Source organism: Larkinella soli, assembly GCF_003703975.1.
GTDB classification, from domain to species: domain Bacteria; phylum Bacteroidota; class Bacteroidia; order Cytophagales; family Spirosomataceae; genus Larkinella; species Larkinella soli.
On the sequence record NZ_QTJY01000013.1, the window covers coordinates 115,344 to 173,014 of the forward strand.

The 57,671-nt window shown below is 56.3% G+C and carries 49 protein-coding genes (2 of these 49 cut by a window edge); 30 read left to right on the forward strand and 19 right to left on the reverse strand.

The features are described 5' to 3' along the window. Positions 1–282 carry the beginning of a terminase small subunit gene (locus DX909_RS21180; protein ID WP_128547220.1) on the reverse strand. Its footprint begins 378 nt before the window's first position, so only the first 282 of its 660 coding nucleotides appear in the window; its start codon is at positions 280–282; its stop codon lies beyond the left edge, outside the window. A 123-nt stretch (positions 283–405) separates the two neighbouring features. On the opposite strand from DX909_RS21180, the gene DX909_RS21185 reads away from it, so the two are divergent. The 4 genes from DX909_RS21185 (at position 406) to DX909_RS21200 (ending at position 2,742) form a co-directional block, all read left to right on the forward strand. Continuing rightward, complete coding sequence (locus DX909_RS21185; RefSeq protein ID WP_128547221.1) at positions 406–723, forward strand: hypothetical protein; 318 nt, start codon at positions 406–408, stop codon at positions 721–723. A gap of 72 nt (positions 724–795) precedes the next feature. Next, positions 796–1,416, forward strand: coding sequence for a hypothetical protein (locus tag DX909_RS21190; protein WP_128547222.1), 621 nt, complete (start codon positions 796–798; stop codon positions 1,414–1,416). Between the two features lie 94 nt (positions 1,417–1,510). Next, positions 1,511–2,086 (forward strand): hypothetical protein, encoded by a 576-nt coding sequence (locus DX909_RS21195; protein WP_128547223.1) that lies wholly within the window; start codon positions 1,511–1,513, stop codon positions 2,084–2,086. A 2-nt stretch (positions 2,087–2,088) separates the two neighbouring features. Continuing rightward, entirely contained in the window at positions 2,089–2,742 is a 654-nt protein-coding gene (locus DX909_RS21200) for a PD-(D/E)XK nuclease-like domain-containing protein (protein ID WP_128547224.1), read from the forward strand. A 191-nt stretch (positions 2,743–2,933) separates the two neighbouring features. Here DX909_RS21200 and DX909_RS21205 read toward each other — a convergent pair whose 3' ends face one another. Beyond that, positions 2,934–4,199 (reverse strand): phage integrase SAM-like domain-containing protein, encoded by a 1,266-nt coding sequence (locus DX909_RS21205; protein WP_128547225.1) that lies wholly within the window; start codon positions 4,197–4,199, stop codon positions 2,934–2,936. A gap of 254 nt (positions 4,200–4,453) precedes the next feature. Here DX909_RS21205 and fcl point away from each other — a divergent pair, with 254 nt between their 5' ends. After that, a complete protein-coding gene (gene fcl, locus DX909_RS21210; RefSeq protein ID WP_128547226.1) occupies positions 4,454–5,395 on the forward strand; it encodes a GDP-L-fucose synthase in 942 nt (313 codons plus the stop codon). A 40-nt stretch (positions 5,396–5,435) separates the two neighbouring features. Here the strand turns inward: fcl and DX909_RS21215 are convergent, their stop codons facing one another. After that, on the reverse strand, positions 5,436–6,071 hold the full coding sequence (locus DX909_RS21215) for an acetyltransferase (RefSeq protein ID WP_128547227.1): 636 nt from the start codon (positions 6,069–6,071) through the stop codon (positions 5,436–5,438). Positions 6,072–6,185: 114 nt separating this feature from the next. On the opposite strand from DX909_RS21215, the gene DX909_RS21220 reads away from it, so the two are divergent. From DX909_RS21220 to DX909_RS21235, 4 genes are all read left to right on the forward strand, one after another. Continuing rightward, positions 6,186–7,070, forward strand: a complete 885-nt coding sequence (locus tag DX909_RS21220; protein WP_128547228.1) for a UDP-2,3-diacylglucosamine diphosphatase — start codon at positions 6,186–6,188, stop codon at positions 7,068–7,070. A 2-nt stretch (positions 7,071–7,072) separates the two neighbouring features. After that, positions 7,073–8,233, forward strand: a complete 1,161-nt coding sequence (locus DX909_RS21225) for a glycosyltransferase family protein (RefSeq protein ID WP_128547229.1) — start codon at positions 7,073–7,075, stop codon at positions 8,231–8,233. 96 nt (positions 8,234–8,329) lie between these two features. Beyond that, entirely contained in the window at positions 8,330–9,589 is a 1,260-nt protein-coding gene (locus tag DX909_RS21230) for an exonuclease SbcCD subunit D C-terminal domain-containing protein (protein ID WP_128547230.1), read from the forward strand. Next, the gene (locus DX909_RS21235) at positions 9,561–12,641 is read left to right on the forward strand and encodes an AAA family ATPase (protein WP_128547231.1); all 3,081 of its coding nucleotides are present in this window, start codon (positions 9,561–9,563) and stop codon (positions 12,639–12,641) included. Before DX909_RS21230 ends, DX909_RS21235 begins: the two co-directional genes overlap by 29 nt. A gap of 59 nt (positions 12,642–12,700) precedes the next feature. Here the strand turns inward: DX909_RS21235 and DX909_RS21240 are convergent, their stop codons facing one another. Beyond that, the gene (locus tag DX909_RS21240; protein ID WP_128547232.1) at positions 12,701–13,543 is read right to left on the reverse strand and encodes an enoyl-ACP reductase FabI; all 843 of its coding nucleotides are present in this window, start codon (positions 13,541–13,543) and stop codon (positions 12,701–12,703) included. Positions 13,544–13,649: 106 nt separating this feature from the next. After that, positions 13,650–15,026, reverse strand: coding sequence for a methyltransferase RsmF C-terminal domain-like protein (locus DX909_RS21245; RefSeq protein WP_374755872.1), 1,377 nt, complete (start codon positions 15,024–15,026; stop codon positions 13,650–13,652). 275 nt (positions 15,027–15,301) lie between these two features. Between DX909_RS21245 and DX909_RS21250 the strand changes: the two genes are divergently transcribed. Continuing rightward, positions 15,302–18,505, forward strand: coding sequence for a SusC/RagA family TonB-linked outer membrane protein (locus tag DX909_RS21250; protein WP_128547233.1), 3,204 nt, complete (start codon positions 15,302–15,304; stop codon positions 18,503–18,505). A gap of 40 nt (positions 18,506–18,545) precedes the next feature. After that, positions 18,546–19,997 carry a SusD/RagB family nutrient-binding outer membrane lipoprotein gene (locus tag DX909_RS21255; RefSeq protein WP_128547234.1) on the forward strand — a complete coding sequence of 484 codons (1,452 nt, stop codon included), beginning with the start codon at positions 18,546–18,548 and terminating at the stop codon, positions 19,995–19,997. 60 nt (positions 19,998–20,057) lie between these two features. On the opposite strand, the gene lon is transcribed toward DX909_RS21255, so the two are convergent. The 5 genes from lon to DX909_RS21280 form a co-directional block, all read right to left on the reverse strand. Then, positions 20,058–22,571 (reverse strand): endopeptidase La, encoded by a 2,514-nt coding sequence (lon, locus tag DX909_RS21260; protein ID WP_128547235.1) that lies wholly within the window; start codon positions 22,569–22,571, stop codon positions 20,058–20,060. 202 nt (positions 22,572–22,773) lie between these two features. Beyond that, positions 22,774–23,304 (reverse strand): DUF6702 family protein, encoded by a 531-nt coding sequence (locus tag DX909_RS21265; protein ID WP_229311134.1) that lies wholly within the window; start codon positions 23,302–23,304, stop codon positions 22,774–22,776. After that, positions 23,279–24,595, reverse strand: a complete 1,317-nt coding sequence (rseP, locus tag DX909_RS21270; RefSeq protein ID WP_128547236.1) for an RIP metalloprotease RseP — start codon at positions 24,593–24,595, stop codon at positions 23,279–23,281. Before rseP ends, DX909_RS21265 begins: the two co-directional genes overlap by 26 nt. Positions 24,596–24,699: 104 nt before the next feature. Beyond that, positions 24,700–25,869 carry a 1-deoxy-D-xylulose-5-phosphate reductoisomerase gene (locus tag DX909_RS21275; protein ID WP_128547237.1) on the reverse strand — a complete coding sequence of 390 codons (1,170 nt, stop codon included), beginning with the start codon at positions 25,867–25,869 and terminating at the stop codon, positions 24,700–24,702. 44 nt (positions 25,870–25,913) lie between these two features. Continuing rightward, the gene (locus DX909_RS21280) at positions 25,914–27,416 is read right to left on the reverse strand and encodes a GH3 auxin-responsive promoter family protein (RefSeq protein ID WP_128547238.1); all 1,503 of its coding nucleotides are present in this window, start codon (positions 27,414–27,416) and stop codon (positions 25,914–25,916) included. 240 nt (positions 27,417–27,656) lie between these two features. Here DX909_RS21280 and DX909_RS21285 point away from each other — a divergent pair, with 240 nt between their 5' ends. From DX909_RS21285 to DX909_RS21355, 15 genes are all read left to right on the forward strand, one after another. Next, positions 27,657–28,682 (forward strand): rod shape-determining protein, encoded by a 1,026-nt coding sequence (locus DX909_RS21285; RefSeq protein ID WP_128547239.1) that lies wholly within the window; start codon positions 27,657–27,659, stop codon positions 28,680–28,682. A 162-nt stretch (positions 28,683–28,844) separates the two neighbouring features. Beyond that, positions 28,845–29,684, forward strand: coding sequence for a rod shape-determining protein MreC (mreC, locus tag DX909_RS21290; protein WP_128547240.1), 840 nt, complete (start codon positions 28,845–28,847; stop codon positions 29,682–29,684). A gap of 43 nt (positions 29,685–29,727) precedes the next feature. After that, the gene (locus DX909_RS21295; protein WP_128547241.1) at positions 29,728–30,234 is read left to right on the forward strand and encodes a hypothetical protein; all 507 of its coding nucleotides are present in this window, start codon (positions 29,728–29,730) and stop codon (positions 30,232–30,234) included. Positions 30,235–30,364: 130 nt separating this feature from the next. Beyond that, positions 30,365–31,873 carry a glycerol kinase GlpK gene (gene glpK, locus DX909_RS21300; RefSeq protein ID WP_128547242.1) on the forward strand — a complete coding sequence of 503 codons (1,509 nt, stop codon included), beginning with the start codon at positions 30,365–30,367 and terminating at the stop codon, positions 31,871–31,873. A gap of 124 nt (positions 31,874–31,997) precedes the next feature. Then, complete coding sequence (locus DX909_RS21305; RefSeq protein WP_128547243.1) at positions 31,998–32,807, forward strand: 3'-5' exonuclease; 810 nt, start codon at positions 31,998–32,000, stop codon at positions 32,805–32,807. A gap of 174 nt (positions 32,808–32,981) precedes the next feature. Further along, positions 32,982–33,329 (forward strand): NADH-quinone oxidoreductase subunit NuoK, encoded by a 348-nt coding sequence (nuoK, locus tag DX909_RS21310; protein WP_128547244.1) that lies wholly within the window; start codon positions 32,982–32,984, stop codon positions 33,327–33,329. Positions 33,330–33,420: 91 nt separating this feature from the next. Continuing rightward, the gene (gene nuoL, locus DX909_RS21315; RefSeq protein ID WP_128547245.1) at positions 33,421–35,337 is read left to right on the forward strand and encodes an NADH-quinone oxidoreductase subunit L; all 1,917 of its coding nucleotides are present in this window, start codon (positions 33,421–33,423) and stop codon (positions 35,335–35,337) included. Positions 35,338–35,350: 13 nt separating this feature from the next. After that, positions 35,351–36,805 carry a complex I subunit 4 family protein gene (locus tag DX909_RS21320; RefSeq protein ID WP_128547246.1) on the forward strand — a complete coding sequence of 485 codons (1,455 nt, stop codon included), beginning with the start codon at positions 35,351–35,353 and terminating at the stop codon, positions 36,803–36,805. Positions 36,806–36,833: 28 nt separating this feature from the next. After that, positions 36,834–38,225, forward strand: coding sequence for an NADH-quinone oxidoreductase subunit N (locus DX909_RS21325; protein ID WP_128547247.1), 1,392 nt, complete (start codon positions 36,834–36,836; stop codon positions 38,223–38,225). 96 nt (positions 38,226–38,321) lie between these two features. Next, positions 38,322–38,810 carry a GtrA family protein gene (locus DX909_RS21330; RefSeq protein WP_229311135.1) on the forward strand — a complete coding sequence of 163 codons (489 nt, stop codon included), beginning with the start codon at positions 38,322–38,324 and terminating at the stop codon, positions 38,808–38,810. Between the two features lie 122 nt (positions 38,811–38,932). After that, positions 38,933–39,127: a hypothetical protein gene (locus DX909_RS21335; protein ID WP_128547248.1), complete on the forward strand. Its 195-nt coding sequence runs from the start codon at positions 38,933–38,935 to the stop codon at positions 39,125–39,127. 74 nt (positions 39,128–39,201) lie between these two features. Further along, entirely contained in the window at positions 39,202–39,801 is a 600-nt protein-coding gene (locus tag DX909_RS21340; protein ID WP_128547249.1) for a SprT family zinc-dependent metalloprotease, read from the forward strand. A 19-nt stretch (positions 39,802–39,820) separates the two neighbouring features. Continuing rightward, complete coding sequence (gene porU / locus DX909_RS21345) at positions 39,821–43,204, forward strand: type IX secretion system sortase PorU (RefSeq protein WP_128547250.1); 3,384 nt, start codon at positions 39,821–39,823, stop codon at positions 43,202–43,204. Between the two features lie 115 nt (positions 43,205–43,319). Further along, positions 43,320–44,576 (forward strand): type IX secretion system outer membrane channel protein PorV, encoded by a 1,257-nt coding sequence (porV, locus tag DX909_RS21350; protein ID WP_128547251.1) that lies wholly within the window; start codon positions 43,320–43,322, stop codon positions 44,574–44,576. 80 nt (positions 44,577–44,656) lie between these two features. After that, a complete protein-coding gene (locus tag DX909_RS21355; protein ID WP_128547252.1) occupies positions 44,657–45,940 on the forward strand; it encodes a M16 family metallopeptidase in 1,284 nt (427 codons plus the stop codon). A gap of 22 nt (positions 45,941–45,962) precedes the next feature. On the opposite strand, the gene DX909_RS21360 is transcribed toward DX909_RS21355, so the two are convergent. Together DX909_RS21360 and DX909_RS21365 are read right to left on the reverse strand one after the other, a co-directional pair. Then, positions 45,963–46,880, reverse strand: a complete 918-nt coding sequence (locus tag DX909_RS21360) for a PfkB family carbohydrate kinase (protein ID WP_128547253.1) — start codon at positions 46,878–46,880, stop codon at positions 45,963–45,965. Positions 46,881–46,948: 68 nt separating this feature from the next. Further along, on the reverse strand, positions 46,949–48,133 hold the full coding sequence (locus DX909_RS21365) for a hypothetical protein (RefSeq protein ID WP_128547254.1): 1,185 nt from the start codon (positions 48,131–48,133) through the stop codon (positions 46,949–46,951). Positions 48,134–48,294: 161 nt separating this feature from the next. On the opposite strand from DX909_RS21365, the gene cysS reads away from it, so the two are divergent. The 3 genes from cysS to DX909_RS21380 are packed head-to-tail and all read left to right on the forward strand — an operon-like array spanning position 48,295 to position 51,260. Then, positions 48,295–49,785, forward strand: coding sequence for a cysteine--tRNA ligase (gene cysS, locus DX909_RS21370; protein ID WP_128547255.1), 1,491 nt, complete (start codon positions 48,295–48,297; stop codon positions 49,783–49,785). A 36-nt stretch (positions 49,786–49,821) separates the two neighbouring features. Then, positions 49,822–50,820 carry a M28 family peptidase gene (locus DX909_RS21375; protein ID WP_128547256.1) on the forward strand — a complete coding sequence of 333 codons (999 nt, stop codon included), beginning with the start codon at positions 49,822–49,824 and terminating at the stop codon, positions 50,818–50,820. Positions 50,821–50,849: 29 nt separating this feature from the next. Beyond that, the gene (locus DX909_RS21380; RefSeq protein WP_229311136.1) at positions 50,850–51,260 is read left to right on the forward strand and encodes a hypothetical protein; all 411 of its coding nucleotides are present in this window, start codon (positions 50,850–50,852) and stop codon (positions 51,258–51,260) included. Between the two features lie 24 nt (positions 51,261–51,284). On the opposite strand, the gene nadD is transcribed toward DX909_RS21380, so the two are convergent. From nadD to DX909_RS21405, 5 genes are all read right to left on the reverse strand, one after another. Next, positions 51,285–51,857: a nicotinate (nicotinamide) nucleotide adenylyltransferase gene (gene nadD, locus DX909_RS21385; RefSeq protein ID WP_128547257.1), complete on the reverse strand. Its 573-nt coding sequence runs from the start codon at positions 51,855–51,857 to the stop codon at positions 51,285–51,287. Positions 51,858–51,937: 80 nt separating this feature from the next. Further along, positions 51,938–52,537: a guanylate kinase gene (gene gmk / locus DX909_RS21390; RefSeq protein ID WP_128547258.1), complete on the reverse strand. Its 600-nt coding sequence runs from the start codon at positions 52,535–52,537 to the stop codon at positions 51,938–51,940. A gap of 6 nt (positions 52,538–52,543) precedes the next feature. Next, positions 52,544–52,780 (reverse strand): hypothetical protein, encoded by a 237-nt coding sequence (locus DX909_RS21395; protein WP_128547259.1) that lies wholly within the window; start codon positions 52,778–52,780, stop codon positions 52,544–52,546. A 148-nt stretch (positions 52,781–52,928) separates the two neighbouring features. After that, a complete protein-coding gene (locus DX909_RS21400; RefSeq protein ID WP_128547260.1) occupies positions 52,929–53,543 on the reverse strand; it encodes a sigma-70 family RNA polymerase sigma factor in 615 nt (204 codons plus the stop codon). 278 nt (positions 53,544–53,821) lie between these two features. Next, positions 53,822–54,547 (reverse strand): MIP/aquaporin family protein, encoded by a 726-nt coding sequence (locus DX909_RS21405; protein WP_128547261.1) that lies wholly within the window; start codon positions 54,545–54,547, stop codon positions 53,822–53,824. Between the two features lie 131 nt (positions 54,548–54,678). Between DX909_RS21405 and purB the strand changes: the two genes are divergently transcribed. Next, entirely contained in the window at positions 54,679–56,019 is a 1,341-nt protein-coding gene (gene purB, locus DX909_RS21410; protein WP_128547262.1) for an adenylosuccinate lyase, read from the forward strand. Between the two features lie 60 nt (positions 56,020–56,079). Here the strand turns inward: purB and proC are convergent, their stop codons facing one another. Beyond that, positions 56,080–56,883, reverse strand: a complete 804-nt coding sequence (gene proC, locus DX909_RS21415; RefSeq protein WP_128547263.1) for a pyrroline-5-carboxylate reductase — start codon at positions 56,881–56,883, stop codon at positions 56,080–56,082. Between the two features lie 144 nt (positions 56,884–57,027). Next, on the reverse strand, positions 57,028–57,671 hold the 3' portion of the coding sequence (locus tag DX909_RS21420; protein WP_229311137.1) for a TlpA disulfide reductase family protein. The gene runs 484 nt beyond the window's last position; the window shows 644 of its 1,128 coding nt (coding positions 485–1,128); its start codon lies off the right edge, out of view — the gene reads right to left on this strand; the stop codon is at positions 57,028–57,030.

The following is a 57,671-nucleotide window of genomic DNA, read 5'->3' on the forward strand; positions in this document are numbered from 1 at the left end:
CTTATCGATGGCCTCCTCGACCGACATTGACCGCTCCTCGAAGTAGCGTTTGATGGCCCTCAAAAGGTTAACATTGGTTAACAGGCGGCTGGCCTGCTCTTTGGCGGTATGCTCGCTGTAACCCGCTTTTCGGGCCGCCTCTGCCCCTTTTCCATGCTTACAATACTCTTCGACAAACTGCTGCTGTTGCAGCGTCAAACCCTCGTACCAGGGCGCATATTCATCAGGCTCCGATGCAGAGTCAGGGGCGTTTTGGTCCGGTGAAAACTCCTCTTGATCCATAAAATGACGGTGGGTAAAACCAGTAAATAATTCAATAAAAGTATACTTAAAAAATTATGTAAGCAATTTTGGCAGTTTATATAAATTTATTAAATTTGCTTATACTTAAAGCAAAGCATAATTATGAAACGCAACGTACTTCAACTGGCATGGCGACTGATCAAACAGTTCGGCCTTGACCGCAAAACGGCCCTCCTTCAGGCATGGAAGACCTGCAAGGTCAAAGTAAAACTGCAAAACACGGATGAGCGCGGGATGTGGGTGCATTTCCGGAAAGTGAACGGCGAGGAAACCTATCGGCTGGTGACGCGGACGCTGTCGCACATTCCAGCCGATCAGCTGCCGAAAAACTCGAAGGTGGACGGTGTGACCGTTCCCTGCTACGATCTGTTCAAAGGGGCTTGGATTTCCTTCAGGGCTGATCTGCTGATTGCTGCGTAAATCGAAATAATCATACGCCCGGCGGCTCAATGCCGGGCTTTCTTCTCTTCATTTCTAACTTTTATCCTAACAATGGCGAATCAATCCAAGCAAGAAGGCCAGCCTGTGGCCGAAACCACCACCGACGTCAAATACCTGCCGGGCAACCCGAAACAGTACCGGTTCAATGGACAGGTCGGCCAGTTCTTCTTAGGGGCCGATAAGGCGATCGGAACCACCTTCACCTTTCAGCCGATCGCGTGGCGAATTTTCGAGGAAAACCTGTTTGCGCGGGGTCGGAAAGACGAATGGGCAGAGTTGTTTTTCGTCGACGAAAAGAACTGCGTGGCCTCGATCATGTTCAACAATACCTCGGTGGGTATTTTGATGAAGCTGATTACTGAGTTGTTTTATGATGATCTGACATTGATGGATGTCGTTCTGACGGTGAAACCCGAAAAGAAGGAAAACGACAAAGGGAAGTACTTTGCGGCCTCCTTCGAGTGGAAACCGGCCGATCCGGCCCGCACGGAAGCGCTTCAACAGTTAGTCGACAGCGTCCCCATCTTCCGGGAGGACACGCTGACAACGACGGCCGTCTACCGGCTGTTTTCGCCCAGCTTCTACTTCCCCGATCGGTACAATCCTGCTCTGGGGACGGGGCCGGGCGTCGCTCAATTGCCCGAATACACTTCTCAGGAAACGGCTGAATAAATCCTACACCCTGCCCGGCTACCGATCTGGTGGCCGGGCTTCTGCTTTCCCATGTAAAAAGGTTTTCCCTCTCACATTTTAACTCATATTGATCATGACTACCAGTACAGCGAAGTTTGCCGAAAAAGAATTAAGTATTCTTATTGCATCATCAGACGATCCTGGTAACAGGCCGCTTATTGAAGAATTTATTCCTGAAATTCTTGCTTTATGTGAGAAGTTTGGTCTTTCTGGACAAAGTGGAGGTTCAGCCCCTTATGCCGCTGGAGCCATAGCTGACGCCATCCGTAAATTATGCCTTTTTCAGCCACTTTGTCCAATTACTGGCATGGACGAGGAATGGTTCAACGTAACAGATTTAGGTAGCGAAGGTCAGCTTTTTCAAAACTGTCGCTTAAGCTCGGTTTTTAAAAAACTGAATGGGAAAGCGTACTATTTAGATGCCATTGTTTGGAAGACACAAACCGGTTCAACTTGGTCAGGCTCAGCTTTCCTGCCTGGTGGGACTAAAATAATGAGTCGTCAGTTTATAAAGCAATTTCCCTTCACACCAAAGACTTTTTATATTGATGTGATTGAAGAGGAAATTGCTAAAGATGATTGGAAATTCACAATTATAGACGAAAAACAGCTGGAAGAGGTGTTTAGTTACTACCAGAAACCGGCGTAATAATGGACGATCTAACCTACCGACGCCTTCCCGCCTACGCCAACTCCGATCTGACTGAATTGCTATGCCTGAAAACGGGGCGATCGCTTCAAAAAGCTGATCCCAAAACGCTCCAGTTCGGCACGATCTTTCACCAGCTGGTACTGGAGCCTGAAAAGCCGGTCGACTGGTCCGGAATCCATGTCAAAGAGCAGTACGCCTTGATTCAAATGCAGGAGAGTTTTTTGAAATGGATCGACCCTTTCTGGCACAGCCTTCATGATCGGGAAGTAATCATTACCGAAACCGATGTAGCTACAAAACTTCCAATCAAAGGCCGGATCGATGCGGTTCACAAGATCAGCGGCCGGATTATTGATGTCAAAACGACGTCCTGCCGGGATGCGCAGTCGTTCTACAATACGTTCGTCGAGTACGGCTATGACCGCCAGGCGGCTTTCTACTTGGACCTTCATGGGATTTCCATAGCCAACTTCCTGTTTATTGGCATCCAAAAAATAAAGCCCTTCGGCCTGTTTATGATTGATATGGGGGTGAGCGTGGAAAGGCGATTAATGCTGGAGGAGGGCCGGCGGAAGAACGTCCGGCTTCTTCAACAGGCACTTCGGGAAAGTCAGAATCCCATGGGATGGCGGCCCAGCAGCTGGTCCCGTTGAATCAGAAAGGTTTCTCTATCAGAATGATAGGTTGTACCTTGCCCGAGTAAAGAATTTATTGTTACGGTGGGTAACGGTTCGCCGTTGCGACGGAATCCCTGCTTTCAACTGAAGGCGGGGATTTTTAATAAAAATCCCAACCTGGAAGCCAGGCTGGGATTATGTCCTACTCTCTAAAAATGGTAAGCGGATTACCGATTCCGGTACAATTCACGGACAGCGGCCTCGATCTGCACACTGGAGTAATAATTGACCATCCCATCAGTAGCATGTCCCATCAGCAGGCTGGTGGCCTTACTGGACAATCCGGAACGGTTGCGCCAGTGATGGGAAAAGGTTTTACGGCCGATCCGCGAGGTCAGGTATTTATCAATGCCGCACATCTGGGCGGCACAGCGGACGAGTACGTTCAGGTCGTGGACCTCGGCAAACTGGGGCATCCTGCCTGCTCCTCCATATTGTTCCAGCAAGCGAAGCGCCTGTTTGGATAAGGGCACCGCGAAGGGAACACCCGTTTTCTGGCGGGCATCGATCAACCAAAGTTCCTCCGGGTCGATCCGGTCACGGATGTCGCTGGGCAGTTCGATGTCGCCCAGGCGTTTGACCCAGTCGTCCCTCATTCGCTTATAATCGACAAAGGAGATTCCCGTCTCGGCCAGAAAAATGAAGGCGTCAACAGCCTCCTGCGTTTTCGGATCCAGAAAGAAATGACGACTCAGCCGCTCCAGTTCGTCCTGAGTCAGGTAGGTCAGGTTTTTCTGCCAGTCGGAGGTATCTACCGCATAGACCGATACCGGATTCTGGGTAATGTAATCGCGCTGCACGGCATAGGTCATTACCTCCGTCAGAAAATGGACCTGCTGTTTGAGGGTCAGTACGCCCAGGCCCCGCCGACTGCCCTTCCGGGTGACGTATTCATCGCGGAAATACTCTTCCATGGCCATCATAAAGGCATTGTTGACCTCATAGAGGGTCAGTTTCCGGCGGCCCAGCACCTCTTCCACATAGTACCGCAGATTCTCCAGACGGGTTTTATAGGCCCGGAAGGTTCCGTTTTTAATTTTACCCCGCAGGCGCCGGCGTTCGACCGAGTCAACGTATTCCTGGGCCACGACCAACATATATCGGGCTGGCTTGTTTTTGTTGAGGTAATCGGTCAGCAGCATTTCCCCAGTGGCCGGAATGTTCATGGCTTCGTAGCGGGCATTAATTTCCGTCAGGGCCGCTTCCAGTTTCTTTTTGGCCTCTAAGGCATCGGCCGGCCATCGTCCGGCGTCCCAGTCAGCGGGAGCGCAGTAGTAACCCATGTGGACATCGTGCGAACGGCTGGCTGATTCGCCGGCTCCGGTAACCACATAATACATGATGGGACATTTACCGTACTTGGAGGAATGAGGGCGACGGCAGACCCGCTGGCGACGAAGCCAGAAGTTCACGTTCATGATATGGTAAATCATAGGAAAGAGAATAAATGGTGTTTCAATTCTCTAACCTAAATTGAGAAATGGTAAGTGGGTACGGGAGAATGGTTTAGGAGTGGAGGGTGCCTCGATATGACTCAATGTATATACGTCATTTTCAGAATGAAATAAAATTTTACTAAGAATAAATAAGGCTTAATTTAGAATTGATATTTATTAAGTGGCCTTGTTTTCAGATGGTATGTCTTTTGTCAAAAACCGTGCATAACTTCGTTTAAAATTAAGGCATTGTGGAAAAAGAAGCTAAAATATACGTTGCCGGCCATCGCGGGATGGTAGGGTCGGCAATCGTCCGAAAATTAAAGGCTCAGGGTTATGAAAATCTGCTGACACGCACCTCTTCCGAACTGGATCTTCGCGACCAAGCGGCCGTGGAGGATTTCTTCGAGACGGAGCGACCGGATTATGTGTTCCTGGCGGCCGCCAAAGTGGGCGGGATTGTAGCCAACAACACCTACCGCGCCGAGTTTCTGTATGACAACCTGCTGATCGAAGCCAACATCATTCATAATGCCTACCGGTATGGCGCCAAAAAGCTGCTGTTCCTCGGTTCGTCCTGCATCTACCCGAAGCTGGCTCCGCAGCCGCTGAAGGAAGAATACCTGCTGAGCGGGTTTCTGGAGCCGACCAACGAGCCGTATGCCATCGCCAAAATTACCGGCATCAAGCTCTGCGAAGCCTACCGGAGCCAGTATGGCTGCAACTTCATCTCGGCCATGCCGACCAACCTGTACGGCCCCAACGACAACTACGACCTCCAGAATTCGCACGTGCTGCCGGCCCTGATCCGCAAGTTTCATGAAGCGAAGGTCAACAGCAAGCCGTTCGTCGAAGTCTGGGGAACGGGCTCGCCCCGGCGCGAATTCCTGCACGCCGACGATCTGGCCGACGCCTGCTTTTTTCTGATGCAGGAATACAACGAGGAGATGTTCGTCAACATCGGCACCGGCGAGGACGTCACCATCCGCGAACTGGTGGAGATGGTGCAGCGGACGGTCGGCTATGAGGGCGAGGTGCGGTGGAATACCGACAAACCCGACGGAACACCCCGCAAACTGATGGACGTCTCGCGGCTGCACGGTATGGGCTGGAAACACACCACCGAGCTGGAAGAAGGTCTGCAAAGGACCTATCAGGACTTCCTTTCCAACGTCGAACTTTACGTCGAATAAATCAAAAAGCCCCGCTCGGTCGTCTGAGCGGGGCTTTTTGCTAACCCACTTTCTGAGCCGGGTTACCGAATACCGTGGTTCCGGCGGCCACGTTTTCCACCACCACCGATCCGGCACCCACGCGGGCGTTTTTGCCGACGGTGACGCCGGCCACGATGGTGACGCCGGTGCCGATAAAGGCCCCCTCCTCCACCGTCACGCCCGGGTTGATGAAGCTCCCCGTTCCCACGTGCACGAAATCACCCAGCCGGGCCTGGGCATCGATCACCGCCCCCGACTGAATGATGCAGTGCTGCCCGACCTCCGCAAACGGATTGACGACCACCCGGGCCGCGATCAGGTTTCCATGCCCTAAAGCCGCCAGCGAAGAAACCACGGCCGTATCATGAACGGCATTGACGGGCTGCACATGCCGCCGGTCGTTCAGCATTTTGGTCAGCTTTTTCCGCACGCGCGTGTCGCCCAGCGCCACGAACGCTTCGCACTTGTGACCGATGAGCTTCAGGAAACCGTCGTCGTCGGTGTCGCCCAATACCGATACATCCCCAAATTCCTTACCGTGTAATTGTTTATTGTCATCCAGAAAGCCGTAGACCACCACGGCGTTACGCTGGAAAATATCCAAAGCCGTAACGCCCAGGCTGCCTGCTCCGAAGATGAGTACCGGATTTTCCATAATCAGTGAATTACATTATGTCAATATTAACAAACCGCCGGGATGGCTGAAAAAGTTTGCAGATCGGTAAAATTGGGATAATACCCACCTCATAATCAATGGGTACTTTCGATTATGAAACAAAGCACACATTTCCGAACCATTGTTATTTCGGATGTGCATCTCGGTACGAGCGGGTCGAAGGCAAAAGAAGTAACAGACTTTCTAAAGTACTACAGTTGCCAGAAATTAATTCTCAACGGTGACATCATCGACGGCTGGCAGCTGCGCCGTAGCGGGAAATGGAAAAAGAAGCATACGGCGTTCTGGCGGGCAGTGCTGAAAGCCATGGACAAGCATGATACGAAGGTCATCTACCTGCGCGGTAACCACGACGATTTTCTGGACCAGATCATGCCCCTGAAAGTCGGAGGCCATTTCTCAATCCGCAAAGATTATGTGCTGACCTCCGGCCCGAAAAAGTACTACATCACCCACGGCGACGTGTTCGATACGGTCACCAGCCAGATGAAGTGGCTGGCTTACCTCGGCGACATCGGCTATACGTTTCTCCTCTGGCTCAACAAAGTGTATAACAATTACCGGGCCTGGCGGGGCCTGGCCTATTACTCGCTGTCCCAGCAGATCAAGCACAAAGTCAAGCAGGCCGTCAGTTACATCTCGGATTTCGAGGAAAAACTCACCGAACTGGCCAAAGCCCGGAACTGCGACGGCGTCATCTGCGGACACATTCACCAGCCGGCCATCCGCAGCTTCGGCGACCTGACGTATATGAACTCCGGCGATTGGGTCGAGTCGATGAGTGCGCTGGTCGAGGATCACGAGGGGAAGTGGAGCCTGCTGTATTACACCTCCGAGCTTGAAAAGGCCGAAGCCCAGCCGGATTTCAATCTTGCCGGTTCCTACGATCTCCCTCCCATCAGCCCGGAAATGCCGCTTCGGCGCATTAACGGCTACAACCGACACTATGCCGACCCGCATCAGACGGTCGAAGAGTGACTATGAAGCGATTTCTGTTCATCGTGCAGGGTGAAGGACGGGGCCATCTGACGCAGGCCCTGTCGATGGCCCAGATTCTCCGCCGGGCCGGCCATGAGCTGGTTTCCGTCGTGGTCGGGACGGCCCACGGCCGACCGGTGCCCGAATTTTTCACGACGCAGATCGACGCGCCGGTCGAAACCTTCCACAGCCCCTCCCTGAGCTACCACCCCGTGACGCAGGCCCTCGACCTGGGCGTTACGATGCGGGACGTCTTCCGCTACCCCGGACGGTATATTCGAAGCATTCGTTTTCTGAACCGGGCGTTCCGGGAGCGGCAGCCCGACGTCATCGTCAACTTCTACGACGTGTTGGGCGGCATGGCCTATGCGCTTACCCGGCCTGCCGCTCCGCTGGTGTGCGTCGGCCACCAGTATCTGATGCTGCACCCCGATTTCGTGTTTCCGAAGGGGCGGCTTCTGGACCGCTGGCTGGTCAACCTGAACACCCGACTGACCTCGCTCGGCGCGGCCCGGCGGCTGGCCCTTTCCTTCCGGCCCCTGCCCGACCGCCCCACGCAGCGCATCCGGGTGGTTCCGCCCCTGCTGCGCCAGGAGGTGCTGGACCTCGGTCCGAAAACCGGCCACTACCTGCTGGCGTACTTCAACCAGCCCGGCCTGAGCGACTGGCTCGAAGAGACCCACCGCCGGCATCCGGAGATCGAAATGCGGCTTTTTAAACCCGGAGTGGAACAACCCGTGATCCGGCAGGACGCCACGCTGTCGTTCCACCGCATCGACGGGTCGGCTTTTCTGGAGCAGATGGCCCACTGCCGGGCGCTGGTCACCACGGCGGGTTTCGAATCGGTCTGCGAAGCCCTGTATCTGGGCAAACCCACCCTGATGATTCCGATGCCGGGGCATTATGAGCAGGCCTGCAATGCCGTCGACGCCCGCCTGGCCGGTGCCGGAGTGGCCGCTGACCGATTCGACCTCGATCTGCTGCTCGGATACCTCCCCCACCACGACCCGAAAGCCGGTGATGCGTTCCGGGTCTGGCACAGCCGGGGAGCCGCCCTGATCGTTTCGGCGCTCGAATCTTCGGAAACGCCCCCGGCCAAACCTTTTCGCCCCCAGCCGGTATTCAGTTTCAATTCTTTACGACAGAAGATGGCCTTCCGGTAAGCGCCCACACCGACCGCCGGCAGTCATTTTACCCGCAGGCTCCGCAGACACTTTGGGAAATTTTGTTTAATTTCCCCATGTTAATTGTCGGCATTAATGAAGATTCTGCATACGGCGGACTGGCACCTCGGAAAACGGCTCTACAAACACGACCTCCTCGACGACCATGTGCGGTTCCTCGACTGGCTGGCTGAAACGGTAGAAAGCCGCCAGATCGACGTCCTCCTGATTTCGGGTGATGTGTTCGATTCGACCAATCCCAATGACGGGTCGATGCAGCTTTATTACCAGTTTCTGACCCGAATGCTGCCGCTGGAACGGAAAATCATCATCACCGGCGGAAACCATGACTCCCCGACGAAGCTCAACGCGCCGAAGGAACTGCTCCGGCACCTGAACATTCACGTCGTCGGCTGCACGACCGGCGATTGCCTCGAAGAAGTCATCCGGCTTTCCGACGGCTCCACGGACCTGCTCGTGGCGGCCGTGCCGTACCTGCGCGAAAGCGATCTCCGGCAGTCGATTTCCGGCCAGGCCTACGAAGAACGCATCGAAGCCCTGCGGATGGGCATTCGAAACCATTACGAACGCATCATCGACCACTGCCATACCGAATACCGGGATGTGCCGATCCTGGCGATGGGCCACCTGTACGTCAACGGAGCCACGATCTCGGAGAGCGAACGCGAGATCCATGCCGTGGGCGGGCAGGCCGCCTTTTCGTCCGAGCATTTTCCGGCCGGGTTCGATTACGTGGCGCTGGGACATATTCACGTGCCGCAGCAGATCGGAATGGACGGAACCGTGCGTTACAGCGGCTCCCCGATCCCGCTGAGCTTCGGCGAGCGCGACAACCGGCACCAGCTGCTGGAACTGACCGTGGAAAACGGCAAAATCCGGACCATCGACTCCATTCCGGTGCCCCGCTTCCGGTCGCTTCGTCAGGTCGCCGGTACGCTCGACGCCGTTCGGGAAACGCTGGAAACGCTGGATGAAACCGACGCGCTGACCACCCTCGTCGAAGTGCTGGTGGAAGAAGAAAACGAAAGCCTGAGCGTCCGGCAGCATTTCGAGCAGCTGCGTCGCGAATACGCCCGTGCTCCCTTCCAGATTGCCAAATCCCGACTGACCTTCCGCAACCGGCTCAAGGGACTGGAAGCCCTCTATGTAGCCGATACTCAGCTTCAGGATCTGACGTACCTCGACGTCTTTGCCCGGCGGCTGGATGCCTCGCTGGTCGAGGGAGAGGAGCGGACGGTTCTGATGGAAACCTATAAACAACTGTATCGTCTGATTACGGAACAGGCGGCCCAACCCGTCGTACTGCATGAAAATCCGACAGATCCGCTTTCGTAACATCAACTCCTTTTACGGTGAACACCCACCGATCCGGTTCACCGATGGCCTGCTGAGCAGCACCGGTCTGTTCATTATCACCGGCCCGACCGGCGCCGGCAAATCCACCCTGCTGGACGTCATCACGCTGGCGCTGTTCAACCGGGTGCCGCGCATTTCGGGGGCGATCTCTCTGACCAATATCGTCGAGGAAGGAATCATCGTCAACCAGAATGCCGCCCGGGAACCCGGTGCCGCGGCTTATGCGGAGGTCGAATACGAGGTCGGCGGACATTGTTACCGGTCGCGCTGGTCGATCAAGAAAAACCGCAACGGCAACTGGAACAACTATGAGATGGAAATCGCCCTCCTGCCCGAAGGCCAGGGCGAAGGGCTGCTTCTGCCGATCAGGGGATTGAGCGAGTTTCCGAAGAAGAACGAGGAACTGATCGGCCTGACCTACGACCAGTTCGTCCGTTCGATCGTACTGGCCCAGGGCGCGTTCGACCAGTTTCTGAAAGCCAGAGCCGCCGAGCGGAGCAAAATGCTCGAACGGATTACCGGCACGGAAATCTACCGGCAGCTGAGCCAGCGGGCGCACCTGGTCAACCGGTCGTTTGAAGAGCGGATTGCCGACAAACGGAAAGAAACCGGCCTGATCACCATTCTGACCGATGAAGAAGTCGAATCGCTGAAGCAGCAGCAGGACGAAGTTAACCAGCGTCTGAAAGTACTCACGAAGGAGATCGAGTTTCTGACCGCCGAGGAAACGCAGCTTCGGAAAATGGCTGAAGCCGAAGAGCAACTCACCCTTCTTGCCGGACGCGAACAGACCCTGCAGCGAAAACAGGAGGAATTTGCTCCGGAAGCCGAACGGCTTGCCCGGCACGAGCAGGTCGCCGACCTCGCCACCGACCTGTCCAATCTCGCGGCTCTCGAAAAAAACCGGGATCGTGAACAGCAGAATCAGAACAATGCCCGCCGGACGGTCGAGCGGCTGGAGCAGGACCTGGCCCAGCTGGTCGGGCAGGCCCGGCAACTCACCCACCGGCCGGCGCTGGACCGGCACGGTTTTCTCCAGGAAGTAGCCGCTTTTCAGTCGACCATTCAGGATCTGGTTCAGCAAATCAAAGCGGAAGGCGAAAAAGCGACTCAACCCATACAGAACATCAAAAGTACCCTGAGCCGGGCCACCGATCCCTGGTTCCGGACGCTCGATCCGAAGCAGATCGGGGAATCGGCCCGGCAGGTAACCGCCCGTCAGCAGGAAGTCGGGGTGACGCTGGTCCAGCTGGAGCAGGAATACCCGGCTTTGTCGCCGGAAACGATCGGGCGCGAAATCGATTTGCTGGTAGAGCAGGAAAGCAACCTGTCGGGGCTGCATGCCGCCCTGCAGGAACAGCAGAACCGCCTGGGCGACGGCATGAACCTGAACGGCCAGATCAACGAGTATGCCGACCAGATTCAGAAAGAGCAGCCGCAGCTGGAACTTCTGGGAAGGGAACTAAAGGATCTGGAAGACCGGCGGGCGAGTATCGAGCAGCAAAAGATACGGCTCGCGCAGGAAGCCGATCTGGACGAACTACGAAAAGCCCTGAAGAGTGGGGAACCCTGTCCCCTCTGCGGTTCTCCTGACCACCCCTACGCCCAGCACTATGTCAATCAGGTCGGGCGGCTGGAACTGGACCTGCAACTGGTCCATGCTGAACTGAAAGCCAAAAAGGATCAATATGACGCCCTCCACAGCCGGCTGATTCAAACCGAATCGACCCGAACGGCCCTGGTCGAACAGCGGGACCGGCTCCGAAAGCTCTATACCGAAAAACGGGTCCAGATTTCGGAGCAGCTGACCGCCCTGGCGCTGGATTCGTCGCTGACCCCCGAACAACTGATCGATCAGCAGCAACTGATTCGAGTGAAACGCCAGGAGCTGAACACCCTGCACTCGCTCTGGGAACAGGACACCACCCTGCGACGGCTGGTCGACGACTTCGGGACCATTCAGAAGAGTACGGCCGAGGTGCAGCGGCTGGAGCGGGAAAAAGCCGCCCTGTTCGATGGAGACGACATCCGGCCGGTCTGCGAAGCACTCAACCGACGCTTCAATCAGCTGACGACCGATCTCGCCACGCAGACAAGCCTGCTCAATACCGCCCTTGGGGCTTCCCAGGACTATGACCGGCAATTGACGGACCTGACCGAAGCGCTGCAGCCGATTTTGCGGGAACGCGGTCTGGCCGATATCGCTTCGGCCCGGGCGGGCCTGCTCGACAGCCCGGCCCTCCGACGGCTTCAGGACCGGAAAAATGAACTCGAGAAGGAACTGTTCGACGTTCAGCGAAAGCGCGGGGAAGAAACCGCCCGTCGACTGGAGGCTGTCCAAAACCGCAAAACCGACCTGCCGCCCGAAGAAATTGCCCGGCAACTGAAAGAACTGAAGCAGGAAGAACGACACAAGATCGAACGGCTGGGTTATTTCAAAAACCAGATTGAAAACGACGGAAAGGAGCGTAAAAAACTCAAAAAAATCGGCGTGGAACTGGCAAAGCTGGAAACGGAAGCCCGCCCCTGGCGGGAACTGGACCGGCTGATCGGCAGCGCGAGAGGGGATGAATACAGTAAATTTGCCCAGGGACTGACCCTGATGCAGCTGATCGGTCTGGCGAACCGCCGGCTGAAAGACCTCTCTGACCGGTATCTGCTCCTCAAACCGCGCGACGGCCAGGACGAGCTGTACGTGCTGGACCTGTATCAGGGCAGTACGGAACGGTCGGTTTCCAGTCTTTCGGGGGGTGAAACATTTACGCTGAGCCTTGCCCTGGCGCTGGGCCTTTCCGATCTGGCGTCCCGTAACGTGCAGATCGACAGCCTGTTCATCGACGAAGGCTTCGGTACGCTCGACCCCGAATCGCTCGATACGGCCATTGCCATGCTCGAAAAGCTCCAGCACGACAGCAAAAAGACCATCGGCATCATTTCTCACCGCCACGAGATCAAGGAGCGCATCAGCATCCAGATTCAGGTGGAGAAAGGCATGGACGGCAATAGTAAAATCCGGGTCGTCGACCTGTAGGCGGTTAAAAAGCGAGAGCCCCGGTTTGTCTTAAACCGGGGCTTCTGCTTTGTAATGATTTATGCGTTATGGTCTTCGTCGAGCTGGTGGGCCTGAATCAGGCGCTGGGCCAGGTCTTCCGAAACGCCCACCCGCGAGAAACCGCCGTCGTGGAAGAGGTTCTGCATGGTCACCATGCGGGTCAGGTCGCTGAACAGCGTGATAACGTAGTTGGCGCAGTCTTCCGCCGAAGCGTTGCCGAGCGGAGCCATAAGCTGAGCGTATTCATAGAACACATCGAACCCGCCGATGCCCGCCCCGGCCGTCGTCACCGTCGGTGATTGGGACACGGTATTGACCCGAACTTTCTTCAGTTTTCCGTAGCGGTAACCGTAGCCCCTGGCAATCGACTCCAGAACGGCTTTAGCGTCGGCCATGTCCGTATAGAAGGCGAACGTCCGCTGGGCGGCAATGTAGCTCAGGGCCACGAAAGAGCCCCATTCGTTCATGGCATCCAGCTTTTCGGCCGTTTGCAGCATCTTATGGAACGAAAGGGCCGACACGTCGAGGCTTTTCTGGTACCACTCGTAGTTCATATCGCCATAAGGCCGGTTCTTGCGGATGTTCGGACTCATGCCGATGGAGTGCAGCACGAAGTCGATCTTGCCGCCCAGAACGTCCATGGAACGGTTATACAGGTTTTCGATGTCTTCCACCACCGTGGCGTCGGCGGGAATGATCTCAGCCTCGCACTGTTCGGCGAGCTGTTTGATGGCCCCCATCCGCATCGCGATCGGTGCGTTGGAGAGCGTGAAGGTGGCGCCTTCTTCCTTTGCTTTCAGTGCTACTTTCCAGGCAATGGACTTCTCGTCCAGTGCCCCGGTAATGATCCCGCGCTTTCCTTTCAGTAATCCGTAAGCCATTTCTTTAAGTTTACAGTTTTTGCTTATAAAACGGCTGGGTTACCGTTTCGTAAGGCGGCCAAAGTAACTACTTTTTTTTGATAAGCCAATGCCTTTTCGCTCAGGTTCAGTACTCCCGGATGTCCATCCGAATACGCCAGTCTTTGGGCAGGTAGTTGTTGACCCGGCTTCCGATCCCTTTGAGCCAGCCCAGATTCAGCCCTTCGTAACGCGCCAGCAGCCAGCCCTTTACGGACGAATCCAGCACCAGGTTCTCCTTTTTGAAAAACCGCAGCGAATCCTCCCGGTTCAGATCGACGGCCGGGAGGTCTTCGGAAACGGCGGTGCTGAGGGCGAGCGCATGGGACGGTATGAAGTCGTTCCCTTTAAAAACGCCCATTTCCAGCCCGAAGCCCTTATTATATAAAGCCGCATCCAGGATGCGCAGATCGGCCGAGAGGACCTCCGGCAGCGCAAATACCTCCAGGTTCGGTTTGATGTAAAAGGAAAAAGCGTCCGGCTGCCGCAGAAACGGCTTCACGGCCGGAATCTGCCGGGCCGGCAGCGGCTTCAGCGACCGGAAAGCCCGGGGAACGGGCGTCGGTGCCCCAGTCCGGTTCCTGTTTTTGAACAGGCTGAGAAAGAAGCCCTCTCCTTTCACCCGATGCGGGTAACACTGGTAGCCGGAAACGCCGTTGCGGCTTTTCTCAACCACGCCCCAGACGTCGGGAAATTCCAGCTTGATGCTTTCCAGCCCCTGCTGATGCAGCCAGTCGGCATTGTTCAGATTTTCTTCGTCGTTATACGTACAGGTGCTGAACACGAGCAGACCCCCCTCCTGAAGCAACGGGAGGGCCGCCGAGAGGATGCGCTGCTGGCGGCCGGCACACAGGGCGACGTTCTCTTCGGACCACTCCAGCGTTGCGTCGGGGTCTTTCCGAAAGAGCCCTTCCCCGGAACAGGGAGCGTCGACCAGGACGATGTCGAAAAAGCCGGCCAGGGCACCGAACTCCTCCGGATCATGGTGACTGACGGCCACGTTCGGGTAACCCCATTTCTCCATGTTCTCCCGCAGCACCGGCACCCGGCTACGGATCACCTCGTTGCAGACCAGGAGGCTGTCGTTTGTCAGCAGGGAGGCCAGCAGGGTACTTTTTCCGCCCGGCGCAGCACACAGGTCCAGCACCCTCAGTGGTCGATGAAGCCGGGCGGTTCGGCGCAGGGCGTCGGCCAGCAGCATGGAGGAAGCTTCCTGAACGTAATAGGCACCGGCCTGAAACAGAGGGTCCAGCGTGAAAACCGGCCGCTCGGGCAGGTAAAATCCTTCCGGACACCAGGCCACGGGTTCCGCGTCCTTCCTCTGCCAAACATTCTTCTGCGGATTGACCCGGATACTAACCGGAACAGGCTCGGTAAGGGCTGCGGTAAATACCGGGTATTCGGCACCCAGCTGAGCCTGCATCCGCTGCCTGAACGGAACCGGTAAAGTGGTGTTTATCATCATACAAATATATAATTCTTCCCGTTTTTCACCGGAAGCAAGCCGTTCCTACGATAAGGTTTCACCGATCCTGAGAAAATTTTTTTCTAAAAAATTAACATCTTGTATATCAACATTTTACCTAATAAAAAACAATCTTTTGGCTTAGTTGTTTTTACTTATTGAAGGATGTCACCAGAATAATATTTTGCATTAACAAATATTGACAAAACAAATTATTCTGATAACTTGACCGCCTGATTTTAGAGTACCAATTATCATTAACCTAAGCTAAAAACATGTTGAAACGTTTACTGATTGCCTTATTGTGCCTGTACGGTACGATAGGAGCTTCCTATGCCCAATCACGAACGATTTCGGGCAAAGTGACCTCGGGAGAAGACGGCTCTCCACTTCCCGGAGTCAACATTGTGGTGAAAGGCACATCGCGAGGAGCCACCACAAACTCAACCGGCGATTACACGATCAATGTCTCCGAAGACGCCGGAACGCTTACCTTCTCATTTATCGGATTTAAATCGACGGATGTTGCCATCGGCAACCGCACGACCCTGGACGTCGTTCTCCAGCCGGATGCCTCGACTCTTCAGGAAGTGGTCGTGACGGCTTTAGGCATTTCGCGGGAGAAAAAAGCCCTGAACTATTCCGTTCAGGACATCAAGCAGGATAAGCTGAACATCGCCCGCGACCAGAACGTCGGCAACGCCCTTGCCGGTAAAATCGCCGGCGTGCAGGTGCTGGGGCAGTCGGCCGCCAAGTTCGGCAGTCCTAGCATCCGCATCCGGGGCGTCAACTCCCTGACGGGCGGAGATCCGCTCTATGTCGTGGACGGAACACCGACGGACATCAGCCAGGTCAACATGGACGATGTGGAGACCCTGTCCGTCCTGAAAGGCCCTTCAGCGACGGCCCTGTACGGAAACCGGGCTTCGGCGGGGGTCATCGTCATCACGACGAAACGCGCCAAATCCGGCGAAACCCGACTCGACCTGAACCACAGCACGACGCTCGACATGGTGGGTATGCTGCCCGAATATCAGAACGAATACGGGGGCGGTTACTCGCAGGAGTGGGCAACCTTTCAGTTCGACCCGAAAATCCACCCGGCAGCCTGGGCTTCCTTCAACGGGCAGAAGATCCTGGATTATTCGGCCGACGAAAGCTGGGGGCCGCGTCTGGACGGCTCTCCGCACCGCTCCGCCTTCTCCTGGCAGCAGGGCCCGGAGTTCGGCCAGCTGACGCCGTATTCCCCGCAGCCCAACAACGTTCGGGAATTTTTCGACAAACCGATCAGCCATAATACCAACATCGCCTTCTCGAAGGGTACGGAAAACTTCCAGAGCCGGATTTCGTACACGCACATTATCAACAACGGGATCATCCCGAATTCATCGCAAACCCGGGATTACATCAGCGCCCGGAATACCATTCTGCTCGGAAAAGCGTTGACGGCCAACTTGAACGTCAACTACACGGCCATGCAGACGACCAACCTGCCGGCCGACCGCTACGGTTCTACGGGGGGTACGACGCCGACCAACAGCCCGCTGAGTATCTCCAACGCAACGCTGAACGGTTACAACCAGACCGTCGGTTCGTTCAACCAGTGGTTTCAGCGTCAGCTTCGCATGGATGACCTCCGCAATTACAGGAACCCCGACGGAACCTTCCGCAGCTGGAACATCGGCAGCCCGATCGACCCGCGGCCAAAATACTGGGACAGCCCTTTTACGCAGGTTTATGAAAACACGAATACCAACCGCAGCGACCGGCTGTTCGGGGATTTCGGTCTGACCTATCAGTTCACTCCGTTCCTTAAGGCCTCGGCCACCGTGCGTCGTGACCAGAACTACTTCACGCAGGAAGGCCGCATTGCACAGGGAACGCTGAACGCCGGTGGTCAGGGTGCCTATTCGACCTTCACGGCCGGCGCACGGGAGAACAACTACGAAGTGCTGGTCAACTACAACCAGGAACTCGCCGACTTCTCCCTGGTCGCAAACGCGGGCGGTAACATCCGTTACAACCGCATCGACGGTCTGTTCCAGGCCACGGTAGGCGGTCTTTCGGCCCCGAACTTCTACAACATCGCGGCCTCGATCAACCGTCCGCTCGCCAACAACTACCTGTTCGAGCGTCAGGTGAACAGCTTGTTCGGAAACGTCAGCATCGGTTATAAGGACTTCGTTTTCGTAGAAGCTTCTCTGCGCAACGACTGGTCGTCGACGCTGCCCAAGGCCAACAACTCCTACCTGTACCCGGCGGTATCGGCCGGTCTGGTCTTCTCCGAGCTGATTCCGCAGAATACGATCCTGTCCTACGGAAAGATCCGCGCCGGTTATGCGCAGGTCGGAACGGATGTCGGGCCTTATCAGACGGCCCTGTCCTACAACTCCGGTACGGCTTACGGCAGCAACGCCACCCTGTCCCTGCCCACGACCCTGCCCAACTCGAACCTGCAGCCGGGCCTGTCGTCCTCGTATGAAGCCGGTATCGACCTGCGTTTCCTGGGGAACCGGCTCGGTCTGGAGTTCACGGCGTACCGCAACGACAACAAGAACCAGATCATCCCGGTCCCGGTGACGCCGACCAGCGGGTATACGAACGCCGTCATTAACGCCGGTCTGATCCAGACCAGCGGTCTGGAACTGCACATCTATGCCAACCCGGTCAAAACCACTTCCGGATTCAGCTGGGAGTTCGACATCAACGCCGACCGCAACCGCTCCAGGGTCGTCAAGCTAATCGATGGGTTGACCAACTATCAGATCGACGGTCCGCAGTGGCGCACGCTGACGCTGAATGCCCGCGAAGGCGAAGACTGGGGTCTGCTCGTCGGCCAGGGCATCAAGAAGCTGAACGGCCAGCCGGTGGTTTACAGCAGCGGCCCGAATGCCGGTCTGTACGTCAAGGAAGAAAACGTGCCGCTGGGCACCGTTTTGCCGAAGTTCAAAGGCGGCTGGTTGAACACGCTGACCTACAGGAACCTGACGATGCGGATCAACACCGACTTCGTCGTCGGCGGGAAGTTCTTCTCGACCACCAAGATGTTCAATAACTACTCCGGGCTGGGTGCCGAAACGGCCGGTCTGAACGAACTGGGTAAACCGAAGCGGGATGATCCGGCCACCGGCGGTGGTATTCTGCTGCCGGGCGTCAACGAGGAAGGCCAGCCCAACACCACACGGGTCGATGCGCAGAATCTGTACGCAAACTGGCTCTTTGCCCTGAACGAGTACTGGATCTACGATAAGAGCTACGTGAAGCTGCGGGAAATTTCGCTGGGTTATACCCTGCCGAGAAACGTTCTGGGCCGCTGGGTCAAGTCGGCCAACATTTCGTTCATCGCCCGTAACCCGCTGTTGATTTTCAGCAAGATCGGTGGTGGTATCGACATTTCGGAATCGGAGACGCTGTGGTATGAAGGCGGTCAGCTGCCGCCGGTGCGGTCGTTCGGTGTCAACCTGCGTCTTGGTTTCTAATTCCGCTTAATCCAAGTTAACACATTTCAAAACAGACATTATGAAAGGGTTCAAGTCCATAGTTTTTGCAGGTTTGATGCTGACGGCAGGAGCCTGTAACGATTTTGAGGAGATGAACGTCAACCCGAACAACCCGCTGCTGCCTAACACGGCCAGCCTGTTTACGGGTGCGATACGGACCGTGGGAACCATGAACAGCCAGGTCGGTCCGGCCGGTTTCAACATCACCCCGGCCCTGTACGTTCAGCAGTTCGGTGACGTTACGTACATCGAGGATTCGCGCTATAAGACGATCAATTTCAGCTACAACGGCCTGTATTCCGGTCCTCTGGTCAACCTGCAGGCTATCATCGATCAGAACACGAACGAGAACACGAAGGCCAGCGTCGCCATCTACGGGTCCAACAACAACCAGATTGCCATCGCCCGGATTCTGAAAGCGTATATCTACCAGTGGATGACCGACCGCTGGGGCGATATTCCGTATTCGCAGGCGCTCAAGGGAGACCAGAACTTCTCACCGGCGTTCGACAAGCAGCAGGATATTTACAACGACCTCTTCAAGGAGTGGAAGGAAGCGGCCGCCCAGTTCGACAACGGCGCGACGGTTCAGGGAGATATTCTGCTCAGCGGCAACGTGGCCCGCTGGAAGAAGTTCGCAGCCTCCCTGCGGATGATTGCTGCCCTGCGTCTGTCCAAAGTCGATCCGGCCAAAGGCAAGGCGGAGTTTGCGTCCGCCCTGGCCGACGGGGTGCTGGCCTCCAATGCCGACAATGTCCGGTATACGTTCCTGGCGGACGCCAATAACGAAAACCCGCTCTATACCAACTATGTACGGAGTAACCGGAAAGACTTCGCCGTCAGCAACACCTTCGTCGATTATCTGAAGAAGGTCAACGACCCGCGTCTGACCTATATGGCCGCTCCGAACCAGAAGGGTGAGTATGTCGGGGTTCCCTACGGCGTTTTCCCGGCTGCCGGACCGGCCCAGAACTTTTCGCTGGCCGCTTCGACGGTGGCTGCCCAGGCGGCCCCGGTCAACATCATGACCTACGCACAGGTGCAGTTTGCCCAGGCCGAAGCCGCCAAGCTGGGCTGGATTACGGGTACGCCGAAAACGCTGTATGAATCAGGTGTGAAAGCGTCCCTCCAGCAGTGGATGGGCGCCAATTATACCGATGCCGCCTACAATACCTACATTGCTCAGCCCGATGTCGCCTACGACGATGCCAAAGCCATCGAGCAGATTTCGACCCAGCGCTGGATCGCCCTGTTTTTTCAGGGCACCGAAGCTTGGTCGGAGTGGCGGAGAACCGGCTTCCCGGTGCTGAGACCGGCGGCTTCTACCCTGAACGGCGGAACGGCCATTCCGCGCCGGCTGGCTTACCCGGTATCGACGGAAGGAACACTGAACACCGAAAATTATAACGCGGTGATCGCCCGGCAGGGGAAAGACGATCCGTATACGCGGGTCTGGTGGGATAAACCCTGATCCGACCGGCATAAAAAAGAGCCTCAGCAATCGCTGAGGCTCTTTTTTATGATTGTTATATTAAAGCCGGGGGGCCGCCACGACCTCCACGTCGCGCTCTCTGGTTTCCCGCTCTTTTTCCTCCGGAAAGACAAATTTCATCGGCTGGCGTACCTGCTGCGGCAGCAGGGCCACTTCCAGCACCTGATCGACCGTATCCACATAATGAATGGTCAGGTCTTTGATATAATCCCGGTTGATTTCCTCGACGTCCTTGCGGTTTTTCGAGCAAAGCAGGATCTCCCGGACACCCGCCCGATTGGCGGCCAGAATCTTCTCCTTGATTCCGCCGACCGGCAGTACCTTGCCCCGGAGCGTGACTTCTCCGGTCATGGCCAGAAACGGCTTCACCTTCCGCTGGGTATAGATCGACGCCATCGACGTCAGCATCGTAATCCCCGCCGAGGGACCGTCTTTCGGTACGGCACCGGCCGGAACGTGAACGTGCAGGTCATAGTGGGAAAAGACCCGGTAATCGAGTCCCATCTGGTCGGCATGGGCTTTCAGGTACGACAGTGCGGTCACGGCCGACTCCTTCATGACGTCGCCGAGCTGGCCGGAGAGCGTCAGACCGCCTTTTCCGCGGCTCAGGCTCGACTCGATGAACAGGATTTCACCGCCCACCTGCGTCCAGGCCAGACCCGTCACGATTCCGGCAATTTCATCGTCGGAATACAGATCACGGTCGAAAATCTCGGCACCCAGCATCTTCGGCACGTCGACAGGCCGGATGGTTTTGGGATATTCCTCTTCCAGCGCGATGGATTTGGCAACTTTCCGCACCAGCGCCCCGATTTTCTGCTCCAGACTCCGCACCCCCGATTCGCGGGTATATCCCTCGATGATGCGCTGGATGGCCTTGTCGTCGACCACGAGGTCTTTCGGTTTCAGGCCGTGTTCTTTCCGCTGTTTCGGAATGAGGTATTTTTTGGCGATCTGGATTTTTTCCTCGACGGTATAGCCGGTCAGCTCGATAATCTCCATCCGGTCGCGCAGGGCCGGGTGGATGGTATCGAGCGAGTTGGCCGTCGCGATGAACAGCACCCTCGACAGGTCGTATTCGACTTCGAGGTAGTTGTCCATGAAGGTTGAATTCTGTTCCGGATCCAGCACTTCCAGCAGGGCCGACGACGGGTCGCCCCGGAAGTCGGAACTCACCTTGTCGATCTCGTCCAGGATAAAAACCGGGTTCGAGGAGTCGCTTTTTTTGATGTTCTGGACAATCTTACCCGGCATGGCACCGATGTAGGTCTTTCGGTGGCCGCGTATCTCGGCTTCGTCGTGAACCCCTCCGAGGGCCATCCGCACATACTTCCGGCCGAGCGCCTTCGCCACCGACCGGCCCAGTGAGGTCTTGCCCACGCCCGGAGGGCCGTAGAGGCAGAGGATCGGGGCCTTCATGTCGTTTTTCAGCTTCAGAACGGCCAGGTATTCGATGATTCGTTCTTTCACCTTTTCGAGCCCGAAATGGTCACCGTCGAGGATTTTCTGCGCCCGCTTGAGGTCGAAGTTGTCTTTGGTATGGTCGTTCCAGGGCAGGTCCACCAACAGTTCGATGTAGTTCATCGTCACCGGGTATTCCGGAGCCATCGGGTTGATGCGCTGGAGCTTGTTGAGTTCCTTGTCGAAATGCGCCTGCACGCTCGCCGGCCATTTCTTGCGTGCAGCCCGCATCCGCACCTCCTCCAGGTCGCGGTCGGGGCTGTCCATGCCGAGCTCGTCCTGAAGCACTTTGATCTGCTGCCGCAGGAAATAGTCGCGCTGCTGCTGATCGATGTCGGAACTGGCCTTGGTCTGAATTTCCCGTTTCAGTTCGAGCAGCTGCACGTCGCGCAGCATATATTCGAGCAGCAGGGTCGCCTGCTGGGCGCCCTCGGTAGTTTCAAGGAGTTTCTGCTTATCGGCGACCTCGGCGTTGAGGTTCGACGACAGGAAGTGCATCAGAAACATCGGACTTTCGATATTGTCGAGGGCGATGCGGGCTTCCTGCGGGATTTCCGGGTTCAGCCGGAGGATTTTATAGGCGGATTCTTTCAGCGACTGGATCAGCGCTTTGGACTCTTTCCGGTTCGGATTGGGAAAATGGTCGTCGATCTGCCGCACGTTGGCCGTCAGGAAAGGATCTTCCTGCAGGTAATTGATGATTTCAAACCGTTTTTTGCCCTGGATGATGATGGTGATGTTTCCGTCCGGCAGCGTAATCATTTTGATGATGTACGCCACCGTCCCCAGGCGGTACAGGTCATCGGTCGTCGGTTCGTCTTTCTGCTGATTCGACTGGGCCACAACGCCGATGGTACGGCTTCCCTTATAGGCTCTTTTTACTAACTTGATCGATTTCTGCCGCCCCACCGTTACCGGGATTACCATTCCCGGGAACAACACTGTGTTTCGCACGGGGAGAATGGGTAGATCGCTCGGTACGATATAATCTTCATCGGCATCGTCCGACGAACCCAGTGGAACGATTTCAAGGTTGTCCAGGTCGGACTCCGCCAGCCACAATTGTGTATCGTATTTGCTGCTTACACTCATAATTAGATCCCTGCCAAACTGACAGTCTTAATGTAGTTCTCAGGCGTAATGAATTTGTAAATCCGAAGGTTTATGAATAACGCAAGGGATGTGCCAAAAGTGGTGTGCCATTCATTTAATTCCGGCATCGGCTATATTGACACAAGTAACAAAAAAGGAGATTAATTCCAAAACTCCCGGAGAATCAATAAGTTTGCGGCCTTTACCAGCTTAATTCCTGCAAAGTTGCCCCCTTCCGGAACAGAACAGTTTTCTTCTGCGGCCCGTATGTCACGTTGACCAGATTCACCTGATCGTCAAAGAAATCCGTCAGGACCGATTGCTGGATCTGGCTGCCTTCCACCGGCTCCGGGTAGGGAATTTCGACGTAGATCCAGGTAGCGTCCACCTCCTGTTCCTTCCCCAGATACTGATACGGCTTCCGCTGGCGGCGCGCGTTGCTGAGGGCGAAGTGCTTGCGGAGGTACCGCTCCACCAGCGGATCGTTTTTATCCTTGTCGGCCAGTCGTACACGCTGGCCGTTGTTCTCTTTGGTCAAAGCCTCTTCGAGGTCGTCGGTAAAGACCCGGATGCTGACTTCAAACGTCTTTTGAGCCGTATTGAACTGCATCTGCGTGATGCTGGTATGCACCGGATGCAGCGGCCGGCCGGCCGTCAGCACGAGCAGCCCCAGAAGGCAACTCCCGCCAATCCCTGAAAATACCGGCTTAAAAAACCGCTTTGAAAACATCATTGAAGATCGCAAACGCCATCAGGCCCAACAGAATGACCATACCCACCCGCTGGGCAGCCTCCAGAAAACGGTCGGAGGGTTTGCGGCCGGACACGATTTCGTACAGCAGGAGCGTCGAGTGGCCGCCGTCGAGGGCCGGAATCGGAAGGGCGTTCATGAAAGCCAGAGCCATCGACAGCAGCCCGGTCACGAACCAGAAGCGATCCCACAGCCAGACACCGCCGAACAGGTTCTGGGCGATGCCGATAGGGCCGCTCAGGGCTTTGGAGGCCGAAACGTCGCCCCGGAAGATCTTACCGAAACCCTTGATGTTATCGTACACCACGCCGAACGCCCGCTCGGTTCCCTTCGCGACCGCTTCACCGAAGGTATACTCGACATGGGTCTGCCTCAGGAGGGATTCGACGCCGATGCCGATCTGGCCTTTGTCCGTCACCGAGGTGCGGATGGTGACAGGCTGGTTGCCGCGCCGGACCGTCAGCGTTACCGGCTTGTTGGTATTGGCCCGGATGGCGGCCTGAAACTCGTGATAGAAAGGGGTCGGCCGGCCGTTGACGGCCGTGATGATGTCGCCTTTCTGCAAACCCGACTTTTCGGCGGGCATACCGGGGGCCAGTTCGCCCACCCGGAACGGCTGGATCGGCTCGATAAACTGACCGGCGCTTTTCTTATCGGACAGTTTATCGATGAAGTCATTCGGAATCTCGATGTCGATCAGTTGTCCGTTTCGTTCGACGGTATAGGAACTGTTGGTACCCAGAAATACCTCGGAACTGCGGATGTCGTTAAAATCCCGAAACTCCTTTCCGTTGATTTTGACGATTTTATCACCGGTTTTCAAACCGATCTGCTGCGCCAGATCATAGGCGACGATCCCGTAGCGGGCGTCCTGCGCGGAAAGATAGGTTTCACCGTTCTTATAGGTAAGAGCGATGAAAATGATGATTCCGGTGATGATATTGATGATAATCCCGCCGAGCATGACGATGAGCCGCTGCCACGCCGGTTTGGAGCGAAACTCCCAGGGTTTAGGTTCGCTCTGCATCTGTCTGGTGTCGAGCGATTCGTCGATCATCCCGGAAATCTTGACGAAACCGCCCAGCGGGATAGCCCCCAGACCGTACTCGGTTTCGCCCCGGCGAATGCTCCAGATTTTCGGCGGAAAGCCGATAAAATACTGCTCAACCCGCATTCCAAACATTTTGGCGGCCAGCAAGTGCCCCAGCTCGTGCAACCCCACCAAGATCGACAACCCCAGAATGAGTTGTCCCGCCATTACTGCTATTTCCATTCCGAAACTTTAGATTACAATGATTTGATAATGACCGCTCCAGTCTGTTTTGGTTTCAAAGACCGCGATGGTTTATTTCTGAGCAGGCGTTATTTCGAAAACAATTAAACCAGACTTTTAATTCGGGCCGCAGCGATGCGCCGGGTTTCCTCGTCGGTCCGGACGTAGGTTTCGTACGTCGGGCGGGCGACGAAAGCCACCTTCTGCATGCACTCCTCGATCACCTCCGAAATTTCCAGAAAACCGATGCCGTCCTGCAGAAAGGCGTCGACGGCTACTTCGTTGGCGGCATTGACGATGCAGGGCACGTTGCCGCCCCGCTCCAGCGCATCGAAGGCAAGTTGCAAATTACGAAAAGTTCCGGGATCGGGCGGCTCGAATGTGAGCGCCGGATAATTCAGAAAGCTGAACCGTGGAAAATCGGAGGACAGGCGGTTGGGATACCCCAGCGCGAACTGGATCGGAAGCCGCATGTCGGGCAGGCCCATCTGGGCCTTGATGCTGCCGTCGCGGAACTGCACCATCGAATGGATGATGCTCTGCGGATGCACGACGACCTCGATCTGCGACGGTTCCAGCCCGAACAGCCATTTGGCCTCGATCACTTCCAGCCCCTTGTTCATGAGCGTGGCCGAGTCGATGGTGATCTTGGCGCCCATGGTCCAGTTAGGATGTTTCAGCGCCTGCTCCTTCGTGACGGTTTTGAGAAACTCCCGCGATTTACCTCTGAAGGGACCGCCCGACGCCGTCAGGATAATTTTTTCGATGGGATTATGAAACTCCCCGACCAGACACTGAAAAATGGCCGAGTGTTCGGAATCGACGGGAAGGATGCTGACGCCTTTCTCCCGGGCCATCGCCGTGATCAGCTCACCGGCCACCACGAGCGTTTCCTTGTTGGCCAGGGCGATGTGCTTTCCGGCTTCGATGGCCTTCATGGTGGGCAGCAGGCCCGCATAGCCGACCATGGCCGTCAGCACGATGTCGATGGTGTCCATCTGGACCACGGAGCCAATGGCCTTGATCCCGGCGTAGACCTTGATGCCGAGGGGGTCGAGGGCGGAGAACACCTGGTCGTAGCGGTCTTCGTTGCAGATCACCACCACATTGGGCCGCACCCGGGCCGCCTGCTCGATCAGCAGGTCGGCATTGTTATTGGCGGCCAGCACCTCGACTTCAAATACGTCCGGATGAGCCTGCACGACCTCGATGGCCTGGGTCCCGATGGAACCGGTGGAGCCGAGGATGGCGATATGGCGTTTTGGGTTAGTCATTCAATCGGTAATCGAAAACATCTTTGAGTAAACCGGGCCGGCGGCTATACGGTTTGCGTCGTTTGCAGTAAGCCGTCGGCAATTACCCGGTCGTTCGACAGGCGGGGGACTTTGTTCTGGCCGCCCAGCTTGCCTTGGGACTTCATATAGTTTCGGAACGTGTCGCGCGGCAGGGCCGTCAGCTTCAGCGTCCGGAGGATGCTGCCCGTGATCAGATCCTCATAGTAAACGTTCAGTTCGGCCAGCCGATTGTCGATGTCCCGGGCAAAAGCGTCGCGATCATTCGGCGGGGCGGCAAATTCGACCAGCCACTCGTGGTAGGGCAGCCCTTCGGCGGGCGCCACCATCGGGGCCACCGTAAACTCGACCACCTCCACTTCCGGATGCCGTTCCATGGCAAACTGGAGGGCTTTCTCGACCTCCTCACCGATGACGTGTTCCCCGAAGGCCGAAATGAAGTGCTTGATGCGGCCGGTGACCAGCAGCCGGTAGGGGTCGCGGGAGACGAACCTGACCGTATCGCCGATCGAGTAGCCCCACAGGCCGGCGTTGTTGTTGATCACCACCGCGTAGTTTTTACCCAGTTCGACCTGGTCGATGGTCAGCCGGCGGGGATTTTTCGAGAAATAGTCCTCGGCCGGGATGAACTCGAAGAAAATACCGCTGTTAAGCATCATCAGCAGCCCTTCCTCGGTCTGCGTATCCTGGAAAGCGATGAAACCCTCGGAAGCCGGGTACGTCTCGATGCTGTCGACTTTCCGGCCGATGGATTCATAGAGCTTTGCCCGGTAGGGTTCGAAGTTGACGCCCCCGTAGACGAATACGGAGAAGTCCGGAAAAACGTCTTTGATCTTCTTGCCGGTGCGGGCCTGAATCCGGTCGAAATACATCTGTACCCAGGGCGGAATGCCCGAAATCAGCGACATGGGCTGGTGCAGCGTTTCGTCGATGATCTTCTCCAGCTTGGTTTCCCAGTCTTCGATGGTGTTGGTCTGGTAGGACGGCAGCTGGTTCGTCCGCAGGTAGGCCGGAACGTGGTGGTTCGAGATGCCCGAGAGCCGCCCGATGTTGATGCCGTTCTTCTCCACGAGTTCCGGGCTTCCCGACAGAAAGATGAGCTTTTTGTCCAGAAAAGCCGAGTTGCCGGTTTCGTGGATGTAGTTCAGCAGCGCGTCGCGGGCGGAATTGATGTGGTTGGGAATCGAATCGCGGGTGATGGGGATGTATTTCGTCCCGGAGGTCGTTCCGGAGGTCTTCGCGAAATAGACCGGCTTTCCGGGCCAGAGGACGTCGGGTTCGCCGTCCAGAATCCGCTCGATGTACGGTTTAAGGTCTTCGTAGTCGGCGATGGGAACGGCCTGCCGGAACTCGTGGTAGGAGTTGACGTCCCGGAATCGGTGGTCACGGCCGAAGGCGGTATTCGCTGCGCCGTCGATCAGCTTCCGGAACCACCGCTGCTGGGTTTCAGCCGGACGGTGCATCCACTCCCGCTGACGCTGTATGACATATTGAGCCAGAGGTTTGCTCAAAAGTGCTCGGATTCCCATAGTCGGACAAAGGTAAGAGTTTTACGCCAAATCTCTTTCGGGCCGTTCCCCAAGCGGTTCTTTCCCGGACGCTCGGTTTATGCTGCCTTGGAAGCCTTATAACCTGCTGATTTATGGACGTATTAGCATCTAAAAAAAGTATCAAAAACGAAAACGGATAGCGTAAGTTATCTCGAATTATCTATATTTTTGCACCTCTTTAGAACCAACTACTCCAGCGCGCTCGTAGGAATCTAACCAATGGCACTATTTAATTTTCTTTCCAGCGATATTGCGATAGACCTGGGAACCGCGAATACTCTGATAATTCATAAGGACCGGATTGTGGTGGATGAGCCTTCGATCATCGCGATGGACAAAATCAACGGAAAAGTCCTGGCGATTGGTCATAAGGCAATGCAGATGCACGAAAAGACCAACGAGAATATCAAAACGATTCGCCCGCTGAAAGACGGCGTCATTGCCGATTTTACGGCCGCCGAGCTGATGATTCGCGGGCTGATCAAAATGATCGATACGGGCAACCGGCTGTTTTCCCCCTCCCACCGCATGGTGATCTGTATTCCGTCGGGCATTACGGAAGTGGAGAAACGGGCCGTCAAGGATTCCGCCGAACACGCCGGAGCCAAGGAGGTCTACATGGTACACGAACCGATTGCGGCCGCCATCGGCATCGGCATCGACATTACGCAGCCGAACGGTACGATGATCGTCGACATCGGGGGAGGAACCACCGAAATTGCCGTTATCGCCCTGTCGGGGATCGTTTGTGAACAGTCGATCCGGATCGCCGGCGACGTGTTCACCCGCGACATCGTCGACTACATGCGCCGGGAACACAACCTGCTGATCGGGGAGCGTTCGGCCGAGCAGATCAAAATGGAAGTCGGTTCCGCCCTGCCCGAATTGGACACCCCGCCGGCTGACTACGAAATCCGCGGCCGCGACCTGATGACCGGGATTCCGAAAGAAATTAAAGTCACCTACAGCGAGATCGCCTACGCACTCGACAAATCGATCTCCAAGATCGAGGAAGCCGTCATGAAGGCCCTGGAGATTTCTCCTCCGGAGCTGTCGGCCGATATTTACACCAACGGGATTCACCTGACCGGCGGGGGCGCCCTGCTGCACGGACTGGACAAACGGCTGGCCGCCAAGACCAAGCTGCCGATCCACGTGGCCGACGATCCGCTGAAAGCCGTGGTGAAAGGCACCGGCGAGGTCATCAAGAACCTCGACATGTACAAGTCCGTCCTGATCAGTTGAGTATTAAAGTGTTAGGGTTGGGAATCCGGGGAGTTAAAGAATGTGAGGGTTTGGGAGTTGAGGAGTTATCGCGTTGCAGAACCAGACTTCTCAACCCCTGCCCCCTCAACTCCTTACCTCTTATACCCCTTCGCTCTTTAACTCGTAAGCACGGCTCTCCGCATGTTTGAGTTATTCCAGTTTATCGCACGCAGCCGGAACTTCATCCTGTTCGTTCTGCTGGAGGTGCTGAGCTTTTATTTTATCATCAATAACAGCAATTACTGGAGCGTACGGTTCTTCAATACGTCGAACTATTACGCGGCCCGGCTGCTGTCGTGGTCGAATGCCGCCCGCGAATACGCCCGGCTCCGGCAGGTCAACGCGGATCTGGCGCAGGAAAACCAGCGTCTGAATACGATCGTGACGCAGCTGCAGCAACTCAAACCGCAGGGTCCGACCAGTTATAAAACGGATTCGATTTTTGCCACCCGGTTTAAGTTCATGGTGGCACGGGTGATCAACAACACCACCCAGTATGCCAATAACTACCTGACCCTCGACAAAGGGACGGCCGACGGCATCCGGCCCGGCATGGGCGTTATTTCGCCGACCGGCGTCGTCGGGAAGGTGAAAACCTGCTCGGAGCATTTTTCGGTCGTGACGTCCATCCTGCATTCGGAATTCATGGTGTCGTCGCGGCTGATGAAAGGGGGCGAAATCGGTCCCGCCAAGTGGGACGGCGTTCACCCCGATCAGATGAAAATGCTTTACATCTCGCGGAATACGAAGATGTACCGGAGGGATTCGGTCGTGACGTCCGAATACAACTCCATTTTCCCGCCGGGGATCATGGTCGGCCGGGTGCTGCGGGTCCGCATGGCGCCGGACCAGACCTTCCATGATATTACGCTCGATCTGGCCACGGATTTCAACACGCTGTCCTTCGTGTATATCGTCGAGAACAAGCTCCAGACCGAGCAGGAACTATTGGAAAAGACCACCGAACCGGAAAGAAAGTAATGCCCGGCGCCGTCCGGCTTATTCGCTTTCCGCCTGAGATAAAATGACGCTTCGCGAAATACTGAACATCATCTTTCTGTTCGTGCTGTATCTGGCACTGCAGGTCCTGATTGTCCGCAATCTGGTGCTGTTCGACGTAGCGTTCTGTTTCATTTATATCGGTTCCATCTTGCTGCTGCCCTACGAACTGAGCCTGACCTTCACGCTGCTGATCGCCTTCAGTGTCGGGATCGTCGTGGACATGTTCTACAATACCCTGGGAATGCACGCGGCCGCCACCGTACTGATGGCCTACATTCGGCCCGTCGTGGTGCGGCTCCAGGCCGCCCAGCGAGGCTTCGAGAGCCGGATCATCTTCTCGATTCATGAGATGGGAACCCGGAATTTTCTCTACTATGTCTTCCTGCTGGCCCTGATCCACCACTTCGCCCTCTTTTTTATCGAAGCCAACAACATTCTGCTGCTGCTGCCGACGTTGGCTAAAATCGGGGCCAGCACCGTCTTTACGACTGTGGCAATTATGCTCGTACAGTACTTTACCCGCAACTGATTCTCCCTCCCCCTATTCCTGAATCCCCGGCCGCGTGGGCCGATGCGCTTGCCGCAATCCTGCTTAGCCACGATAAATTCCTATATTACGGGCGTTTTTAGAGGAAATCACCCAACCCTTATCCCTTTCTATGCCCCCTTATATAGCCGCCATCGATCAGGGCACGACCAGCACGCGCTGCATTGTCTTCGATCGGCAGGGAACCATCATTTCCGTCGGACAGAAAGAACACGCGCAGATTTATCCGCAACCCGGCTGGGTGGAACACGACCCGGAAGAAATCTGGCGCAACACGCTGGAGGTCATTGCCCTGGCCCGCATCAACGGCAAGCTTCAGGGCAGCGATATTGCCGCCGTCGGCATCACCAACCAACGCGAAACCACCGTCGTCTGGAACCGGAAAACCGGCAAGCCTTATTACAACGCTCTTGTCTGGCAGGACACCCGGACCGGGGATCTGGTTTCCCGGTTTGCCCGGAACGGCGGCCAGGATCGATTCCGGGCGGCCACGGGCCTGCCGCTGGCTACCTATTTCAGCAGCCTGAAAATCAAATGGATCCTGGACAATGTGCCGGGCGTCCGGGAGGACGCCGAACGTGGGCAGGCGCTGTTCGGAACGATGGACACGTATCTGATCTGGCAGCTGACCGGCGGGCACTACAACGGCCTGCACATCACCGACGTTACCAACGCCAGCCGTACCCAGCTGATGAACCTTCAGACCCTCGACTGGGACCCCGAACTGCTCGAAGCCTTCGACATTCCGCACGCCATGCTGCCCCAGATCCGCTCCAGCAGCGAGGTCTACGGGACGGTCACTTCCGAGGTGCTGCCGGGTATTCCCATCGCCGGAATTCTGGGCGACCAGCAGGCCGCCCTCGTCGGACAGACCTGCTTCGAACCGGGCCAGGCCAAGAACACCTACGGCACCGGCTGCTTTCTGCTGATGAATACCGGCACCGAACTCCGCCCGTCGAACTATGGGCTGCTGACGACGGTGGCCTATCGCTTCGGAAAAGAACCGGCGCATTACGCGCTGGAGGGCAGCGTAGCCATCACCGGCGCCCTCGTGCAGTGGCTCCGCGACAACCTCGGGCTGATCTCCAGCAGTGCGGAGGTCGATACGCTGGCCCGAACCGTTCCCGACAACGGCGGGGCCTACTTCGTGCCGGCCTTCTCGGGCCTGTATGCTCCCTACTGGAAAGCCGACGCGCGCGGGGTCATTGCGGGCCTGACCCGCTTCGTCAATAAGGGCCACCTGGCCCGGGCCGTGCTGGAAGCCACCGCCTACCAGACCCTCGACGTGGTCAGGGCCATGGAGCAGGATGCCGAAATGCAGCTCAGCTCCCTGCGCGTCGACGGCGGTATGACGGTCAATGAACTGTTGATGCAGTTTCAGGCCGATATGCTAGGCGTTCCGGTCATTCGGCCCAAAATTACGGAAACCACCGCCCTCGGAGCCGCCTACGCGGCCGGTCTGGCCGTCGGGTCCTGGAGCAGTTTCGACGATCTGCGCCGGAACTGGGGCATCGACCGGACGTTCGAACCGGCCATGAACGAAGACGTGCAAAACCGCCTGTACCAGGGCTGGCAGAAAGCCGTCGAGCGGTCATTCTCCTGGGAATCCCAGCCTGTCTGAGGCTACTTCACTGCTTCTCAAAGCGGAGGGAGGGATTCCGTCCGAATTAATTCATCCGCTTTGAGAAGGCAGTATACGGAGACTGCTTATTTTTGTGGCCATATCGAACTGTATGGCCACCGTTATGACGCATTCTCTTATCCTGAAGAAACCACTGGCATTCTTTGACCTGGAAACCACCGGCATCGAGCCGATGAAAGACCGGGTCGTCGAAATCAGCATCGCCAAAGCGCTTCCGAATGGAGAGGTGCAGATCAAAACCCAGCGCGTCAACCCGACGATCCCGATTCCGGTTGAAACGAGCCTGATCCACGGCATCTACGACGAGGACATCCGCGACCAGCCGACGTTCAAAACCATCGCCCGCTCGCTGGCCCAGTTTCTGGACGGCTGCGACCTGGCCGGCTACAACTGCAACCGGTTCGACATTCCCCTGCTGGTGGAGGAGTTTCTACGGGCCAACATCGACTTCGACCTCAAAAACCGCCGTCTGATCGACGTGCAGCGGCTTTTCCACCTGATGGAGCCGCGGACGCTGAAAGCCGCCTACAAGTTTTACTGCGGCAAGGAACTGGTCAATGCCCACAGCGCCGAAGCCGACACGCTGGCGACCTTCGAAGTGCTGGAATCCATGCTGGTCCGGTACGACGGTGTGGTGGCTATGGATGAACGCGGCAACGAGGTAGCCATCGGCAACGACATCGAGATTCTGAACAAGCTGATGCAGAACAACAACGTCGACCTGCGCGGGCACATGGTTTACAATAAGGAAGGCAAGGAGGTAATCAACTTCGGCAAGCACAAGGGCGTGCTGGTCGTGGATGTGCTTCAGAAAGAGCCGTCCTTCTACGACTGGGTTCTGAAAAGCGAATTTCCACTCGACACCAAGCGGAAGCTGACTGAAATAAAATTAAGGATGTTCAACCGGCGCTGAGGCCGGTGGCGGTGCGGCCGGTCCCGAACCACCCGTACGCATGACAACCCCGGCATCCGACAAATTTCCAAACCGTTTGAGTAAGCGGGAATAATCCGTAACTTTGCCGGGTCATTTCCGGCCCGGATTAACAGAATCTGACCGTAACGCTTAGCACAAGAACAACGGAGTGGTATGCAGCCAACCCAAGCACCCATTCAAATCCCGGAGGTCATTCAGCTGATTGACCTGAAATATTATCTCATCATCAGCACGGCGCTGTTCGTCATCGGCATCATCGGCGTTCTGACCCGGCGGAACGCGATCATCATCTTCATGTCGATTGAGCTGATGCTCAACTCCGTCAATCTGCTGCTGATCGCGTTCTCTTCGTACCGGTCCGATCCGACCGGTCAGGTCTTCGTCTTTTTCATCATGGCCGTAGCCGCAGCCGAGGTCGCCGTCGGGCTGGCCATCATCGTGATGATTTACCGGAATACCCGCTCCATCGATGTCGGGTTGCTGAATAAACTGAAATGGTAAACCTAAAACTAACTGGAAGAATGCGCGATGAGTGGTGAGTTTCGGCATCCACGAAATACGAACTCTTAGCTCATCCCAAATGTAAAAACCTATGCAGACGGATTTGTTGGCAATACTGATTCCGCTGTTACCTCTTATCGGATTCATTATCAACGGAATGGGGTTCCGCCACGTGCCGAAAGGACTCGTCGGGATACTCGGAACGCTCGGACCGCTGGTTTCTTTCGCCTGTTCCTTACTTCTTTTTACCGGTTTCGGGGGCCAGACCATCAAGGTTCCGCTGTTCGACTGGATTACGGTCGGGCACCTCAACATCCCGTTCGCCTTTCAGATCGACCAGCTCTCACTGATCATGCTGCTGATCGTGACGGGCGTCGGGTCGCTGATCCATATCTATTCCATCGGCTACATGAAGCACGACGAGGGGTACGGCAAGTTCATGGCTTTCCTGAACCTGTTCCTCTTTTTCATGCTGCTGCTGGTCATGGGCTCCAACTACGTGATCATGTTCATCGGCTGGGAGGGCGTCGGGCTCTGCTCCTACCTCCTGATCGGTTTCTGGAACAAAAACACCAGCTATAACAACGCGGCCCGCAAAGCCTTCGTCATGAACCGCATCGGCGACCTCGGCTTTCTGCTGGGTATTTTCATGATCATGGGCGCCTTCGGGTCGGTCGAGTATACGGAAGTGTTCGAGCAGGCCGCCGGCTTCCCGATCGGCGACGCCACCGTGGTGGCCATCACGATGCTGCTGTTCGTGGGGGCCATGGGGAAATCGGCCCAGATTCCGCTGTACACCTGGCTGCCCGACGCCATGGCCGGCCCGACGCCGGTTTCGGCCCTGATTCACGCGGCCACGATGGTGACAGCCGGAATTTATATGGTCGTTCGGTCGAACGTCCTGTATACGCTGTCGCCGGTTACGCTCGAAATCATCGGCGGCATCGCCATCGCGACGGCCCTGCTGGCGGCTTCGATCGGTCTGGTCCAGAACGACATCAAGAAAGTACTGGCCTACTCGACAGTGAGTCAGCTCGGCTATATGTTCCTCGGGCTGAGCGTCATGGGCTATACGGCGGGGATGTTCCACGTCATGACCCACGCCTTCTTCAAGGCCCTGCTGTTCCTCGGTGCCGGGAGCGTCATCCACGCCGTGGCCGACGAGCAGGACATCCGGAAAATGGGCGGTCTGCGCAAATACCTCCCGATCACCTACTGGACCTTTCTGATTGCGACCATTGCCATTGCCGGGATTCCGCCGTTCGCCGGTTTCTTCTCGAAAGACGAAATTCTGATGCACGCTTACCAGCACAACAAACTGCTGTGGGTACTGGGCGTTATCGGCTCGGCCATGACCTCGTTCTACATGTTCCGGTTGCTGTTCCTGACGTTCTTCGGCCGGTTCCGGGGCAGCGAACACACCCGCGAACACCTGCACGAATCGCCGGCCACGATGACCGTGCCGCTGGTAGTGCTGGCCGTCCTGTCGATCATCGGCGGTTTCTTCAACGTTCCGGAGGCCCTGGGCGGTGAAGCCCGGCTGGCCGAGTTCCTGAATCCGATCTTCAATTTGTCCCGCCGGGTGCGTCCGAGCGCCTTCGGCGAAACCCTGCTGACCCATAGTGAAGAATATATGCTGATGGGCATTTCGACGGCCGTTGCCATCGTGTCGGCCATTGCCGCCTACGTCATGTACGTTCAGCGCGTCAGCCTGCCCGAAGCCGATACCGTCGAGCGGCCGGTGGTCCAGAAAGTCCTCTACAACAAATACTACGTCGACGAGCTGTACGAAACCATCATCGTGAAACCCGTGCGCGGGCTGGGCGATACGTTCTACAGTTTCGGCGAATTCATCATCGACGGGATCGTAACCGGTACCGGCTGGCTGGTGCAACAGGCGTCGGGTCAGCTGCGCAGACTGCAAACCGGGTCGATCGGATTCTATGTCTTCGCGATGGTGGTCAGTATTGCCGCCATCCTGTGTCTGCGGTTCTTTGTTCGATTCTGATAAACACGGATAGATGCTTACACTTATCATTCTGCTTTTCCCGGTTCTGGCGGCACTGCTGGTGCTGGCCGTTCGGGGGCAACAGGCCAAACAGATTGCTTTCATTGCCGCCCTGATCGAACTCGGTCTGGCCGGTTATGCCTTCTTCAGCTTCGTTCCGGACGCCAATTCGCAATTCGGCTTCGACTATCCGTGGCTGGCGCAGGGAACGATCCGCTTTACGGCCGGTATCGACGGCGTCAGCCTGCTGCTGGTGGTCCTGACGGCGCTGCTGACTCCCCTGATCATCCTGTCGGCCTTCCGGCATACCTACGACCGGCCGTCGGTCTTCTATGCCCTGATTCTTTTCATGGAAGCCGCCCTGCTGGGTGTTTTCACCGCCCGCGACGCCTTCCTGTTCTATCTGTATTTCGAAGCCGCCCTGCTTCCGGTGTATTTCCTGGCCGCGCTCTGGGGCGGAGAAAACCGGATTCCGGTCACGTTCAAGTTTTTCGTGTATACGATCTTCGGGAGCCTTTTCATGCTGGTGGCGCTCGTCTATCTGTATTTCAAAACCGGCACGCCCGCCGGCCTGCATTCGTCGGCCATCACCGCGCTGTACAACCTGAACCTCAGCCCCACCGAACAGAGCTGGATCTTCTGGGCGTTTTTCATCGCTTTCGCCATCAAGATGCCGGTGTTCCCGTTCCATACGTGGCAGCCCGATACCTACGTCGAATCGCCGACGCCGGCCACGATGCTGCTGGCCGGCATCATGCTGAAGATGGGGGTCTACGGCGTCATCCGTCTGATGCTGCCGATCGTTCCGGAAGGTGTTCAGACCTGGGGCATGACGGCGCTGGTGCTGTCCGTCATCGGCATCGTCTACGGGGCCATTATCGCCATCCGCCAGCGCGACATGAAGCGGCTGATCGCCTATTCGTCCTTCTCGCACGTCGGTCTGATGGCCGCCGGGGTGTTCACGCTGAGCCTCAACGGGGTGCAGGGGGCGCTGGTGCAGATGCTCGCCCACGGCATCAACGTGGTCGGGATGTTCTTCGTGGCCGACATCATCGCTTCCCGGACCAGCACCCGGCTGATCGACCAGATGGGCGGGATTACCCGCTACACCCCGAAGCTGACCGTTTATTTCATGATTTTGCTGCTCGGCAGCGTCGCCCTGCCGCTGACCAACGGCTTCGTCGGGGAGTTTCTGCTGCTGTCGGGCGTTTTCGAGTACAACAACATTCTGGGTGCCGTTGCCGGGCTGACCATCATCTTCGGAGCCGTTTATATGCTGCGGCTCTTCCAGAAGACGATGTTCGGCAAAACCACCCCCCTGACCGAAGGCTTCAATGACGTATCCGGAAGCGAGAGCTGGGTTTTCATTCCGCTGTGCATCATGGTGTTCTGGATCGGCATGGTGCCTAACTCATTTCTGAAACTGACCGAACCCGCTGTAGCCAATCTGCTGCAGTTTGTAAAATAACGCTGACCTGAGCCTATACTGAACGAATATGCTTCCCATTATACTCCTGTCCGTCTTCGGAATCGTGCTGCTGTTTCTGGGTTTCCTGAAGACCCGGGCGGTTCTGCTGCCGGCCGCGTTGCTTTTTATTCTGATTGCGCTGGGAGCCGGTTTTCTGGAGTGGAATAAGTCGTATCTCTACTTCGGCGACATGCTGCTGATCAACAATCTGGCCATCCTCTTTTCGACCATCGTTCTGATCTCCGCCTTCATGGTGGTGGCTCTCTCCGGCGATTTTCTGGAAGATGAAATGGCCCAGCCCGCCGAATATTACGCCATTCTGCTTTTCTCCATCGTCGGCGCCATGATGATGATCGGGTACGAAAACCTGATCATGCTGTTCGTCGGCGTCGAGATTCTTTCCGTTTCGATGTATATCCTGACGGGCAGTGACAAGCGGAACCTCCGCTCAAACGAAGCCGCGCTCAAATACTTTCTGATGGGTTCGTTCGCCACCGGCTTCATGCTGTTCGGGATGGCGCTGCTCTACGGAGCCGTCGGCTCGTTTACCCTGACGGACATCAAAAGCTATATTCTGCTGTCGCACGGTCGGCCGTCCCTCCTGCTCTACATGGGCGAGCTGCTGGTGCTGATCGGGATGCTGTTCAAGGTTTCGGCGGCTCCTTTCCACTTCTGGACGCCCGACGTCTACGAAGGCGCCCCGACCCTGTTTACGGCTTTCATGTCGACCGTCGTCAAAACCGCCGGTTTTGCGGCCCTGCTTCAGCTGCTGTCCGTTTCGTTCAGCGCCATCTACGGCTTCTGGTGGGTCATTCTGGCGGCCATTACCGCCCTGACGCTCCTGGCCGGCAACCTGACGGCCGTCTATCAGAACAGTTTTAAACGCATGATGGCCTATTCGAGTATATCCCATGCCGGCTACCTGCTGATCGGTCTGGCGGCTTTGGGCCAGCAGTCCCGTTCCGCCCTTGTGTTCTACTCGCTGGCCTATTCACTGGCCACGATCTCCGCCTTCGGTATCCTGCTGCTGGTGGCGAAACAACACACGACCGACGGCCGCCCCGACGAGAGCTACAGCGCCTTCAACGGCCTGTCGCGGAACAATCCGCTGCTGGCCTTCGTCCTGGCGGTTTCGATGCTGTCGCTGGCCGGTATTCCGCTGACGGCCGGTTTCTGGGGCAAGTTCATGCTGTTTTCGGCCGCCGTGGACCGGGGCATGGTCTGGATTCTGATCCTGGCGGTGCTGATGTCGGCCGTCGGTATTTATTATTATTTCAGAGTCGTCATCGCGATGTATTTCCGGGAGGGCCAGGCCGGCCGGATCCGGGTAGCGCCTTTCTACCAGTTCATCCTGATTGCCGCTACGGCCCTGACCATTATTCTGGGCATCGTACCCGGTCTTTTTCAGAATATTATGTAACTGGTTGGAACCGTTGGCTCATAAACATCTGCGAAATAAGGTGCAGAGAAAACAGTTCTTTACTTTTGGACAATCAAAAGAATTTTCTGCACCAACGTGATCAGTGTAAACAGCAGAAACCGGCTAAAAACAAAAGATTCCAAAAGCTTCTTTTCGTTTTTTCTGACCGCACTCCTGGGCGCGTCCGTCAACTTCCTGTCTCAGATATTCTATCGCAAATATTTCAATTTCGATACCAGCGTCCTGCTGGGCTATCTGACGGCGACCGTCGTCAGTTTTCTGCCTACGAAAAATTACGCGTTTTCAGCCCGGGGGACCGGAAATACTTATCGGGAGGCCGTCAAATTTCTGATCATCGCCATCGTCGCCTGGGTCGTTCAGGTGTATGTAGCCGTGGCGACGCTGGACTGGGTAGCCAACCCCCTCTTCCCTTCCACCAAATTGTTCTGGCGTGAAAAAAGCTCCCACGTCGTCGGCATGGGTTTCAGTTTCCTCGCCAACTACTTCGGACATAAACTGCTGACCTTCCGGAGCACGGGAATGTATGACCGGCTGCGCTCCCGAAATAACCGCGATACAGAATAATTTCAACCACAAATTGAATTTTACCAACCTGAAGCCATATTTGATTAATAATCAGGGCGGTATTATTGGATTTTTTGAGAAAATTGTAATTTTGCTCCCCAAACCTTAAACGCCCCGAAGCAATGAAAAAAGTATTCGCACTCCTGTTCGTAGGCAGCATGCTGACCTTCGCAGCCTGCCAGAGCAAACCGAAAACGGAAGAAACGACCACGACGACCGATAGCACGGCCGTGTTGTCGTCCGACAGCGCAGCTACCGACAGCGCCACGGCCGCTCCGGCCGACAGCGCAGCGGCTACGGCTGACTCGACGAAGTAATCAGGCGACTGATAAAGTCCTGACGGAAAAGCTCTATCTTTACGATAGGGCTTTTTTGTTGGCCCGCCTGCCGAATGGACAGTTACCGCATTCTTGAAAAACATATCCCGGAAGCCGCCGTAGCGTACTGTACCGATCTCTGGAAGAAGTACCCGTTTGCCTTCCGGGTCACCCGTCCGCGACGGACCAAACTGGGCGACTTCCGGGCCGAACCCGGAAAAGGGTTTACCATCACCGTCAATGACAATCTGAATCCCAGTGCCTTCCTGATTACCTATCTGCACGAAGTGGCTCACCTGATCGTCTTCCGGCAGTACCGCCGGCGGGGCGCTCCGCACGGCAGCCTCTGGCAGAGAACCTTCCGGGAGGTGATGCAGCCGATTCTGCACGAAGGGGTCTTTCCGGCTTCCGTGCTGGAACCCCTCCGGGATTACCTGACCAACCCCGCTGCCTCGACCGGAGCGCATTCGGCCCTGACCCACGCGCTGCGGCAGCTGGACGCCCGCCCGACCGGCCAGAAACTGCTGATCGAAGTGCCGGAGGGTGAGACCTTTCGCTTTCTGCAAAAAGACTATGTCCGGGGCATGAAACGCCGGACCCGCGTCGTTTGTACGGAGAAGAGTAGTGGATTGAAAGTTTCGATTTGGGCACATGTTTGGGTGGAGAATACGTAAAAACAGTCGGCGGCTGCTGATGGTCCTCATCAGCCTGAGCGGGTTCCTGAGTGGAAAAGCGCAGCGGCCGTCCTCCGTCCTTGCCGAAGGGACCTGGTTCAAAATTGGGGTGACCCGAACCGGGGTCTACAAACTCGATGCGGCTTTTTTCGCCCGAAACGGCATCGCTCTTTCGGGCGTCGATCCGCGAACCATCCGGATGTTCGGGAACGGGGGTACTCCGCTTCCTCAGGCCAACGACCGGCCCCGGCCCCAGGACCTGGCCGAAAACGCCGTCTGGGTGACCGGTGAAACCGACGGCCGGTTCGACACCGGCGATGTCGTGTACTTCCTGGCCGAAAGTCCGCACGCCATCCGGTATGACTCGACGGCCGGGCGGCTGACGCACGAAACCAACCCTTATTCCGACACGACCTTCTACTTTCTGAACATCGGGCTGAAAACCGGAAAGCGGATCGCCACGAGTACCTTCACGGCCCCGGCGGCACCGGTCCTGACTACGTTCGACGACTATGCGTTCTATCAGGCGGGCAAAGACCTCACCAACCTGGTCAAATCCGGCCGTGACTGGCTGGAATATCTCGGTGCCGGCATCGACAAAGTGCTCTCGTTCAGTCTGCCGGGTATCGTTCCGAACACGCCGGCGCTGGTTACCTCCGACGTGGTGGGCCGGTCTACCACCGCCGGGCGGTTTCAGCTGAAATGGGGAACGCAGACCGTCGGTACGCAGGAGATTGAAAGCGTCAGTGATTATATCTACGACCGCAAAGGCCGCCGGAGCCTGCAAACCTTTACGCTCACCACCGCCCCGGTCGAGAACCCGGCCCGCCTGACGCTCAGCTATGACCGAACCGGACAGGGTTACCTCCGATCCATCGCCGTTCAGACCCGGCGGGACCTCCGGCGGTATGAAGACCAGACGGTTTTCCGGTCGCTGGCCGCCCTGCGGCTTCCCGCGGTTCGATATACCATCCGGCAAGCCGACGCAGCGATGCAGGTCTGGGACATTACCGACCGCCGGCAACCGGTCGGCCTGCCCGTTACCCTCAACGCCGGCCAGGAAGGCACCGTGGCGGCACAGGGCGGAAGCTACCGCGAATACCTGATCTTTTCCCCCCAGCAGGCCTATGAGCCGGAATCCGTCCTAAAAATCGTAAACCAGAACCTGCGGGCGCAGCCTGCTCCGAACCTGCTGATCGTAACGCCGGATGCCTGGCGGGATCAGGCCCAGCGCCTGGCTGATCTTCGCCGAAAGAAAGACGGGTTGGAAGTACTGGTGGTCAGCTCGAGGGAAGTTTACAATGAATTTGCCTCCGGTCAGCCCGACCCGACGGCCATCCGGGATCTGGCGCGGTATTATTACCGGCAGAGTTCCGGCCAGCTCAACTACCTGCTGCTTTTTGGCGATGCGAGCTACGACTACAGGAATGCCATGAAGCTGCTGACGCAGGGCCAGCAGGCGGCTTTGATTCCAACCTACGAAAGTCGGGAATCCCTGCACCCGGTCCTGAGCTTCAGCTCGGACGACTATTTCGGCTTTATGGAAGCGAAAGAGGGCGAGTGGGCGGAGGATTTTTCCGGCGATCATACGCTGGATCTCGGCGTGGGCCGGCTGCCGGTCAACACAGCGGTGGAGGCCCGGGCGCTGGTCGACAAGCTGATCCGGTATGCTGAAACCGGCCGGCTCCCCGGTGACTGGCGGACCCGCATCACCTTCGTGGCCGACGACGGCGATCGTGATTTTCCGAATATTCACCAGACCGATGCCGACAAACTGGCCCGGCAGCTGGCGGCTTCCCGACCGGCTTTCCGGATTGAAAAACTGTATCTCGACCGCTTCCCGCAGGAGTCCGGCCCGGCCGGTCAGAAAGCGCCGGCCGTCAACGAGGCCATCCGGAAAGCCCTGAACGACGGGCGGCTGATCGTGAATTATACGGGCCACGGCGGAGAGTCGGGGTGGGCTGAGGAGCAGGTGGTGACGCTTCAGGATATTCTGGCCTGGTCCAACCGCCCGTTGCCGCTGCTCGTGACGGCTACCTGCCAGTTCGGGCGCTACGACGATCCCGCGCAGACCTCGGGGGCGGAGCTGGCCCTGCTGAACGCCCGCGGAGGCAGTATCGCCCTGCTGACGACGGCCCGCCCGGTGTACGCCAGCACGAACTACCTGCTGAACCGGGCCTTCTACGACGCGCTGGCCGGAACCACGGCCGACGGCGCCCCCCGCCTGGGCGACCTGATGCGTCTGACGAAAAACGGGAGTCTCAGCGGCAGCCTGAACCGAAATTTCACGCTGCTGGGGGATCCCTCGATGCAGTTGGCCTACCCGGAAGCAAAAGTCGTGCTGACCCGCATCAATGGAAAAGCCGCCGGCCGGGATACGCTGAAGGCGCTCGAAACCGTCCGGCTGGAAGGCGAAATTCAACAGAAAGGACAGCGCCTGGACGGCTTTACCGGACAAGTGAAGATCACACTGTTCGACAAGACGGACACCGTGAATACGCGCGGAACCGAATTTAGTCCGCCGATGGCCTACACCGAATACCGCAGTCCGCTGTATACCGGACAGGCCAGCGTCCGGAACGGGCGGTTTTCCCTGGCGTTCGTCCTGCCGAAAGACATCGACTACCGGACGGGCAGCGGAAAGCTGTTCGCCTACGCCCTCCGGTCGGATAGTTTACTGGAAGCGGCCGGCAGTTACGACAGCCTGCAAATCGGCGGCAGCGCCCCGAACCCGGTGGCCGACGGCAGGGGACCCGACATCCGGCTTTTCATCAACGATACGACCTTTACGGACGGCGGAACGGTTTCCGGGCCGGGCGTTACCCTGATTGCCCGGCTGAGCGATGAGAATGGCATCAATATTGCGAGTAACAGCATTGGTCATGAATTGACCCTGATACTCAACGATAATTCACCAATACCCTTGAATGATTTCTTTGTTCCTGAACGCGATGACCATCGCCGGGGAACGGTTCGCTATACCTGGCCGAAGTTGCCGCCCGGTTCGTATACCGTAAACGTAAAAGCCTGGGATACCTACAATAATCCTACTACTGCTGCGTTGAATTTTGTAGTTTCCGGACAACCGTCCCTGTCTATTCAGACGGTACAGGTAGCACCCAATCCATTTCAGGAAAAAGCAACGTTCCGGGTACGGCATAACCGCCCCGGTGATGATCTGACGCTGACGCTGACGGTCGCCGACCTCAGTGGCCGGACGGTTTCCCAACAGACGATCGAATGTGCGGGCTGTGACGAAACCCTGCCGGAATTTGGCTGGAACGGAAGCATGACGAGCGGGGCCCCGGTTGACCGGGGGCTTTACGTCTACCGGCTTTTGTTACATTCCCGGACGGACGGCTCAAGTGTAACCAATTCGGGCAAATTGCTCTATCTAAGGTAGTTATAAAATTTATTCAAAGGGTAGCTTTTATATTCTTACTTAAACAACTTAAATTTGGCGTTCTCTTTGCGGTTAACCGGTGAACGCACCAATTCGGGAGTTAATTGACCTCATTATGACACGTACCTTATCGTCTCTTTGTTTACTTGGTTGCCTTACACTGTTTCTTTCCCCCTTTGCCAAAGGTCAGGTGAATCCGGTGCTGATGGGGCAGGATACTGCCGCCTACCGGATTCCGCAGACGGCCCTGCCGTTTCTGAACTTTTCTCCGGATGCCCGGAGTGCCGGACTGGGGGAAGCCGGTGTGGCGCTGAGTCCTGATGCAAATGCCGTTTTCTGGAACCCGTCCAAGCTGGTGTTTGCTCAGAAAGATCAGGGCGTTGCGCTGTCGTACACGCCCTGGCTGCGGAGCATCGGTGTAGACGATATGTATTTCACGTTTTTATCCGGATACAAGAAGGTAAGCAAGAACGACGTCCTCGGCCTTTCCCTCCTGTATTTCGATATGGGTACCATCGATTTTACGACGATTCTGGGCCAGCCGGCCGGCTCTTTCAACTCGAAGGAATATGCCGTAACGGCTTCCTATTCCCGCCGTCTGTTTCAGAACTTTTCGATGGGCGTCAACCTGCGGTATATAAACTCGAACCTTTCGGGCAATTACGCCGTCAACGGCCAGTCCCTGAAACCGGCTTCGACGGCTTCGGTCGACATCAGTGCCTTCTACCAGAACGAAGTCCGCGACGAAATTACCGGCAAAGGGCTGAAATGGGCCTTCGGGGGGATCATCTCCAACATCGGCGGAAAAGTTTCCTACGGAACCAGCGAACGTTCACCGATTCCGACCAACCTGAAGCTCGGAACCAACCTGACGCTCTTTACCGACAAATACAACAGCTTCAATTTCCTGTTCGACCTGAACAAGCTGATGGTTCCGACCCCGCCGGTATACAAAACCGTCGGCGGCCAGGTGCAATATGACCAAAACGGCAACCCGCTGATTCTGAAAGGCAAAAACCCGAACCGGGGAACGCTGGGCTCAATATTCGGCTCCTTTGCCGATGCCCCGGACGGTTTCTCGGAAGAAGTGAAGGAAATCAACATTTCGACCGGTATCGAATACTGGTATAACGAGCAGTTTGCCGCCCGCTTCGGTTACTACCACGAACCCCGGGTGAAAGGGGACCGGAAATTCTTCACGACGGGGCTCGGCATTCGTCTTCAGCAGAAATACGGGATCGACTTCTCCTACCTGATTCCGGTCACCCAGGGCAGCCCGCTGGCGCAGACCTTCCGGATTTCGCTGATCATCGACCTGGATAAAAAATCACGGTCGGCCGAAGATGTCGAGGAAAACGAGAATCTTGAATAATTAAATTTGGTTTGTTAACGGCAAATGGCATTTCTTCGGAAGTGCCATTTGTTTTTGTGCATATACTCCCCTGCCAACCTATGGAAACGCTTAACCGCTCGATTGCTCCGGAATTTAAAAAGGTAGAAGAAGTCCGGGTGCCGGCCATCTCGTCACTGACCCTGCCCAACGGCCAGCCCCTGTACTGGATCAACGCCGGGCAGCAGCCCGTCATCCGGCTTGAAATCATATTCGATGCCGGCGCCTGGTATGAACCGCTGCCGGGCGTATCGAACCTGACCCTCAAGATGCTGGCCGAAGGGACCCGCGCACGCTCATCGGCGGAAATCAGCGAATACCTCGACCGCTACGGCGCTTTTCTGGAACAGCACAGCGGCACGGATCGGGCCAGCCTGACCATCTACAGCCTGGCGAAACATCTGGGCGCCATCCTGCCGCTGGTGCAGGAGATGCTGACCGATTCGATCATTCCGGAAAAAGAACTGAACAATCAGAAAAACATCACGCTCCAGAACCTCCGGGTCAACCTCGAAAAGAACAACTATGTGGCCGGGCAACTGATTCGGGAAAAGGTTTTCGGAAAAAGCCACCCTTACAGCCATAGCCAGAAACCGGAAACGCTGGAAGCTATCCACCGGGAAACCATTGAAACGCTGTATGACCATCGGATCCGGAACCGGCCGTTCCGGATCGTGCTGGCCGGTCATGTGACGGAAGTCGAACTGGCCCTGGTCGAACGGTATTTCGGGCATCAGCCGGTGGAGATTCCCCTGTCATCGGACGGAACGGCCGTTCAGCCGCTCAGCGAAACGGAGCCGGTGCTGGTCGATAAAAAAGACAGTCTCCAGTCGTCGATCCGGCTCGGGCGGCAGCTGTTCACCCGGACGCACCCGGATTACTTCCCCATGCTGGTGCTGAATGAGGTGCTGGGCGGATATTTCGGCTCGCGGCTCATGAAGAACATCCGGGAGGAAAAGGGCCTCACTTACGGGATCTGGTCGAATGTTTCGACGTTCCCACGGGCGGGCTACCTGATCATCGGCACGGACGTGAAACGGGAATTTACGCAACTGACCCTCGACGAAACCTGGAAGGAAATCCGGCTTCTGCGCGATCAGCCGGTCCCGGCCGGGGAGCTGCAAACGGTGAAAAACTACATGGCGGGTTCGTATGTCGGGTCGCTCAATACACCTTTTGAAATTGCGGATCGTTACAAAAGCATTCTTTTCGACGGTGTCTCCACGGATTTCATCAGCTCCTACATCGAACGCATCCGGGCCGTCACGGCCGACCATGTGCAGGAGATGGCGAACCGGTATCTGACGGACGGCTCGCTGATTGAAGTCGTGGTTGGAGGGAAATGAATTTTTCAGCCCTCCACCGCCTTTACTGCAACTCGAACGCCGAAAGCTGCACGAATTTAAGTACCCGGTCGTTGATTTCTTCCGTCGTCAGGTTGAACAGCCGTTCGGCCCCGAATTTTTCGACGCAGAACGACGCCATGGCCGATCCGTAGATGATGCCGCGCTTCATGTTGTTGAACGAGACGTCGCCGGTGCTGGCCAGGTAGCCGATGAACCCGCCCGCGAACGTATCGCCGGCACCGGTCGGATCGAAGACTTCTTCCAGCGGCAGGGCCGGAGCGAAAAAGATGCTGTCCGCATGAAACAGCAGGGCGCCATGTTCTCCCTTTTTGATGATGACGGTTTTCGGGCCCATCGTCTGGATTTTGGCAGCGGCTTTCACCAGGGCGTATTCACCGGAAAGCTGGCGGGCCTCCTCGTCGTTGATCGTAATGACGTCGACCCGTTTCAGTACCTCCAGCAGGTCGTCCCAGGCCGAATCCATCCAGAAGTTCATGGTATCGAGCATGATCAGCTTCGGCCGCCGGGGCAACCGTTCGATGACCGTCTTCTGAATGGAAGGGGCGGTATTGCCCAGCATCAGAAACTCCGACTGGTGGTAGGCCGGCGGAACGACGGGGTCGAAGTCGGCCATGACATTGAGCTGCACCTCGACGGTATCCCGCGTGTTCATGTCGTTGTGGTACTTCCCCGACCAGAAAAACGTTTTTCCTCCCCGGCGGACCTCCAGCCCGTCGGTATTGACGCCATGGTCTTTCAGAATATCGATCATTTCCCGGGGAAAGTCGTCACCGACCACGGCCACCAGGTTGTTTTCTTTCGTAAAGTAGGAGGCCGACAGGGTAATGTACGTGGCGGCTCCTCCGATGATCTTATCGGTTTTTCCGAATGGGGTTTCCAGCGCATCGAAAGCCACTGAACCGACGGTTAACAGACTCATACCGAGCTTCGTGAATTAAGTGTAATTGAATGATAAAAATGTTTTGGGGCCTCTGATGCGGCTCCGTTTCAGATGGCCGGGTGGCGTTTGAACTCTTTGGTCCGGTCGAACAGATACCGGTAGGTAACATGCTCTTTCCGAACCGTGCCGCCCAGCATTTTGGCAAAACGGATCATCTTCGGATTAAAGTCCCCGACCCAGTTCAGTTCCAGGTCCTCGTACTGATAGTTCGGTCGCCAGGCCACGCGGGTAAATGCCAGCGCAATCGCCGATTCGATGCCCCGCCCCTGGTATTCGGGAATGATGCCGAAAATGACGCCGAAAGCCTTTTTGTTGGTCTTCATCAGCTTGTGATACAGGAACTTAATCTTTCCGATCAGATTCAGCTTTCCGTTGACGTGCTTAAAGATCTGATTTAGTTCGGGCAGCATGATGAAGAAGGAAATCGGCTCCTCGCGGTGGTAACCGAACCACATCAGTTCTTCGTCCATGATCGGCTTCATCCGCAGCATCAGCATCCGGACCTGCTGCTGCGACATTTCCGGAACGCTCAGGTGACGCGCCCAGGCTTTGTTAAAGATGTACCGGAAGTCTTCGGTGTATTTTTCCAGCTTAGCCATCTCCACATGCCGAAAGTCATAGGTCGGATCGTTCAACGTCCGCTGGGAGCGTTCGAACACGGAGGGATGAATCAACGCCCGGACCCGGTCTTCCCGCATGGGCAGGTAAAAGGTCAGTTGCCGGAAATAATCCTGAAAGCCGTATTTCTCAAACAGGGGAACGTAATAGGGCTTGGTGTAAGGCATTCCGTAGGTCGGTTCCCAGTCGAAGCCGTCGACGAGCAGGCCCCACCAGCGGTCACGTTCGCCAAAGTTGATCGGCCCGTCCATGGCCTCCATGCCCTTGCTGGTCAGCCACTCGCGGCAGCGGTCGAAAAGCAGGAATGCCGCCTTTTCGTCGTCGATGCATTCGAAGAAGCCCATTCCGCCCGTAGGCTGATCGTTGTTCCGGTGGGTGGTTTCCGAGTTGACGAAAGCCGCCACCCGCCCCACCGCCTTGCCGCCCTCGTCGAGCAACAGCCAGCGGATGCATTCGCCGTGAAGAAAGAATTTATTTTTTTCGGGATCGAACACCTCCTCGATATCTTCGTCCAGCGGTCTGATCCAGTAGGGATCGTTACGGTACAGGCGAACCGCTAACTGGAGGAATTCTTTCCTGTAGGCCGGATTCGTACCGACTTCGACAAGCTGCATCGTTCAATCAGAATCTATAAATAACCAATCATTCGCAGGGCCGCAGCCCGAACCGCTGCGAAGATAGGAAAACTACGGCACTTGCCGCCCGTCATTCGGTTACGGACTTCCGCCGAACATTGTGTAGATTTGTGATCGCAAGCAAGGCCGCAGATGTAAGAATGGCACAACCACTGAAAGTATACAATACGCTCACTCGTCAGAAAGAACTGTTTGAACCCATCAATCCGCCCTACGTGGGGCTTTATGTCTGCGGCCCGACGGTTTACAACTTTGTCCACCTGGGCAACGTTCGCACGTTTCTGACTTTCGATACCTTGTTTCGCTACCTGACTCATATCGGCTACAAAGTCCGCTATGTGCGCAACATTACCGATGTCGGGCACCTGGTCGGCGACGGCGATGACGGGGAAGATAAAATCGGCCGGATGGCCAAGCTGGAAAAGATCGAGCCGATGGAGGTCGTGCAGCGGTATACCAACGACTTCCGGGCCGTCATGGCTACCTTCAACATCCTGCCGCCGAGCATCGAACCGACCGCCACGGGCCACATGGTGGAGCAGATCGATGCCGTCCGGTCATTGATCGGGAAAGGGCTGGCCTACGAGTCGAACGGTTCGGTGTATTTCGACATTGCCCGGTATAACGCGCAGGGCGGCAGCTACGGCAAGCTTTCGGGGCGTGTCCTCGACGACCTGCTGAACGAAACCCGGGATCTGGACGGGCAGGCCGAAAAACGCAACCCGCTGGATTTTGCCCTCTGGAAAAAAGCCGCCCCCGAACACCTGATGCGGTGGCCGTCACCCTGGAGCAACGGTTTTCCCGGTTGGCATCTGGAGTGTACCTGCATGAGTACCAAATACCTCGGCAAGCAGTTCGACATTCATGGCGGGGGCATGGACCTGAAGTTTCCCCACCATGAGTGCGAGTTGGCACAGGGACAGAGCATTTACGGCGAGGAGCCGGTTCGCTACTGGCTGCACTCCAACATGCTGACGGTCAACGGCCAGAAGATGTCGAAGTCGCTGGGCAACTCTTTCCTGCCGCACGAGCTGTTTACGGGCAGCCACCATCTGCTCGAACAGGCCTACAGCCCCATGACGGTGCGGTTCTTCATGCTGCAATCCCACTACCGCAGCACGCTCGACTTCTCGAACGAAGCTCTGAAAGCCGCCCAGAAAGGCTATCGACGCCTGGCCAACGGGTTACGGATCATCAAGTCTCTGGAATATACCCCGGCCGAAGGGGTAGCCGCCGACGAAAAGAAACAGCAGGAGGTCCGGAAAGCCGTCGATGATTTCTATGCCGCCCTGAACGACGACCTGAACACGGCCGTCGGGATTGCCCAGCTGTTTTCGCTGTTGAAGTATATCAACATGCTGAATCTGAACCAGATTCAGGCGGCCGCTCTCGGAGAGGAGGTCTTCGGGCTGCTGAAAGATTCTTTCATTCGGTTTACGGAGAACATTCTGGGTCTGAAAGAGGAAAAAACCGATACCAGCGCCGTTCTGGACGGTATGCTGACGCTATATCGGGAATACAAAGAACAAAAACAGTACGATAAGGTTGACCAGATACGTTCCTACTTTAAAGCGCAGAGCCTGGTCATCAAGGACATGAAACACCGGATCGACTGGGCTTACGAAGAATAACCTGCGTTACCAGGGCTGAAACCGCACGGGCTGACTATGCATCTGAATAAGAAACTCATTTTTTTCTGGCTGGCAGCCGTCGTTACTGTCAGTTCCTGCAAAAGTAAAAAACAGGATCAGGAGGAGAATAAAGCAACGGAGACCATCACGGTCAAAGCACCGGACCTCAATGCGGATTCGGCGTTTGCCTATGTGGCCCGGCAGGTGGCTTTCGGGCCGCGGGTTCCCAACACGGAGGCCCATCGGCGCTGCGGAGATTATCTGATCGCCAAACTGAAACAGTTCGGCTGCGAGGTGACGGTCCAGAGCTTTACGGCAACCACCTACGACGGCATCCGGCTCAACGCCCGGAACATCATCGGCAGCATCAATCCGAACGCTTCCAAACGCATCATTCTGGCGTCCCACTGGGATTCGAGACCTTATGCCGATCAGGACAGCGTCGCCAAAACCAGGCCGGTGCTGGGCGCCAATGACGGGGCCAGCGGGGTCGGGGTGCTGCTCGAACTGGCCCGGACCGTCCAGCAGGCCGGTACCAAACCGGGCGTCGGCATCGACATTATCTTCTTTGACGCAGAAGACTGGGGCAACTCGGAACGCGCCAGGGACGAATACGTCGGCTTCTGCCTCGGTTCGCAGTACTGGTCGGCCAATAAGCACAAAGCCGGTTATTCGGCCTACTACGGGATTCTGCTCGACATGGTCGGGGCCAAAGGGGCCACGTTCCAGAAGGAAGGCTATTCGATGCAGTATGCCCCGACGATTGCCAACAAGGTCTGGCAAACGGCCAGCCAGATGGGCCTGAACCAGTATTTTGTCGACTCCGGCCGGACGGGCGGCTCCATCACCGACGACCACCTGCCGGTCAACAAGGTGGCTAAAATTCCGATGATCGACATCATTCATACCCACCTCGAATCGGGCAACTTTTTTGCAGACTGGCATACCGCCGACGATGACATGGACAACATCGACGCGAATACGTTAAAAGCCGTCGGGCAGGTCGTGCTGCAAACCCTCTATCAGGAAGAATAAATTCCGTAACGACAAACGATGTTTCTCCGATGGTTTCCCTGAGACGGACCGCCATTCGCCTTTTTCGGGCAGCGCCCGGTTTTCTGTGGCTTGCTGCCGCCGGCTGTTCGGCCCCTCCGGATCGGCTGGGTGCGCTCGATCTGGTCAAGTGGCGCCAGGACCGGGGAGGCTGTAAGGGCGTTCGGGCCTCCCTGGTAGAAGACTTCAAGACGATCCGGCAGGAGTTGAAGGGGACTTCGGCGAATGAGGTGGGAAAAATCCTGGGGCGGCCGGACATCGAGCAGCTGGCCGACCGCAATCAGAAGTACTACATCTATTTTCTGGAAACCGGGCCGCACTGCCGGGATCCGAAAATCAGGTCGGAAAGCCGGTCGGTGGCCCTCCGCATCAGCGCGATCGGTCTGGTCACCGAAATTACCTTCCAGCGCGGCCGACCTTAAAAGCCGGTCTCGGGCCGGCTTGCCTCACAGGTAAAATTTCCTGCGGATAATCATCTCTCCGACCACTTCGGGCACTATATACCGGATCGACCGGTTGGCTTTGAGGCACTCCCGAATGAACGTCGCCGAGATGTCCAGCAGCGGAGCCTGCACGAACCGGACGTTGGGATGCTGCTCCAGCGGGCTGGGATCACTGTTCGGACGGGGGTACACGTAAAGGCCGAAATACTCCAGAATCTTCTCGTGGTTCTTCCAGTTGGGAAACTGAGCGAGGTTGTCGCCCCCGATAATCAGCTTAAACTGATGCGCCGGGTATTTCTCCTGAAGCCGGACGAGCGTATCGATGGTGTAACTGGGCCGGGGCATGGAAAACTCGATGTCGGTGGCTTTCAGCTTCGAATTATCGGCAATGGCCCGTTCGACCATGTCCAGCCGGTCGAATTCATGGAGCAGGTTCTTGTTCTTTTTGAACGGGTTTTGCGGGGAAACCACAAACCAGACCTGATCCAGATCGGTGCCGGTCGCCATGGTATCGGCTATGATCAGGTGGCCGATATGAACGGGATTGAAGGAGCCGAAAAACAAGCCGATGCGCATAGAAAGAAAGGCTGAATTGGGATGAGACAAAAAAAGCGCAGAGATCGACTCCCCTGCGCTCTTTTCTTCCCTGTTCGAAATTAAATAACGGTTGCCTTCGCCGGTATCTTATTCTCCTGCAGAAAATCGTCTACCAGCTTCTGGGCTTTGGCCAGTGCATCCTCCAGGTGATCGTTGACCAGAATGACGTCGAACTCGTCCTGAAAGCTCATTTCAAAATGAACCTTGAACAGGCGTTTGGACAGGCTGTCTTCCGTTTCGGTTCCGCGGGCCAGCAGGCGCTGCTTCAGGGTTTCTTCATCCGGCACCTTCACAAAGATAGCCAGTGCTTTATCCCCGTAATATTTTTTAAGTTTCAGACCGCCCTGCACATCGACGTCGAAGAGAACGTGCTTGCCGCTGTCCCAAACCCGCTGGATTTCCGATTTCAGCGTCCCGTAAAACGCACCGACATATACCTCTTCCCACTCAACGAACTCGTCGTTGTCGATCTTATCCTTAAATTCTTCGGGAGATAAAAAGTAGTAGTCTTTGCCGTTTTGTTCCGAACGTCCACGACGGTCGCGGGTACAGGCGGAGATGGAGAAACCCAGGTTCGGATTCGTTGTTAAAAGGTGCCTGACGATGGTGGTCTTGCCTGAACCTGAGGGAGCCGAAAAAATGATTAATTTACCTTCCAATGCCGCTTACTTTGCTATTCCTGACCGGATGGCTGCTGCAATCTTCTCCGGACAACACTTCTTCTCGACCTTCCCCTGCAGCGCTTCCTTGATGCATTTTTCGAGATTGTACATATCGATGCAAGGCTTACAGGCATCCATATTCTGCCTGAAATGATCCTTTTCTGCTTCGGAAGCGCCCCCGTCCAGAATAGACTGGATTCTCTTCAGGCAATCTGCCTGGTGTTCACAGTGTTCTTTCATGGGAGCAGTTGTCTGCTTACCCTCTTCACCAACCGAAGTTGATAAATGCAATGATCCCGACATTGGAAAAATTTAATTTATTCCAGAAAATATTCTACATTATGTGACTTGCCCTAACAACCAAGTATAGTATCAAAAAAGTTTCAGATTAGTCATCATTTTTATTGTAACCCATTGAAGCCGCATATTCTTTCAGCTTATCCTTCAACAGGTTCCGGGCCCGGTGCAACCGGGAACGAACCGTACCGATGGGGATATCCAGGATTTTGGCCATTTCCTCGTACGTAAATCCTTCGATGTCGCAGAGAATAATGACCGTCCGGAAATCGACCGGCAGCGAATTGAGGGCCGAGGCCACTTCGTCGCCGATCATATCCTGCACCGTTTCGAACCGCAGGTCCGTCGTGTGCTCGGTTTCGGAAGCTTCATCGGAGTTGTAGGTGGTTTCTACATCCTGGTAGTCAACCTTCGCCGGCTCCTTGCTTTTTTTCCGATAATCGTTGATGAAGCTATTCTTCAGAATGCGGAACAACCACGCTTTTGCGTTAGTTCCCTGCTCAAATGAGGAAATAAAGCGAAACGCCTTTAAATACGTGTCCTGCACAAGGTCGTTGGCGTCATCTTCATCCATGGTCAACCGGAAGGCAAAGTTGTACATGGAGTCGATGTGCGGCATGAACTCTTTGTTGAAGACTTCGTACTTCTGTTCGTCGGTATACCCTTGGAGTTGCGTATCTGACATAATTTCGGGCATAGTCGTCATAAAATTACAAATTTGGAATAAATGGCAATCTGACGTTTGTCGGGATCAATGATTTCAGATGCCGGATTCGTAGGAATGTTTCATCAGGACAGCCGTTTAGCTCAGGAAAAACATTATTATATGGATAAAGCAAAAGTAAAACGCTAATGTTTTGGAGAATAAGCAAAAATCAATCCGGCCCTCGCAGCATGACTTAGACCTGCAAGGAACAGGACAAATTGGCAGGAAGCAAGTGCCGGGTGATGGGTGGTTGGTTGACCGGGATGGGTGGCTCTTTTCTACAGGGCAAACCATTTAATGATCAGCCCCCCGATGACGGCCCCGACCAGCGGCCCCACGACGGGAATCCAGGCATAGCCCCAGTCGGAGGAACCCTTTCCGGGAATCGGCAGAAGGGCATGGGCGATGCGGGGGCTCAGGTCCCGGGCCGGACTCATGGCATAGCCGGTCGTGCCGCCCAGCGAAAGCCCGATACTCCAGACCAGCACGCCCACCAGATAGGGACCGAGGCCGATGGCCAGCGCGCCGAGCGATTTAGCCGAAATACCGGCAATGCCGACGATCAGCGCCAGCGTGGCGACGGCTTCACTGATGAAATTGCTGCCGGTATTGCGGATGGCGGGACCGGTAGAAAAAACCGCCAGCTTCGTTCCGGGGTCGGCCGTAGCGGCCCAGTGGGGCATGTAAAACAACCAGACCAGCACCGCTCCCAGAAACGCCCCGATCATCTGGGCCGGAAGGTAGGCCGCCAGTTTGCTGTAATCGTCGGTAGCCACGGCAAAAGCCACCGTGACGGCCGGGTTCAGGTGGGCATCGATGCTGCCGAAGGCTTTGGCCACGAACACGCCCATGGTAACGGCGAACGCCCAGCCGGTGGTGATCACGATCCAGCCCGAGTTTTCGCCTTTGGTTTGTTTCAGCACGACATTGGCAACGACACCGTCGCCTAAAAGAATCAATACTAAGGTTCCGATAAGTTCACCAAGAAAAGGGGAAGACTGCATACGAGGAAAGGATATACAATTTTTTCAGGTATAATTCATAAAACGGCGTCAATATACACGGAAATCGGCAAAGTCAACAAGGCGGGGATTGGCGTCCATGTCGTACCTTTGTGTTTTGGTAGACAAAACCTATGCAACTTTCGGCACTGACTGCGCTCTCTCCGATCGACGGCCGCTATCGCCGTCAGGTGGAATCCCTGGCCACGTATTTTTCTGAATGGGGACTGATCCGGTACCGTATCCGGATCGAGATTGAATATTTTATCGAACTGTGCGAACTGCCCCTGCCCCAGCTGAAAGACATCGACCCCGCTATCTTTCCGCGGCTGCGCGGGCTGTATGAAAACTTCTCCGAAGCGGATGCGCTGCGGATCAAGGCCATCGAACGCGAAACCAACCACGACGTCAAAGCCGTCGAATATTTTATCAAGGAAAAGCTGACCGATCTGGCCATCGGCGATCATCTGGAGTTCATCCACTTCGGCCTCACCTCGCAGGACATCAACAACACGGCCATTCCGCTGCTGCTCGACGATGCGCTGGAAACCGAAATCGAACCGCTGTACCGGCAGGTGTACGTGAAATTACAGGAGCTGTCCGAACGCTGGCGCGACATTCCGATGCTGGCCCGGACCCACGGTCAGCCGGCTTCCCCGACCCGGCTTGGAAAAGAATTCCTCGTCTTCTGCGAACGGATCGAGAAACAGCTTTACCTGCTGACCGACATTCCGGTATCGGCAAAATTCGGCGGGGCTACCGGTAACTTCAATGCCCACTATGTGGCCTATCCCGACGTCAACTGGGCCGGCTTCGGCGACGATTTCGTCCGGAAGCTGGGCCTCGACCGTAGCCGCCATACCACCCAGATCGAGCACTACGATATGCTCGCGGCTACCCTGGACGCCTATAAACGACTGAATACCATCCTGATCGACCTCGACCGCGACATCTGGACCTACGTTTCGCTCAACTACTTCAAACAGAAAATCAGGGAGGGCGAAGTCGGCTCCTCGGCCATGCCGCATAAGGTGAACCCCATCGACTTCGAAAACTCGGAAGGCAATCTGGGCATTGCCAACGCCCTGTTCGAGCATCTGTCGGCCAAACTGCCCATTTCGAGGCTCCAGCGCGACCTGACGGACTCGACCGTGCTTCGCAACCTCGGCGTACCGTTCGCTCACTCGGCCATTGCCCTGAAAGCCCTGCTGAAAGGGCTTGAAAAACTGGAACTGAACGAAGCCGCCCTGAAAGCCGACCTGGAGGATAACTGGGCCGTGGTGGCTGAAGGGATTCAAACGATTCTCCGCCGGGAAGGATATCCCAAACCGTACGAAGCGCTGAAGGCGCTGACCCGCAAAAATGAAAAGATCACGGAAACCACGATGCGGGAGTTTATCGACGGGCTCCATGTGGACGAAAAAGTGAAAACGGAGCTGAGGGCAATAACACCGTATAATTACACGGGTATCTGAACAGCCCCTACGACAGAAAACCGCTTCCCGCACCGGTGCGGGAAGCGGTTTTCTTTATTCTCAGGCTTTGGAAAGCTCCGTCGCGCGGACCTGGGCGGCTTTGATGCCCGCAACCAGCGTGTCCGACAGGGCGCCCTCCTCAAACCGCTTCAGGGCCGCTTCCGTCGTTCCTCCCTTGGAAGCTACGGCCTTGATCAGTTCATCCAGCGATTTATCGGCGGTGTTGATCAGGTGAAAAGCCCCGAGCATGGTCTGTTTGACCAGCAGAGTCGAAACCGCATCCTCGAAGCCCATCTGCTTCCCGGCCTCCACCATCGCTTTGACGATGTAGTAGAAATAAGCCGGGCCGCTTCCGCTCAGGGCCGTGACGGCATCCAGCATCGACTCGTCTTCCAGAAAAATGGACCGCCCGGTCGCGTTGATCAGGTTCTCCACCCTCCGGAGGTGGTTCATATCGACCTCCTTAGCGGCCGTAAAGCCGGTGATCCCCATGCCCAGCATGGCCGGGGTGTTCGGCATCGCCCGAATGACGAGCCGGTGGTTCAGCTTCTCCTGAATGGTCGCGATCGGAATACCGGCCATGATGGACAACACGATCTGCCGGGGCTGCACCGCAGCACGAAGGGCCTCATGCACGCCGTTGAAATCCTGGGGTTTGACCGAGAGAATGATCAGGTCGTAGTCGGCCACGCGCGGCCCGATCGTATCGACGACGACGCCGGCTTTTTCGGCTTTCAGGGCTTCGGACCGGTCGGTGCTTTTCTCGATCAGCAGCAGGTCGTCTTTTTTTACCAGATCATACTGCAAAAACGACTTGGCGAAGGCCATACCCATATTTCCGCATCCGACGATAGCAACTTTCATGTTGGTGGTTCAAAGAGGTGAATGGGCGCAAAAATAACCGGTAAGGTTCTGAAAACCTTACCGGCCCGGTATTTAAGCCGCAACTCCGGAAAAAAGCCCGCCGGGATGCTTCCCGGCGGGCCTGAATCCTTTGGCCTGGTGCCTTTATTTGAGAATTTCCTCCAGCTTCTGCTCCAGCGCCTGACCGCGCAGGTTCTTGGCGATGATCTTGCCGTCCTTGTCCAGCAGGAAAGTCGCCGGGATGGCCGTAATGCCGTATTGCTGAGCCGCGGCCGACTGCCAGAACTTCAGGTCCGAGACATGCGTCCAGGTGAGGCCGTCTTTTTCGATGGCTTTCTGCCAGTTTGACTTATCGCGGTCCAGCGACACGCCGTAAATCTCGAAGCCCTTGTCTTTGAACTTGTTGTACATCCGCACCACGTTCGGGTTTTCCATGCGGCAGGGGCCGCACCACGACGCCCAGAAGTCGATCAGCACGTATTTACCGCGCAGCGACGACAGGCTGACCGGCTGCCCCTGGGGATTATTGAGCTTGATATCGGGAGCTACCGAGCCTACCATGACGCCCCGCATCCGGGTAATGTTCCCGATGAAGGCCTGGGCCTGGCGGCCGTTGGGCTTTTCCTGTTCAAACCGGCGGGCCAGCGCATCCAGCGTCGCAAAATCGTTGTCGGGGTTCAGGAAGTTCGTCGCGAAGAGTGCCACCAGCGAGGTGCCCATCTCGGGCAGCAGCTGCTTGACGCTTTCGGTAAACTGCCTGCTGGCGCCTTCGTATTCCTGCTGGATCT

What these genes read in the sequence shown, in the direction of transcription:
- DX909_RS21185 (WP_128547221.1), top strand. Translation starts at nt 406, where the DNA reads ATGAAACGCAACGTACTTCAACTGGCATGGCGACTGATCAAACAGTTC.
- DX909_RS21190 (WP_128547222.1), top strand. Translation starts at nt 796, where the DNA reads ATGGCGAATCAATCCAAGCAAGAAGGCCAGCCTGTGGCCGAAACCACC.
- DX909_RS21195 (WP_128547223.1), top strand. Translation starts at nt 1,511, where the DNA reads ATGACTACCAGTACAGCGAAGTTTGCCGAAAAAGAATTAAGTATTCTT.
- DX909_RS21200 (WP_128547224.1), top strand. Translation starts at nt 2,089, where the DNA reads ATGGACGATCTAACCTACCGACGCCTTCCCGCCTACGCCAACTCCGAT.
- DX909_RS21205 (WP_128547225.1), bottom strand. Translation starts at nt 4,199, where the DNA reads ATGATTTACCATATCATGAACGTGAACTTCTGGCTTCGTCGCCAGCGG.
- DX909_RS21215 (WP_128547227.1), bottom strand. Translation starts at nt 6,071, where the DNA reads ATGGAAAATCCGGTACTCATCTTCGGAGCAGGCAGCCTGGGCGTTACG.
- DX909_RS21220 (WP_128547228.1), top strand. Translation starts at nt 6,186, where the DNA reads ATGAAACAAAGCACACATTTCCGAACCATTGTTATTTCGGATGTGCAT.
- DX909_RS21225 (WP_128547229.1), top strand. Translation starts at nt 7,073, where the DNA reads ATGAAGCGATTTCTGTTCATCGTGCAGGGTGAAGGACGGGGCCATCTG.
- DX909_RS21230 (WP_128547230.1), top strand. Translation starts at nt 8,330, where the DNA reads ATGAAGATTCTGCATACGGCGGACTGGCACCTCGGAAAACGGCTCTAC.
- DX909_RS21235 (WP_128547231.1), top strand. Translation starts at nt 9,561, where the DNA reads ATGAAAATCCGACAGATCCGCTTTCGTAACATCAACTCCTTTTACGGT.
- DX909_RS21240 (WP_128547232.1), bottom strand. Translation starts at nt 13,543, where the DNA reads ATGGCTTACGGATTACTGAAAGGAAAGCGCGGGATCATTACCGGGGCA.
- DX909_RS21245 (WP_374755872.1), bottom strand. Translation starts at nt 15,026, where the DNA reads ATGATGATAAACACCACTTTACCGGTTCCGTTCAGGCAGCGGATGCAG.
- DX909_RS21250 (WP_128547233.1), top strand. Translation starts at nt 15,302, where the DNA reads ATGTTGAAACGTTTACTGATTGCCTTATTGTGCCTGTACGGTACGATA.
- DX909_RS21255 (WP_128547234.1), top strand. Translation starts at nt 18,546, where the DNA reads ATGAAAGGGTTCAAGTCCATAGTTTTTGCAGGTTTGATGCTGACGGCA.
- lon (WP_128547235.1), bottom strand. Translation starts at nt 22,571, where the DNA reads ATGAGTGTAAGCAGCAAATACGATACACAATTGTGGCTGGCGGAGTCC.
- DX909_RS21265 (WP_229311134.1), bottom strand. Translation starts at nt 23,304, where the DNA reads ATGATGTTTTCAAAGCGGTTTTTTAAGCCGGTATTTTCAGGGATTGGC.
- rseP (WP_128547236.1), bottom strand. Translation starts at nt 24,595, where the DNA reads ATGGAAATAGCAGTAATGGCGGGACAACTCATTCTGGGGTTGTCGATC.
- DX909_RS21275 (WP_128547237.1), bottom strand. Translation starts at nt 25,869, where the DNA reads ATGACTAACCCAAAACGCCATATCGCCATCCTCGGCTCCACCGGTTCC.
- DX909_RS21280 (WP_128547238.1), bottom strand. Translation starts at nt 27,416, where the DNA reads ATGGGAATCCGAGCACTTTTGAGCAAACCTCTGGCTCAATATGTCATA.
- DX909_RS21285 (WP_128547239.1), top strand. Translation starts at nt 27,657, where the DNA reads ATGGCACTATTTAATTTTCTTTCCAGCGATATTGCGATAGACCTGGGA.
- mreC (WP_128547240.1), top strand. Translation starts at nt 28,845, where the DNA reads ATGTTTGAGTTATTCCAGTTTATCGCACGCAGCCGGAACTTCATCCTG.
- DX909_RS21295 (WP_128547241.1), top strand. Translation starts at nt 29,728, where the DNA reads ATGACGCTTCGCGAAATACTGAACATCATCTTTCTGTTCGTGCTGTAT.
- glpK (WP_128547242.1), top strand. Translation starts at nt 30,365, where the DNA reads ATGCCCCCTTATATAGCCGCCATCGATCAGGGCACGACCAGCACGCGC.
- DX909_RS21305 (WP_128547243.1), top strand. Translation starts at nt 31,998, where the DNA reads ATGACGCATTCTCTTATCCTGAAGAAACCACTGGCATTCTTTGACCTG.
- nuoK (WP_128547244.1), top strand. Translation starts at nt 32,982, where the DNA reads ATGCAGCCAACCCAAGCACCCATTCAAATCCCGGAGGTCATTCAGCTG.
- nuoL (WP_128547245.1), top strand. Translation starts at nt 33,421, where the DNA reads ATGCAGACGGATTTGTTGGCAATACTGATTCCGCTGTTACCTCTTATC.
- DX909_RS21320 (WP_128547246.1), top strand. Translation starts at nt 35,351, where the DNA reads ATGCTTACACTTATCATTCTGCTTTTCCCGGTTCTGGCGGCACTGCTG.
- DX909_RS21325 (WP_128547247.1), top strand. Translation starts at nt 36,834, where the DNA reads ATGCTTCCCATTATACTCCTGTCCGTCTTCGGAATCGTGCTGCTGTTT.
- DX909_RS21335 (WP_128547248.1), top strand. Translation starts at nt 38,933, where the DNA reads ATGAAAAAAGTATTCGCACTCCTGTTCGTAGGCAGCATGCTGACCTTC.
- DX909_RS21340 (WP_128547249.1), top strand. Translation starts at nt 39,202, where the DNA reads ATGGACAGTTACCGCATTCTTGAAAAACATATCCCGGAAGCCGCCGTA.
- porU (WP_128547250.1), top strand. Translation starts at nt 39,821, where the DNA reads ATGGTCCTCATCAGCCTGAGCGGGTTCCTGAGTGGAAAAGCGCAGCGG.
- porV (WP_128547251.1), top strand. Translation starts at nt 43,320, where the DNA reads ATGACACGTACCTTATCGTCTCTTTGTTTACTTGGTTGCCTTACACTG.
- DX909_RS21355 (WP_128547252.1), top strand. Translation starts at nt 44,657, where the DNA reads ATGGAAACGCTTAACCGCTCGATTGCTCCGGAATTTAAAAAGGTAGAA.
- DX909_RS21360 (WP_128547253.1), bottom strand. Translation starts at nt 46,880, where the DNA reads ATGAGTCTGTTAACCGTCGGTTCAGTGGCTTTCGATGCGCTGGAAACC.
- DX909_RS21365 (WP_128547254.1), bottom strand. Translation starts at nt 48,133, where the DNA reads ATGCAGCTTGTCGAAGTCGGTACGAATCCGGCCTACAGGAAAGAATTC.
- cysS (WP_128547255.1), top strand. Translation starts at nt 48,295, where the DNA reads ATGGCACAACCACTGAAAGTATACAATACGCTCACTCGTCAGAAAGAA.
- DX909_RS21375 (WP_128547256.1), top strand. Translation starts at nt 49,822, where the DNA reads ATGCATCTGAATAAGAAACTCATTTTTTTCTGGCTGGCAGCCGTCGTT.
- DX909_RS21380 (WP_229311136.1), top strand. Translation starts at nt 50,850, where the DNA reads ATGGTTTCCCTGAGACGGACCGCCATTCGCCTTTTTCGGGCAGCGCCC.
- nadD (WP_128547257.1), bottom strand. Translation starts at nt 51,857, where the DNA reads ATGCGCATCGGCTTGTTTTTCGGCTCCTTCAATCCCGTTCATATCGGC.
- DX909_RS21395 (WP_128547259.1), bottom strand. Translation starts at nt 52,780, where the DNA reads ATGAAAGAACACTGTGAACACCAGGCAGATTGCCTGAAGAGAATCCAG.
- DX909_RS21400 (WP_128547260.1), bottom strand. Translation starts at nt 53,543, where the DNA reads ATGACGACTATGCCCGAAATTATGTCAGATACGCAACTCCAAGGGTAT.
- DX909_RS21405 (WP_128547261.1), bottom strand. Translation starts at nt 54,547, where the DNA reads ATGCAGTCTTCCCCTTTTCTTGGTGAACTTATCGGAACCTTAGTATTG.
- purB (WP_128547262.1), top strand. Translation starts at nt 54,679, where the DNA reads ATGCAACTTTCGGCACTGACTGCGCTCTCTCCGATCGACGGCCGCTAT.
- proC (WP_128547263.1), bottom strand. Translation starts at nt 56,883, where the DNA reads ATGAAAGTTGCTATCGTCGGATGCGGAAATATGGGTATGGCCTTCGCC.